This is a genomic window from Nesterenkonia sp. PF2B19, assembly GCF_001758425.2.
Lineage (GTDB): Bacteria > Actinomycetota > Actinomycetes > Actinomycetales > Micrococcaceae > Nesterenkonia > Nesterenkonia aethiopica.
The window spans coordinates 1-41242 of the sequence record NZ_MDSS02000031.1 but is presented as its reverse complement, the minus strand read 5'-3'; the positions used below and the strand labels follow the sequence as shown (position 1 = coordinate 41242).

The window sequence follows — 41242 nt, the reverse complement described above, 5'->3', positions numbered from 1 at the left end:
CACCGACGCGGCCAGCCGCGGCGGCGCCCCGGTGACCTCCACCCCCTACGGCTCGGCCGGCGTGCTGCCCATCTCCTGGGCGTATCTGGCGATGATGGGTGCCGAGGGGCTGACCAGCGCCACCGCGCACGCCCTGCTGAGCGCAAACTACATCTCCCGGCGCCTGGCGGATCACTTCCCGACCCTCTACACCGGGGAGGGGGACCTGGTGGCCCACGAGTGCATTCTGGACCTGCGGGAGCTGACCAAACGCTCCGGGATCACCGCCGAGGACGTGTGCAAGCGGCTCATCGACTACGGTTTCCACGCCCCGACGCTGGCCTTCCCGGTCAACGGGACCTTGATGGTGGAGCCCACCGAGTCCGAGGACCTGGCGGAGATCGACCGGTTCATCGAGGCGATGATCGCCATCCGGGCCGAGATCCAGCAGGTCATCGACGGCGAGGTGGAGGCTGCGGACGCGCCGCTGCGGCATGCTCCGCACCCGGCCGCCGTCGTCGCCTCCGACGACTGGGACCGGGCCTACTCCCGGCAGCAGGGCGCCTTCCCGGTGCCCGGGGTGCTGCAGGACAAGTACTTCCCGCCGGTGAGCCGTATCGACGGCGCCCACGGGGACCGCAACCTGGTGTGCAGCTGCCCGCCGCCCGAGGCGTTCGAGATCAGCTGACGGCCGCTGACGCCGACGCACCCGCACAGATCGTCTCTCGGTGAGAGATCGTCGTTGGATTCAGGGACGATCTCTCACGGAGAGACGATGAACCGATCAGGAGACGCTCCATGACTGAGACCACCCCGCAGCAGACGCAGACGACGACGTCGGCGGACACCCCGCTGCGCGAGACCGCCCTGGCGGCCGAGCACGAGGCGCTGGGCGCCAGCTTCACCGACTTCGGCGGCTGGCGCATGCCCCTGAAGTACACCTCCGAGCTCACCGAGCACCGGGCGGTGCGCGAGACCGCCGGACTCTTCGACCTCTCCCACATGGGAGAGATCCGCGTGGCCGGCCCCGACGCTGCCACGTACCTGAACACCGCGCTGGTGGGGGACCTGGCCAAGGTGAAGGTCGGCAAGGCCAAATACTCGCTGATCTGCGCGCCCGACGGCGGCATCCTCGACGATCTCATCGGTTACCGCATCACGGAGGACGAGTATCTGATCGTCCCCAACGCCGGCAACCGGGAGACCGTGTATGCCGCGATGGCCGAGCGTGCGACCGGCTTCGACGTGGAGGTCTGGGACGAGTCCGAGGCGATCAGTCTCATCGCCGTCCAGGGACCGAAGGCGGAGGCCATCGTCTCCTCTCTGGTGCGCCTGGACGAGACCACCATTGTGGAGAACCTGCCCTACTACGCGGCGGACACCGTGACGATCGGCGGCGAGGAGATCCTGCTGGCCCGCACCGGGTACACCGGCGAGGACGGCTTCGAGATGTTCCTGCGGGACGACAAGGCCGGCGCCCTGTGGCGGGCGCTGCTCAGCCGTGGCGAGGAGCACGGCCTCACCCCCTGCGGGCTGGCCTGCCGCGACTCCCTGCGCCTGGAGGCCGGGATGCCGCTCTACGGCAATGAACTCTCCACCGAGCGGGTCAGCTTCGAGGCCGGACTGCCTGTGGTGTCCTTCTCCAAGGAGGAGGACTTCGTGGGCCGCGCCGCGCTGCAGCAGGCCAAGGCCGAGGGCCGTGGGAAGACCACGGGTCAGCGGCTCGTCGGGCTGAAGGGCCTGGGCCGCCGCGCAGGCCGCGGGGGATACCCGGTGCTGGCCGCCGAGGGGGAGCGCGCCGGTCAGCAGATCGGCGTGGTGACCTCTGGCCAGCCCAGCCCCACCCTGGGCCACCCGATCGCGATGGCCTATGTGGACGTGGAGTTCACCGAGCCCGGTACACGGCTCGACATCGACGTGCGCGGCAAGGCGCAGCCCTTCGAAGTCGTCCAGCTGCCCTTCTACCGCAGGGAGAGGTGATCCGTCATGGCGATCAGTGTGTTTGATCTGTTCAGTGTGGGGATCGGTCCGTCGTCCTCGCACACGGTGGGGCCGATGCGGGCTGCGCGGCGGTTCGTGGTCGAGGAGCTGACCGCCCCTCTGGAGGCAGGGGAGGGCGGTCCTCTCGCGGAGGTCCGGGTGGACCTCTACGGCTCCCTGGCCGCCACCGGGCAGGGCCACGGCACGTTCGACGCCGTGCTGCTGGGCCTGGAGGGCTGGGACGCGGAGGAGATCCTTCCCCGTCAGGTCGATGACCGGCTGGCCGATATGCGCGCCACCGGGACGGTCCGGGTGGCCGAGCAGCTGGGGCGACGCCGTGACATCGCGCTGCGCACCGAGGATCTGGTGCTGAGGCCCCTGACCTTCCTGCCGCAGCACAGCAACGGAATGGCCATCACAGCCCTCGACGACGACGGCGGCGTCCTGGCCGAGCAGACCTACTTCTCCATCGGAGGAGGGTTCGTGCTCACCGCCGCCGAAGCGGAGGACGCCTCACTGGGTGATGCCGTGGAGTCCACCGAGGCGGAGGTTCCCCACCCCTTCACCACGGCGGCCGAGCTCATGGAGCACTGCCGCAGCACCGGCCGGGCCGTCTCCGAGGTGATGATGGCCAATGAGACCGCCGTCCGCAGCGAAGCGGAGGTGCGTGCCGGGGTGCTGCACATCTGGCAGGTCATGGAGGAGTGCAAGAACTCTGCCCTGCGTCGGACCGGTGTCCTCCCCGGGGGCCTGAAGGTCCGAGTCGTGCGCCCGACTGGCATGCCCAGCTGACGGAGAAGGACCCCGAGCGTTCCCACGCCTATTGGCAGGAGTGGGTGAACCTGGTGGCGTTGGCCGTGAACGAGGAGAACGCCTCCGGCGGGCGGGTGGTCACGGCGCCGACCAACGGGGCGGCAGGGATCATCCCCGCGGTGGGCTTCTACGCCACGCACTACGGCCCCGGGGGGAGCTACGCCGCGCGAGAAGAGCGCGACGAGATCGTGGTGCGGTACCTGCTCACTGCCTCAGCGATCGGGGTGCTCTACAAGGAGCAGGCCTCGATCTCTGGCGCCGAGGTGGGGTGCCAGGGAGAGGTGGGGTCGGCCTCCTCGATGGCGGCGGCCGGGCTGTGTGAGGTGCTCGGGGGTACTCCGGAGCAGGTGGAGAATGCCGCGGAGATCGCGATGGAGCACAATCTCGGGCTGACCTGTGACCCCATCTCAGGCCTGGTGCAGGTGCCGTGCATCGAGCGCAACGCCATCGCGGCCACGAAGGCCGTCAATGCCGCCCGGATGGCGCTGATGGGGGACGGCTCGCACCGGGTCAGCCTCGACGAGGTCATCGTGACCATGCGCGAGACCGGGGCGGACATGTCCTCCAAGTACAAGGAGACGGCCCAGGGCGGGCTGGCGGTCAACGTCATCGAATGCTGAGGTCTCGGTGCCGATCAGCCCCGTGACCCCTCGGCACGTCGATACCGCTCATAGACCACGCGGCCGCCGAAGACGCGGCTCTCCACCAGCTCCAGGGGTACGGCCTCGTCCACTGGCGGCAGCAGGGGAGTGCCTCCGCCGAGGATGATCGGGTGCCGGAAGATCTGGTACTCCTCCACCAGTCCGAGCTCCACAGCCTGGGCGGCCAGCGTGGGGCCGCCGATCTCCACGTCCTGCTCGGTCGCGGCGAGCACCGCGGGGATCTCCTCGGCCAGGGAGCGCTGCGCCAGCCGGGCGTTCCCCTCTACCTGGTCCAGGCTGCGGCTGAACACGATCTTCGGCAGCGCGGCCCAGACGTCGGCGAACTCCGCACCGAGGGCGTTCTCCCGCATCAGCGGATCCGTCTCCCAGGGGAGCATCGTCTCGTAGAGGCGACGCCCGCACAGGCAGGCTCCGAGCCCGCGCACCGTGTCCAGATGGAAACGGAACAGCTCTTCGTCCGGGGCGCCCCAGCTGAAGTCGCCGGTGCGGTCCGCGGTGAACCCGTCCAGCGAGGTGCTCATCGAGATCAGCAGCATAGCTGTCACTGTAGGCAGGATCGAGTCCCCGCAGGGAGAGCTCGCGGCTGAAGGGCTCGCGAGTTGGTCTGGAGTTTTGGGTACTCGACTCGATCGAGTCGAGTACCCAAAACTCCAGACCAACTCAGCGCGGGGGAGGGGTCAGGCGAAGGCGGAGTGCCCGGTCAGGTCGCGCCCGATGATCAGGGACTGCACTGACTCGGTGCCCTCATAGGTGTGGATGGCCTCGATGTCAGCCATGTGCCGGGCCACTTTGTTCTTCAGCAGGATGCCGTTGCCGCCGAGCATGTCGCGAGCCACCTGGGCGATCGCCCGGGCCTTGCGAGTGTTGTGGTACTTCGCCATCGAGGCCTGCGGGCCGGAGAGCTTCCCAGCGGCGTCGAGCTCGGTCACCTTCCGCACGTGCAGCTGCATGGAGGTCAGCTCGGAGGTCATCCAGGTCAGCCGCTCCTGGACCTGCTGGAACCCGGCCAGCGGCTTGCTGAACTGCTCCCGCTGGGTCGCATAGTTCAGGGCGGCCTCCACGACGGCGGCGGCGTGTCCGACGGCGGACCACGCCACTCCCAGCCGGGTCGCGAAGAGGACCTTGGAGGTGTCTTTGAACGAGTGTGAGCCGGGCAGCACTGCGTCGGCGGGCAGGGTGACGTCGTGGTACTCGATGACCGCCTGGTGGATGGCGCGCAGCGAGGCCTTGCCTTCGATGACTTCGGCCCGGTAGCCCTCCGTCTCCTGGTCGACCAGGAAGCAGCGGACCTGTCCGTCGTGTTCGCCGCCGGAGACCCGGGCCCAGGTGAAGGTGATGCCGCCGGAGGCGCCGTTGCCGATCCACTTCTTGGCGCCGTTGAGCACGTAGTGGCCGGTGGTCTCATCGCCGACCAGCTGCGCGGTGGTCTCCAGGGAGACCGAGTCGGAGCCGTGGGTGGGCTCGGTCAGGGCGAAGGAGCCCAGGGTGCGGGCGGTGGCCAGGTCGGCGAGGTGTTGCTGCTTCTGCTCATCGGAGCCGAACATCGCCAGCGTGCGCAGTGCCAGACCGCCCTGCACGGCCAGTGCGGTGCCCAGGGAGCCGTCGGTCCGGGAGGTCTCCATGTTGACCAGTCCGGCCGCCAGAGGGGAGAGGGTGCTCAGGCCCTCGCCCACGCCGTCGACGTCGACCCCGTCGGTGAGCAGCCCGCGGGCGCCAGCGTCTCGGACCAGATCCACGGGGTACTCTCCGGCCTCCCAGCACTGCGTCATGCGTTCCTCGAGGCCCGTGGAGAACTCCCGGGCACGGGTCCACCAGGCACGGTCCTGATCAGGGATGTCCGCGAAGACGCCGTAGTAGTCCAGGTCGCGGGGCGTCGTGACGTCGTAGTCCGGGTCGATCTCGGCTCGCATGAGGGCCTCCAGCAGCTGGTCGGTGATGTGCGCCGCCCCACATGTTACCCGAGAGTCACTGCGTGTGCGACGGATGCCAGCCCGCAGGTGTCGACGACGCGCAACGTCACAGGTTGGTGACATGCCTCACTCTGAGCATGGGGCAGCGAGGGCTGGGTGGGCTTTCTTGTACCTCCGGTCAGCGCGGGACACCTGCGTCCTGGCAGGCCCTCGCGGCCGCGCCGACGGGCCCGGGCCATCGGCAGTGCACCGGGCCCACAAGCAGCTTCCAGCAACCTCACAGGATTACAGCACTTGAATATGACGTAATTGCAGTTATGCTCCCCTCACATGACAGCTTCACATGATGTCCTCCCAGATCAGCTCACCCTTCTGCGCCCCGGAGCCACCGGGTCCTATGACGCCCTCATGGGGGAGGTCAGCTCGCGGATCTCCCTGCGACTCGCCTCCGCCGACGCGCCCTCCACCAACACGCCTCAGCGTGAGCTCGCCGACCGAGCCGCCGCCGTCGACCTCGACGCCCCCGGCATCGGCGGCCCCGCCCTGCTCCAGGAGCTCGACGAGCTCTTCCTCGCCGAAGCCGTCTGGTACCACCACCCGGCGTACCTGTCCCATCTGAACTGTCCCGTCGACGTGCACGCTGTGGCCGCCGAGGCCGTGCTCGCCGCCGTCAACCCCTCCGTGGACACCTACGACCAGTCCCGCATCGGCACGTTCCTGGAGCGCCGCCTGATCAGCTGGATCGCCGGGCGCATCGGCTACAGCCGGGGCGACGGCATCTTCACCTCGGGAGGCACCCAGTCCAACCTGCAGGCCCTGTTCCTGGCCCGGGAGGCGGCCCTGACCGGCACCTCCGGGCCCGCCCGTGCGGTGCGCCAGCAGCAGCTGGTGGTGCTCACCAGCTCGCAGAGCCACTTCAGCATCGCCAAGGCCGCGCTGCTCCTCGGCCTCAGCGACGACGCGGTCATCACCGTGGACTCGGACGACGCCGGCCGCATGGACCCGGCAGCCCTGCGGCGCCTCCTCGAGGAGATCGCCGCCGACGGCCGGGTTCCCATGGCCGTGGCCGCCACTGCCGGCACCACCGACCGCGGGGTCATCGATCCGCTCGAACCGCTGGCCGAGATCTGCCGCGGCCAGCGCCTCTGGCTCCACGTGGACGCCGCCTACGGCTGCGGGCTGCTGGCCTCGGAGCGCCAGGCCCATCGGCTGGCCGGCATCGAATCGGCCCGCAGCGTGACGCTGGACTTCCACAAGGCCTGGTTCCAGCCGGTCTCCTCCTCCGCCCTGGTGGTGCGCGACCCCGCAGACCTGGGGCGAGGAGCCTGGCACGCCGACTACCTCAACCCCGCCGGCGGCGCCGAGCCCAATCAGGTGGACAAGTCGTTGCAGACCACCCGACGCTTCGACGCCCTGAAGCTCTACGCGACCCTGCGCGGGGCGGGCGTCGACGCCGTCGGGCGGGCCTGGGACGCCCTGCTGGACCTCACCCAGGAGGTGCATCGCCACGTGGAGGGCCACGATGAGCTGCAGCTGCTCGCTCCCACCGATCTCACCACGGTGCTCTTCCGGTGGCAGCCGGCAGGCGTGGGGGACCAGGACGCCGATGCGCTGGTCGCGCTGGTCCGCCAGGTGCTCCAGGAGTCTGGGCGGGTCATGGTCGCCAAGACCGTCCTGGACTCCCGGCCCTGTCTGAAGCTCACGCTGCTGGACCCGGAGACCACCGCCGAGCAGGTGGCCCAGAGCCTGGACGAGGTCGCCGAATGCGCCCGCATCCTGCACCGTCACCGGGCCGGAGCGCCGGCCAGTCTCGCCGAGGAGGCCTCTCGATGACCAGCACACCGACCCCGGAGGAAGCTGGCGGAGGCGCCGTGCACGACGTCGTCGGAATCGGCATCGGTCCCTTCAACCTCGGGCTGGCCTGCCTGGCCCACCCCCTGGAGGACGTCGACGCCGTCTTCCTCGACTCCCGCGACGGCTTCGCCTGGCACCACGGCATGATGCTGACCGACGCCACCATCCAGGTGCCGTTCCTCGCCGACCTGGTGACCATGGCGGACCCGACCTCCGAGTTCTCCTTCCTGAACTGGCTCAAGCAGACCGGGCGGCTCTACCCGTTCTACATCCGCGAGGACTTCCACCCGCTGCGCAGCGAGTACGACGCCTACTGCCGGTGGGCCGCCGATCGGCTCCCCTCCCTGCGCTGGGGACGTCAGGTGGAGTCCGTGGAGCACGACGCCGCCACCGACACCTTCGTGGTCACCGCGGTCACCGCGGACGGGGTGGAGGTCCGTCGGGGACGCCACGTGGTGATGGGCATCGGCACCGCCCCGCATGTGCCCGCCGCGCTGCGGGAGGATGTGGACGCCTCGCCGGCAGCCACCCATTCGGCGGACTACCTGCACCGCCGCGAGGAGATCCTCGCCGCCGGATCGGCGACCGTGGTGGGCAGCGGGCAGTCCGCGGCCGAGATCTTCCTGGACCTGCTGGAGTCCCATCGGGAGCACGACCTGCGGTTGGACTGGATCACCCGGTCCCCGCGCTTCTTCTCCATGGAGGACACCCGGCTGACCCTGGAGCTGACCTCTCCCGAGTACACCGATCACTTCCACCGCCTGCCCGAGGGCGTGCGCGACCAGCTCACCCGTGAGCAGCGCGGGCTCTACAAGGGAATCAGCACCGCCACCATCGACCGGATCCATGACGCCCTCTATCGGCTCAGCGCCCACCGGCCCCTCGAGGTCGGGATGCTCACCGACACAGAGGTCACCGGCGCCGTCTGGGATCCCGCCGACGGGTCCCACCGGTTGCAGCTGGTGCACCGGCAGCTGGGCGAGCAGGCCGAGCACCAGACGGGCCACCTGATTCTCGCCACCGGCTACACGCCCCGGGACCCGAGCTTCCTGGAACCCGTGGAACACCTCATCGGCCGCGACGCCGCCGGCCGCCTCGCCGTCGGGCGGGACTACCGCATCGACACGCTCGGCGGACGGATCTTCGTGCAGAACGCCGAGGAGCACACTCACGGGCTGACCGCGCCGGACCTCGGCATGGGCGCCTGGCGCAGCGCCTCGATCCTCGCCACCATCACCGGCGAGGAGCACTACCCGCTGGAGCGGCGCATCGCCTTCCAGCAGTTCGGACTCCCCACCACCGCGGAGGTGCCACGATGACCATCACCCCACAGACGACCATCACCCCACAGGCGACCATGTCCACACAGACGACCGAGACCCGACAGGCCACAGACACGGGAGACACCCCTGCCGGTGCCGTGCCGATCGTCGACGACCCCGCACTGACGGAGCCGGCCTGCGGCACCTCGGACCTGCCGCTGGTGTTCCGGCCCGCTGATCCGGAGACCGACGCCGGCCGAGTGCACCGGTGGCTGACCCACCCGGGCGCCCACCACTGGCAGATGGGGCACCTCAGCCGTGGACAGGTGCGTCGGTACCTGGAGCAGATCACCGACGACGACGCCCAGGACGCCTGGATCGGGGAGGAGGCCGGAGACGCCTTGGTCTGCGTGGAGACCTATGACCCGACCCGCGTGGTGCTCACCGACGTCCACGACGCCGAGACCGGTGACCTGGGCATGCATCTGCTCGTCGCACCGGCGCCGCAGGACGTGACACGCCGGCGCCACGGACTGACCAGTGCGATCATGCGGGCCGTCGTCGCGCACTGCTGGTCGTTGGGCGCAGGCCGTCTCGTGGTGGAGCCGGACGTGGAGAACGATGCGGTGCGCCGGAAGAACCGCGAGGTCGGCTTCGAGGAGCTGCGCGAGATCGCCCTGCCGGACAAACGGGCCATGCTCAGCGTGCTGGCCCGCGGGACCCGCCCCGAGGCGGCGGCCGCAGGGGTGGGAACAGAGTCGGTCGCCGGGTCGGCCGCCGGGTCGGCCGCCGGGTCGGCCGCAGAGGTGGGGTCAGGGGGTGACGCGGGGACGCAGCATCTGCGGCCCGAGCACATGGCCCTCGCCCAGCGGCACCTGGTGGCCAAGGCGCTGGCGGAGTTCAGCCATGAGAAGCTCCTCAGGCCGACGGCAGAGCAGGACCCGGGCGAGCCCGCCGGCGCTGCGCCACTCTGGAGGTTGGAGGTCCCCGGCGCCAGCACCTACCGGTTCCGAGCCCGCCGCCTGGCCCTGGACCACTGGGTCCTCGACGAGGAGAGCCTGCAGCGCCTCGACGCCGTCCACGGCCATCAGCGCCCCCTGGACGCCCAAGAGCTGATCGTCGAGCTGCAGCACCTCCTCGGCATCCCCGAGGACCTGCTGGGCACCTACCTGGAGGAGGTCGCCGCGACCCTGGCCAGCGCGGCGTTCAAGAACCATCGCGGGGGCCTTCCGCCGCCCAGCTGGCCCGCGGACGGCGGGACCTCGACGTCGCCGGGGACCTGCAGCACACCGAGGCGGCCATGACCGAGGGGCATCCCTGCTTCGTGGCCACCAACGGGCGCATCGGCTTCAGTGTGGACGACCTGCGCGCCTATGCGCCGGAGTCCGGTGCAACCTTCCGCTACGTATGGGTGGCCGCCCGACGGGCCCACACTCGGCTGGACCTCGGCGCCGGGCGTACGGAGGCTCAGCACTGGGAGCTGGAGCTCGGAGCCGCGGGGCGGGCCCGCCTGCACGCCCGGCTCCATGACCTCGGCCTGGACCCGGCCGACTACGTGCTCCTGCCGGTGCACCCCTGGCAGTTCCGCCACCGGGTGGCGGTCAGCTTCGCCCCCGACATCGCCCGGCGTGATCTTGTGGTGCTGGGGGAGGGGCCCGGGGCCTGGCAGCCCCAGCAGTCCATCCGGACCGCCTTCGACGTCGGGCACCCGGAGCGGTCCTACATCAAGACCGCACTGTCCATCCAGAACATGGGCTTCCTGCGCGGGCTCTCCCCGGCCTACATGCGTGCCACCCCCGCGATCAATGACTGGGTGGCAGTCCAGGTGCGCGGCGACGCCCGGTTGGCTGAGCTCGGCTTCGACGTGCTGCGCGAGCACGCCGCCATCGGCTACACCGGCGACGCGTACCACCGGGCCGAGGCCTCCTCCGACCAGCAGAAGATGCTGGCCGCCCTGTGGCGGGAGAGCCCGATCGCCCGGCTCGGCGAACGGGAGGAGCCCGACGACCGGCTGATGACCATGGCCGCGCTGCTGCACCGGGACGCGCGCGGCGCCTCGATGGCCGCGGCGCTCATCGAGGACTCCGGGCTGAAGCCCCGGGCCTGGCTGGGCGAGTACCTGCGGGCCTACCTGCTGCCGGTGCTGCACTGCCTGGAGGTCCACGAGCTCGCGTTCATGCCGCACGGGGAGAACATCATCCTGCGGCTGCGGGAGGGCCGGGTCACCGGGGTGTTCATGAAGGACATCGGCGAGGAGGCCGCCGTCATCGGTGACCGGGAGCTGGACGAGGACATCTCCCGGATGCGGCACGTCATCGACGACGACGAGGCCGCCCAGCTGATCTTCACCGATGTCTTCGGCGGGGTGCTGCGTCACCTGGCCGGGGTGCTGCATGCCGACGGCGTCCTCACCGACACCGCCTTCTGGGAGGTGGTGAGCCAGGTGGTGGCGGAGCAGGAGGCCCGCGGCGAGGCGGAGGGGGTGAGCCGCCGTCGTCGGCTGGACCTGCGGGTGCCGCGCTATGCGCACTCCTGCCTGAACAGGCTGCAGCTGCGCAACACCCGGCACATGGTGGACCTGGCCGACGCCTCCGGCTCGCTCATCCACGCCGGAGAGCTGGAGAACCCGATCGCGGGGTGAGCGGGCGGCACGGGACGTGGTCTGAGGGGGCCCGGGCTGGGCCTCCTCAGTCCAGCGCCGGCTCCACCAGGCCGAGCTCCGTGGCGCGGATGATCAGCTGCACCCGGTCGCGGACGCCGAGGCGCTGCATGAGGCGCCCCATATAGGCCTTCACCGTCGCCTCCGAGACCACCATCTCCGCGGCGATCTCTGCGTTGGACCGGCCGCTGGCCAGCAGCTTCAGCCCCTGCAGCTCCCGCTCCGGGATGCGCGGCAGCTCCGGGTAGCGGCGCAGCATGGACTCCACCTGGGCAGGGTCGTCCTTCACCGAGAGCATCAGCTCCCGAGCCACCGAGGGGGAGAAGGGCGCCAGCCCGTCATGGGCCTGCCGGATCGCCTCGATGATCTCCTCCGGCTCGGCGTCCTTGACGATGTACCCGCCCGCCCCGGCGCGCAGTGCGGGGATCACGTACCGCTCCGTGGAGAACGTGGTCACCGCCAGCACCGCGACGGTGTCGAACATGCGGCGGATCTGTCCGGTGGCCTGGATGCCGTCGGTGCCGGGCATGTGCATGTCCATCACGACGACGTCGGGCATCAGTTGGGCCACGAGCTCCACGGCGGCTTTGCCGTCCCGCACCTCACCCACGCACCGCATGCCTCGGGTGGAGTCCACATAGGTGCGCAGCGCGGTGGACATCATCGGGTGGTCATCGGCGATGAGGACCCGGATCTCGGGGGCGCGGGGGGTCGGCGCCGTCGGGGCCTCATCGGCGGGCGTGTCGGTCATGAGCACGATTGTAGGAGCGTGACCTGGATGTCCGGCGCGCACGGGGCCGGAGCCTGCCGCCGAGCTGACGGGGGCCGTCCTCGTAGACTGGCTGCGTGCCGAGTGTCGCAGGAGAGTTCGAATCGCAGGGGTTCTGGTACGCCCGGGACCTGAACAAGTGGCTGCTGGTGGTCGTCACCCTGCTGTTCGGCATCGCCCTGGGCTCCGACATCATCCTGGAGATGCTCGAGGGGAAGTCCTTCCCTGTGGAGATCGCCATGGCCGGGCTGCTCAGCGTGGGCTGCGTGGTGCTGCTGTGGGTGCGGGTGACCTGGGCGGCCGTCGTCGGGCTGATCATGGTGGCGGTGTCTCTGTTCACCGAAGGCCTGGCCTACTCGTTGGTGCTGGCCGTCCTGCTGGTCGGCGTCGGAGCGATGGTCACCACCAAGCTGTTCCGTCGGTCCCTGCTGGCGGCCACGCTGATCTGGACCGGGTTCCTGACGAACCAGCTGGAGGACCCCACCAGCGGGGTGGTCCTCATGGCGATCATGGTGCTGCTGATCATGGGCTCCTACGGGCTGGGGTCCGCCTTCCGGAAGGTCACCAACGCCCGGCTGCAGTCCCGGCGAGAGCTGGAGGAGGTCGAGGCGCGACACCGCGAGTCCGTGGCTGCCGAGCGGAAATCGATCGCCCGGGATCTCCACGACATCGTCGCCCATGACATCACCATCATCGCCATGCAGTCCCGGGCGGCGCAGATGGCTGACACCGAGGACTCCTACCGCAACGCCGTCGAGGTCATCGGAGACTCCTCCCGAGCGGCCCTGCAGGACCTGCGCCGCATGCTCAACCTGCTGCGCGAGGACGGGGCCCTGGAAGACCTTCCCACCTCCTCGGCCACCGAACTGGACATCCGCACAGGCGCGGAGACCTTCTGCGAGCAGCTGCGCGGCCTCGGGTTCACGGTCAGCTGTGAGGCCGACGGCGACCTCTCCGAGCTGTCACGCTCCGTCCACGCCGCGCTCTACCGGATCCTGCAGGAGTGCACCACCAACGTGGCCCGCTACGCCGGCCATGGGCAGACATGCTGGATCCGCGTGTGGGCAGGGGAGGAGGAGACCGGTCTCACGGTGACCAACACGGTGGCCTCACGTCGCCGGGCGGTGTCCCGCTGGTCCAGTTCAGGGGCGGGACTGATCGGCATCCGGGACCGCGCGGCGGCCTTCGGCGGTCAGGCTCGGGCCGGCTTCGACCGGAAGGGGCACTGGGTGGTCACAGTGCAGGGTGTGAAGAAGGACTGAGCCGCGGCGTAGCCCGGCATCTCCAGGTTTTCACGAGCTGGAAGCGCTGACCTGGAGGCAGCCTGTGGTGAACCTGGAGGTCAGCTGGACAACACGCCGTGCGGGCCCCGCAACACTAGACGAAAGTCGACTAGAGGGATCCATCGTTGCCGGAGGAAAATAGTTCGTGACGTACAGAAACGGTGTACGTGCATCACGAGAACCTGGCTTGGAGACCCCGGAGGTTTCGGTGCAACGGCCTCCGGAGAGGTGCTCGGTCAGGGTTGTGGCCCGGGCGGTGAGAACGGCACCGCCCGGGCCTCTCTCGCATCTGGGGCCGGCTCAGGCTCCTGCCCGTCGGGCGGGCGGGAATGTCGGCATCTGAGGCCGGAGTGCGGGGAGAGGCGCCGGAGCGGTCAGCCGCGCAGGCCGCCCTGCCACAGCGCGTCGAACGGCGTGCCTCCCGCCACCCGCTGACGGATGCCCGCGGTGACGAACTCCTTCGCTCGGCGGGCGGCCTCCAGCGGCGTGGCGCCCTTGGAGAGCTCGGCGGCGACGGCGGCCGCGAGCGAGCATCCGGCACCGGAGACGGCATGCTCGCCGATCTTCGGCGAGCGGAGCACCTCAGCGCCGTCCTCGTCCACGAAGACGTCGACGGCATCCGGGCCCTCCAGCCGCACTCCGCCCTTGGCCAACACGGCTGCCCCGGAGATCCGGTGGATCTCGTGGGCGGCGGCGGTGAGGTCCTCGAGGCTGCGCACCGTCATGCCGGAGAGCTGCTCGGCCTCGAAATGGTTCGGCGTCACGAAGGTGGCCTGCGGGAGCAGCTCGGACTTCAGGGCGTTGTCCGTGTCCAGGGCGTGCCCGGGCTCCTGCCCCTTGCAGATCAGCACCGGGTCCAGCACCACGTGCCGCGGACGGCGCGCGGCCAGGGCCTCGGAGACCGTGGAGATCGTGGTCGGAGTGCCCATCATGCCCAGCTTCACCGTGTCCAGGGCCTCGGCGTCATAGTCGCCGAAGATGGCCTCGATCTGATCCGCGATGACCTGCGGCTCCACCGGCACGAAGCGGTGGTTCCAGTCATCCTTCGGGTCGAAGGAGACGATGCAGGTCAGAGCGATCATGCCGAAGCTGCCCAGCTCCTGGAAGGTCTTCAGGTCGGCCTGCGCGCCGGCACCGCCGGTGGCTTCGGAGCCGGCGATCGTCAAGGTCATCGGCGGGCGGGTGGTCTGCGGGAGGGTCTGCGTCATCGTCATGTCCTTCAGCGGCGGCCAGGGGTGGGTGAGACGGTGTCGACGTCGTCGTCTGCTGGGGTGTCGTCTGCGGGAGTCTCGTCGGTGGCGGGATCGATCACGGTCGCCAGCGGCTGGGCGGCCCAGCGGCCCACACCGAGGAGCACCCCGGCGGGGAAGCCGACGAGCGGGATGAGCATGGGCATCAGGCCGCCGGTGCCGGCCAGCAGGACCACCGGCCCGTAGAGCAGGCCGACCACCACATAGCCCAACACATGCAGGGTCGGGTTGAGGTGGTGCCGGTACAGCCAGGTCACCAGCAGTGTGCCCGGGATGCCGATGCCGACGGCGGCGCCGCCGATCAGTGGGATCAGTGGGGTGAGGAAGCCGTCGTCGTCGAGGCCGGGCACGAAGGAGAGTCCCAGCAGCAGTCCACCCATCACGAAGGTGGGGACCAGCCAGGAGACGACCCATCCGGCGAATCCGAGGCGCAGTCGAGGCCGCTGAGCGGCGGCTGGCGGCGGGGGCGACGGCGTCGGGTGGTCTTCTCCGGGGCGGGGGTGGTCATCGAGGCCCTTTCGTCGATCGGCGGGCGCGTCCTGCGGCAGCGGCCCAGTCTACCGGCCGCGCCTGGACGCGCACCGACGCTCCGGCCAGCGTCTCCGGTGGGCGTCGTCAGGTCGTCGGTCCGGTGGCATCATGGGCGGGATCACATCATGAGCCCATAGACTCTTCCAAAGATGCGATTGTCGTGACAAACTGACAATTACACGCACGAAGGAGACCCCGTGACCCGTGACCTCGACATCACCCTGGATCGGTCATCGCCGGTGCCGCTCTACCATCAGGTGGCCTCCGCCTTCGAGAAGGCCATCCGGGACGGCTTGCTGCCCCCGGAGACGAAGCTGGAGAACGAGATCGCCCTCGCCAAGCGCTACAACCTCTCCCGCCCCACCATGCGGCAGGCCATGGATCAGCTCGTCCAGAATGGGCTGGTGGTGCGCCGTCGCGGCGTCGGCACCCAGGTGGTCGGGGCGCCGGTGCGGCGCAACCTGCGGCTCTCCAGCCTCTACAACGACCTCCAGGACGAAGGGGCGACGCCGCAGACCACCGTCCTGTCGCTGGAGCTGGTGGAGGCCGAGACCGAGATTGCTGAGCAGCTCAACCTCACCCGCGGAGCGGAGGTCCATCACATGGTCCGCCTGCGCACTGTGGACGGCCGCGCGCTCGCCCTCATGGAGAACTGGGTGCCGCGCGGCATCGCCGACTTCGAGCAGGCCGAGCTCGAGTCCGACGGGCTCTACAACCTCCTGCGCCGCGCGGGGATCGACTTCCGTATGGCCCACCAGACCGTCGGTGCCGGAGCGGCCGATGCCCGACAGGCCGAGCTGCTCGACACCGAGGTCGGCGCCCCGCTGGTGATGATGGACCGCACCGCCCTGGACAGCCGCGGCATCGCCGTCGAATGCGGCCACCACGTCTACCGGGCGGACATGTACTCCTTCGACATCACCCTGGTGAACTGACCGACCCGTCAGGCGCCACCATCGCCCGTTCCACCCTGCCCTCTCGCCTGGAAAGGACAGCCATGACCTCCTCACGCCCCGAAGCCCCCGCCTCGCCCTGGTTCCACCCCGCCGGCTCCGCCGCCCGCGGCGACTGGATGCTGGACCTCGGGACCCCGGACTCGACCACCGAGGTGCCCGGCTGGCAGCACACCGGGCTGCGCGTGGCCGACCTCAGTCCCGGCCAGACCCTCACCCTGGACGCCCAGGAGGAGGAGCGCATCGTGGTGCCGCTCACCGGATCGTTCACCGTGGAGGTCGCCGGCGCGAGCTACGAGCTCGCCGGGCGGCCGTCGGTCTTCCATGGCCCCACCGACGTGCTCTACACCGGCATCCGGCAGGCGCTCACCATCGGCTCTGCTCAGGGCGGACGCGTGGCGGTGGCCTCCGCGCCCGCCGCGGCCGAGCATCCCGTGCGGCATCTGAGCGTCCAGGAGGTGCCGCTGGAGCTGCGCGGGGCCGGCGTCTGCTCCCGTCAGGTCCACAACTTCGGCACGCCCGCCACGCTTGAGGCGGACCGATTCATCGTCTGTGAAGTCCTCACGCCCGCCGGGAACTGGTCCTCCTACCCGCCGCACAAGCATGACGAGGAGGCCGAAGGGGAGACCGCCCTGGAGGAGATCTACTACTTCGAGATGCAGACCGCGAAGGATATGCCGGTCCCCACTCCGGAGGAGGGCGGCCCGGACGCCATGGGCTATCAGCGCGTCTACGCCTCGGACGAGCGCGAGATCGACGTGACCGCGGAGGTGCGCAGCGGCGACGTCGTCCTGGTGCCCTACGGCTGGCACGGCCCGGCCATGACCCCTCCCGGGCATGACATGTACTACCTCAACGTCATGGCCGGCCCGGGCCCGGTGCGCGAGTGGCTGATCAGCGACGATCCCCACCACGGGTGGATCCGCCGGACCTGGGAGGGCCAAGACATCGACCCCCGGCTGCCCTTCTCCGGCTGATCCCCGTCATCCACGCGACCCGGCGTCAGGAGTGCACACCATGACCACCACCGTCGGACTGATCGGCGTCGGACGCATCGGCGTCATGCACGCCCGCCACCTCCAGGCCCTCGCCGACGACGGCGTCGAGCTGGTGATCGCCGACGTCGACGCCGCCCGCGCCCGGCAGGTCGCCGCGGACATCGGCTGCCGGGCGCGCCCGAACGTCGACGAGCTCTTCACCGGGGCGCCCGGCGGCGGCTCGCCCGACGGCGTCGTGATCGCCGTGGGCACAGCCGCCCACGCGCCGCTGATCCTGCGGGCCGCCGAGGCGGGGATCCCCGCCTTTTGTGAGAAGCCGGTGGCCGAGTCCACCGAGGCGGCGCTGCCGGTGCTCGAAGCGGTGTCCCGGCTCGGGAGCACCGTGCAGATCGGCCTGCAGCGGCGTCTCGACCCCGGCTGCCTGGCTGCGAAGGAGGCGCTGGACCGCGGCGACCTGGGCTGGCTGCACACCATCCGGGCCATCACCGCCGACATGACCCCGCCGCCGGTGGAGTTCCTGGCCACCTCCGGCGGGCTGTTCCGCGACTGCTCGGTCCACGACTTCGACATCCTGCAATGGATGACCGGCCAGCGGATCGTGGAGGTCTGCGCGCGGGGCTCCAACAACGGGGACCCGGCGATCGGGCAGGTCGGCGACGTCGACACCGCCGTCGCGCTCGCCGAGCTGGAGGACGGCACGGTCGCCACCGTCTCGGCCACCCGGTACAACGGGGCGGGCCACGATGTCCGCCTGGAGCTGCAAGGCTCCGCCGGCACGCTGCAGGTCGGGCTGGACGACTCCTATGCCGGACGGTCCGCCGAGCCGGGGGTCAGGTTCCCCGCCGGGACGCCGCATCGGACCTTTCATGAGCGGTTCGCGGAGGCCTATCGCGCGGAGATGCGGGCCTTCGTGGAGCTGATCCGGGGCGAGCGGGAGAACCCGTGCCCGCCGGAAGAGGCGGTGGACGCCTCCCGCGTGGCCGACGCCGCCCAGGAGTCTCTCGAGACGGGGAGGGCCGTGCGCGTGCGCCGGTGAGGGATTCCGGCCTGCCGCAATGAGAGCCCACCCCGCTGAGTTGGTCCGGAGTTGTGGATACTCGAGTCGATCGCTCGAAGTATCCACAACTCCGGACCAACTCACGTCGGGAGGCGGGGCCAGGCCGAGGGCGCAATTTGTGCATATGTCCTGACATCCTATTGACATTGTGATGCGAGTCACTCAGGATGGAGCCTACGACGGCCACGGCGGCAGCGACCCCGTGGCCGCAGGCTCGAAGGAGAGATCATGCCTCGCATCACTCGCAGCACCCTCGAATCCCCCTCCACCTCCGCTGAACCCGCGCCTCCCGGCCCTGCCTCCCCGGCCGTCTCCACATCTCGTCGCACCCGTCGTCGGGCCTCGGCCCGATTCGCCGCCGTGCTGGGCATCGCCGCTCTGCTCGTCTCGGCCTGCTCCTCCGAAGGGGGCCGGGCCGACGCCGGAGGCGACGACGCCGAGCGCGCCGGCGGCGTGGACACCGAGCGCGCCGGCGGCGCGGACACCGAGGAGCGCACCGTCTACCTCATCACCCACGCGGTGGAAGGCGACACTTTCTGGGACTACGTGCGCAGCGGCGCCGAGGAGGCCGCCGCCAAGGACAACATCAACCTGGTCTACAACTCTCACCGCGAAGGCGCCCAGCAGGCGGAGCTCATCCAGTCCGCCATCGACGCCGGCGCTGACGGCATCGCGGTCACCATGGCCAAGCCGGACGCGATGACTCCCGCTGTCCAGCGCGCCATCGACGCCGGCGTCCCGGTCGTCTCGCTCAACGCCGGAGAGGAGGAGGCCTTCGACGCCGGAGCCTTCGCCCACTTCGGACAGAACGAGTCGGTGGCCGGCGAGGCCGTGGGCGAGTACCTGGACGAGCAGGGCATCGAGCACCCCATCTGCGTGATCCAGGAACAGGGACACGTGGGCCTCGAGTCCCGCTGCGACGGCATCCGGGAGGTCCTGCCCGACACCGAGAACCTCTATGTGGAGGGCTCGGACATGACGCAGGTCGCCTCCACGGTCCGGGCGAAGGTCGACTCCGCGGGCGACGCCGACGCGATCATCGGCCTCGGGGGTCCCTTCACCATGACCATCCTGGACGAGGTCCAGTCCTCCGGCTCGGACATCAACGTCGGCTCCTTCGACCTCAACGCGGACATCGCTCAGGCTGTCGTCGACGAGGAGATCCTCTTCGCCGTCGACCAGCAGCCCTGGCTGCAGGGCTACCTGGCGGTGGATTCGCTGTGGCTGCACTTCCACGGCGCCTTCGAGCCGGGCGGCGGACTGCCGGTGCTGACCGGACCCAACATCGTCGACGTCGAGAACGCCGAGTCCGTGCTCGAGTTCGCCGACGCCGGACTGCGCTGAGACCGGAAGGGACAAGACTCATGACCACGACATCCACCGCCCCCGCCGGGGCGGCACCCGCGGCTCCCGACGACGGCGCCGACGAGCGGGTCAGCAAGCGGAGTCTGATCGGCACCCTGATGGCGCGCCCCGAGGTCGGGGCGGCGGTGGGCGCCATGGTGGTGTTCATCTTCTTCGCCGTCGTCGCGCCGCCCTTCACCACCCCCGGAGGCATCTCCACGGTGCTCTACGGGGCCTCCACCATCGGGATCATGGTCGTCGGCGTCTCGCTGCTGATGATCGGTGGAGAGTTCGACCTCTCCACCGGAGTGGCCGTGATCTCCTCAGCGCTGATGGCCTCCCTGTTCAGCTGGTACTTCGCCACGAACATCTGGGTCGGCGTGGCCCTGGCGCTGGTCGTCTCGCTGGCCATCGGGGCGATCAACGGGCTGATCTTCATCAAGACCAAGCTGCCCAGCTTCATCGTCACGCTGGCCATGTTCCTGATGCTCACCGGACTCAACCTGGCGCTGACCCGGCTTATCGGCGGCTCGGTCTCCTCCCCGCCGATCTCCACCATGGACGGATTCGCCTCCGCCCAGGCGATCTTCGCCTCCTCCGTGACGATCTTCGGGGTGAACTTCCGCATCACGATCTTCTACTGGATCCTGCTGGTGGCCGTGGCCTCCTTCATTCTGCTGCGCACCAGGATCGGCAACTGGATCTTCGCCGTCGGCGGGGATCAGAACGCCGCCCGCGCGGTCGGTGTGCCCGTCACCGCCACCAAGATCGGTCTGTTCATGGGCGTGGGGTTCTGCGCCTGGGTGCTGGGCATGCACCAGCTCTTCGCGTTCAGCACCGTCCAGTCCGGTGAGGGCATCGGCAACGAGTTCCTCTACATCATCGGCGCCGTCATCGGCGGCTGCCTGCTGACCGGCGGCTACGGCTCGGCCATCGGCGGAGCCTTGGGCGCGCTGATCTTCGGCATGGCCTCCCGCGGCATCATCTACGCCGAATGGAACCCGGACTGGTTCCGCTTCTTCCTGGGTGTGATGCTCCTGCTGGCCACGATCGTGAACCTGATGGTCCGCCGTCGGGTCGAGAAGAAATAGGAGGGGCCATGAGTGAGACGACATCGCAGTCACCCCACGACGACGTCGCCGACGGCGTCGAGGCGACCCCGCTGGTCCGGCTCGAAGGAGCGGGGAAGCGTTACGGCAACATCATCGCCCTGAGGGACGTCACCATGGACGTCCACGCCGGGCAGGTCACCTGCGTGCTGGGCGACAACGGCGCCGGGAAGTCCACGCTGATCAAGATCATCGCCGGGCTGCACCAGCACACCGACGGCGTCATGCGGATCAACGGGGAGGAGACCGTCTTCGACTCTCCGCGCGACGCCCTGGAGGTGGGCATCGCCACCGTGTACCAGGATCTGGCGGTGGTGCCGCTCATGCCGGTGTGGCGGAACTTCTTCCTCGGCTCGGAGCTGACCGTGGGCTGGGGGCCGTTGAAGCGGCTGGACGTGCCGGCCATGAAGCGCATCGCCAAGGAGGAGCTCTTCGAGATGGGCATCGACCTGCGCGACGTCGACCAGCCCATCGGCACGCTCTCCGGCGGTGAGCGGCAGTGCGTGGCCATCGCCCGGGCGGTGTACTTCGGCGCGAAGGTGCTGATCCTCGATGAGCCGACCGCCGCGCTGGGGGTCAAGCAGTCCGGCGTCGTGCTGCGCTACATCATGCAGGCCAAGAACCGGGGCCTGGGGGTCGTGTTCATCACCCACAACCCGCACCATGCCTTCCCCGTGGGGGACCGGTTCATGGTCCTCAAACGTGGCCGTTCCATCGGGTACCACGTCAAGGACGAGATCAGCATCGATGATCTCACCGCACAGATGGCCGGGGGTGCGGAGCTGCAGGAGCTCAGCCATGAGCTGGCCCAGCTGGGCGGCCATACCGCCGAGCTGAAGCAGGTCGAGGCGGACCTGGAGCAGACCCTGGGCGGGCGCCCCGCCCAGTGAGGCGCCCTGTCGAGGCCCTCGGCGAGGTGGTCTGGAGTTGTCGATGCTCGAGTCGATCGAGTCGAGTACCGACAACTCCAGACCACCTCGCGCGACGATGACGACATGATCGACCCCTGAGGAGGACCTGATGCACCTGGGCCTGTACACCGCGCCGCTGCACGACCGTCCGCTGACCGACGCGCTGCAGATCGTCGCAGAAGCCGGATTGGACGCCGCCGAGCTCAACACCGGCGGGTTCCTTCCCGCCGCGCACATCCCGGTGGAGGAGCTCGACGGCGACCCCGCCGCCGCCCGCGAATGGCTGCGGATCTTCGAGGACACCGGGGTGTCGCTGCAGGGCCTGAACTGCAACGGCAATCCGCTCCATCCGGACCCACGCACCGGTGAACGGCACGCCGAGGACCTGCGGCGCAGCATCCGAGTGGCCGGGGCGCTGGGACAGACCCGAGTGGTGTGCATGTCCGGGCTGCCCGGTGCGGAGCCCGGTGCCGGCCAGCCCACCTGGGTGGTCAACGCCTGGTCCTCCCGCGCGCTGGACGTCCTGGAGCACCAGTGGGAGGTGGCCGTCCCGTTCTGGACGGAGATCGACGCGCTCGCCGCCGAGCACGGCGTCACGGTGGCCCTGGAGCTGCACCCCCAGAACCTGGTGTTCAACCCGCCGAGCTTCCTGGAGCTGCTCGAGCGCACCGGAGCGCGCCGACTGGGGGTGGAGCTGGACGCCAGCCACCTGTTCTGGCAGCAGATGGACCCTGTCCATGTGGTGCGCCGGCTGGGCAGGCATGTGGCGCACGCGGCGGTCAAGGACGTGCGGATCAATCCCGAGGCCGCCTGGTGCGGAGTGCTGGACAACAGCTTCCGCCGACTGAGTCCCGACGAGCCCCGCACGCAGATCGGTGCGGAGGAGTACGTCAACGAGTGGCCCTCCGCCTCCGCCTGGGACTTCGTGGCGCTGGGGCGCGGGCACGACGCCGCCTGGTGGGCCGAATTCCTCACCGCGCTCGCGGACGTGGACGCCGACATGGCTGTGCACATCGAGCACGAAGACACCTCATTGGGTGCTGTGGAGGGTGTGCAGGAGGCGGCGGCGGTGCTCATGGAGGCGGCACGTGTGGCCGGGCTGCGGTGAGGCGCAGGCTCTTTCGCTCCTGCGGGCAGGGCACGTAGGGTCCTGGGCACGACCAGTTCTACGACCCACGCAGGAGGCATCATGCCGGACATCCCCGAACCTGTGGGCAGCTTCGTCGCCGCCGTGAACCGCCACGATGAGGAGGCGTTTCTCGCCGCGTTCGGCGAGGAGGGGTTCGTCGACGACTTCGGCCGCATCTTCACCGGCCGGGACGAGATCAAGGCCTGGAGCGACGTCGAGTTCATCGGCGCCCGCGGCACCATGGATGTCGAATCTGTGGAGGCCGACGGCGAGGCCGTCACCGTGATCGCCGACTGGCGCAGCAACCACGCCAACGGGCGTTCGGAGTTCACCTTCGCCGTCGACGGCGAGCGACTGCGGTCCATGCGCATCCGCGGGGCCCACTGACACACCAGCTCGACCCGACGTGTGCGGGTCTTGCGGCGGGGCGTCAGGTGCGGAGGTCAGGGAACCCTGACCTCGGACCCGCCGGCGGCAGCCGAGGCGGCGATCGCCTCGATCAGCTCCATATTGTGCACGCCGTCCTCGACGCTGGCGTTCCGCGGCCAGGAGTCCTCCGCGGCCAGCCCGGCCACCTCTTCCAGGAACGCGCGGGCCTGGAACACGAAGCCGTCGTTCTGGCCGAAGCCGATGCCCGGGGCGGCCATCGCGAAACCTTCACCCACATAGGGGTGTCCGGGTCCGAGGTTCACGGTGCGGAAGCCGTTGTCGGTCTGGCGGTTGCCGCCGATGTCCCGGGTGTGGACCTGGATCTCCGCAGGACGCTCCTGGTCCCACACGGCGGCTCCGTCGCGGCAGGAGATCTCCAGGCGCAGACCGTTGGGGTGCCCGGGGGACACCCGGGAGGCCTCAAAGGTGCCGGCGGCGACGTCGAACTGCGCCGTGAAACCAGCCCAGTCGTCATTGGTCACCGGTTCTGTCTCCTCACTGACCTCCGCCTTCCCATGTCCCACCGTGGACCCCACCGGCAGCGGACGCTCCTGGATCACGGTGCGGAACTGTGCCCCGGCCACGGAGCGCATCGGCCCGGCCAGGAACTCCGCGGCATAGAGCAGGTGGCTGCCGACGTCGGCCAGGGCCCCAGAGCCTGGGCCGCCCCGGTAGCGCCACGTCATCGGGACCTGCGGATCGCAGCCGTAGTCGGCCAGGTACCGGCCGTGAAGATGCACCACCTCGCCCAATGCTCCCGAGGTCACCAGCTCACGCAGAGCGGCAAGTCCCGGGGCTCGGCGGAAGGTGAAGCCGATGCGGACCACCTGGCCGGCGTCCTCGGCTCGCCGCGCGGTCTCCGCCATGGCACGGGCGTCGTCGAGGGTGTCGGCCAGCGGCTTCTCACACAGCACATGCTTGCCGGCGGCCACCAGAGCCTCGACGATCTCCCGGTGCAGCCGGTTGGCCACCACCACGGAGACGACGTCGACGTCTTCGGCCTCCAGCAGTGCGCGCCAATCGGTCTCCACCCGTTCATACCCGTAGCGGCCAGCGACATCACGGGCCAGCGGCTCGGCGAGGTCGGCGATCGCCGCGAGCTTCACCGGGCGGGGGAAAGGGCTGCGCACCGTGGTGGCGGCTCGCCAGGCCGCCGCGTGGGCCGCCCCTGCCATCCCGGCGCCGATGACGGCGACGCCGATTCTCTGCTCACTCATCACTGGTCTCCTTCATGAGAGGTCCTGCAGCCACTCAGCGCATGCGCTTCGGGTTCGGCACCACCGGCATGCCGGCGGTGTTGCGGAAGGTGGACTCGATCTCCTCCAGCGACCTTCCCTTGGTCTCCGGCACTCGCCGGTAGGTGAACACCAGGGCGGCGCAGCAGATCACGGAGAACCCGGCGAACAGCCAGCCCACGCCGACCGCTTCCAGCACCGGAGGGAACCCCAGGGCGACGACGCCGTTGGCGAACCACAGGGCGGTGGTGGCCAGGCCCATGGCCGCAGCACGGACGCCCAGCGGGAAGATCTCCCCGAGCATCACCCAGACCATGGAGCCCCAGCTGGCCTGGAACATGAAGATGTAGACGGCCATGCAGGTCAGGGTGACGATCCCGACGACGCCGAAGCCGTCCGGCTCGGGCAGCAGCAGGTTGGTCAGCGCCAGCACCGCCAGGCTCAGGCACGTGCCCGCGGCCCCTGCGAGCAGCAGCGGCCGGCGCCCCCAGCGGTCCGCGTAGGTCAGGGCCAGCCAGATGGCCAGCACGTTCATGACGCCGATGATCAGGTTGGCGGCGATGGCCGCCTGGTCGGTGAAGCCGACGTTCTGCAGCGTGGTGGGCGCGTAGTAGATGATCGTGTTGATGCCCATGATCTGCTGCAGGATCGCCAGACCGAGGCCGACGAAGAGGATCGGCTTCACCCAGGGCTGCAGCAGTGCCCTGAGATTCTGAGCGCCGGCTGCCTTCTCCGCCTCATTGATGATGTGGATCTCCTGCAGCTCCCGCTCGGCCTCCTCGGGGGTGCGGTCGTAGTGCAGAATGGTCAGGGCCTCGGCCTCTCGGCCCTTCTTGACCAGCCAGCGGGGCGTCTCCCAGATGAACGCCAGACCGACGGCGAACAGCAGCGACGGGACCACCGAGAGCCCGAGCATCCATCGCCAGGACTCCAGCGGCGCGAAGGCCAGTCCGATGATGAAGCCGATGAACTGGCCGGTGACGATCGCCAGGGCGTAGAAGGCGGTGACCTTTCCGCGGATCCGCGCCGGGGAGATCTCCGAGAGGTAGACCGGCAGCGTCACCGCAGCCAGTCCGGAGCCGAGGCCGACGATGAAACGGAAGACGAACAGCGTGTTGGGGTCCGGGGCCAGCGCCATGCCGATGGGCGCGACGATGAACGTCACCGCGGTGGCCATGAGGATCTTCCATCGGCCGTACTTGTCCGAGAGACGTCCGCCGACGGCAGCGCCGAAGACGGCACCGATGATCAGGCCGGTGACGATCCAGCCCTCGGCCCAGCTGCTGAGCTCGAACTCGGGGCGCAGGTACACGAGGGCCGCTGAGATGACTCCGGTGTCATAGCCCCAGTTGAGCCCTCCGAGAGCCCCGAAGAGGTAGATGAGGACGGTGCTCTTCTTCCGCCCGGAGCCGACGCTCCCGTCAGGGGCCGGGCGTGTGCGGTGTGTGTCCATGATCTGGCGATCCTGTCTGTGCCGGGTGGTGGGTGCGCCTCACGGACGCCCGACGCGACGTCGGGCGCCTGGAGGGGAATCCGGGCGCGGGGCCCGGTCGGGGCGGGAAGGGGGGGCGGGTCAGCCCCGAGCCGCCGCCATGCGCTCGCGCATCTGACGCAGCTGATAGGCGGAGACCTCCATGGCGTCCTCGTTCTCGCCGAAGACGCTGGTGACCATGACCGTGTCCTCACGCTGGTCGAAGCCGTTGCGGGCGAGCTCTGCGAAGAAGTGGTCCCAGTCGACGTCGCCGACGCCGATCTTGTTGTGCTGGTGCACCCGGGCCGCGTTGCCCGGGGGGTTGGTGATGTACCGGAGGCCGTCCGAGCGGTGGTGGTCATAGGTGTCGGCCACGTGGACCACTCGCAGCCGGTCGCCGACCTCGTCGAGGATGGCGGCCATCGGATCCTCGTAGTGGAAGGTGTGCGGGGCGACGTAGACGAAGCTCAGGTTCTTCGAGTTGGCTCCGCGGATCACCCGCCAGGCGGCCAGCCCCTGCTCCACGAAGTCATCAGGGTGGGGGTCGATGGCCACGTTGAGCCCCTCGGCTTCGATGATCGGCAGCAGCTCCTCCAGGGAGCGGTAGAAGGCGCGCTCCGACTCTTCCGCGAGCTCGGGCCGGCCGGAGAACTCCGTGTTGATCTGCTCCACTCCCAGGTCCACGGTGATCTGGATGACCCGCTTCCAGTACCGGACGGCGGCCTCGCGGGCGTCCGGGTCGGGGGAGGACCAGCGCAGCACCGGCAGCACGGAGGAGACGCCGACGCCGGCATCCGCGCAGGCTGCGCGGAAGCGGGCGACGAGGTCGTCGTCGGCCTTGGGGTGGTTGAAGAACGGGATGAAGTCCGGGTGCGGGGTCATCTGCAGCCAGTCGAATCCCAGGTCGCGGCGAGCCGCGGGAACTCCAGCAGCGAGTGAGTCCGGTGGAAGGGGGTGGGGTCCAGGGCGTACTTCATGGAGGGGTCCTCGGGGCAGGTGGGGGCAGGGTCTGCGAGTGGTCGGGCTCAGGCCAGGGCGGGGGAGCCTGTGGCGGCGGCGTAGAAGCTGGGCTTGGGCGCCAGCGCCACATGCTCGACCGTGCGGCTCTGCTGGGCGGCGACGCCGGCGGCGCAGCAGGCGGCGGTGGCGTATCCGTCCCAGGCGCTGGGCCCGGCGATCTCGCCGCGCAGGGTGGCGTCCACCCACTGCTGGACCTCGAGGTCGTAGGCGTCGCGGAACCGGGTGACGAATCCGGCGTCGACCTCGACGCCGGTGCGGCCGGCGGTGGTGACCTCGACCTCGGAGCCCTCGCCGATCTTCACCAGACCGTTCTCGAAGGTGGCCTGGGTGTGCACCTGGTAGCCGATCTGGGCGTTGACGAAGATCTCCACGGTGGCCAGCAGTCCGGACTCGGTCTGCACAGTGACCAGCTGGGGGTCCCGCACGTTGCCGGTCCGGGAGGTGGTCCGTCCGATCCGCACGGAGACGTCGGTGATCTCCTCGCCGGTGAAGTACCGGACGGCGTCGAACTCGTGGACCACGGAGTCATGGATGACCATCTCGTCCGTGAACTCGGCCGGCGCCTCCGGGTTGCGGTGCTGGTGATGGAGCATCAGCAGCTCGCCCAGCTCGCCGGAGGCGATCGCGTCCTTCAGCCGGCGGTAGCCGGCGTCGAAGCGGCGCATGAAGCCCACCTGGATGAGCTGGCGGCCAGCGGCGACTTCGGCCTCCACCACGCGCAGGGCGGAGTCGGGGTCCGGGGTCAGCGGCTTCTCGCACAGCACGGGGATCCCGGCGTCGAGGAGCTTCAGGAGGGCCTCCTCGTGGAGGAATCCCGGGGTGGCCAGCACGACGGCGTCGGCCGCCTCGGCGGTCAGCAGCTCGTCCACGCTGGAGAACACCTGTGGCTCTCCGGCGGCGTCCCCGGCGGTGGCGGCGACGGCGGCGGCCCGCTCGCGGTCGACGTCCACGGACGGCGCGCTGACCCGGGCGCGCAGGGTGTGGTGGGCGAGGCGGTCCACGTGGTCCGAGCCCATGCGCCCGGCGCCGACGACGGCGACGCGGAGTTCGGACTGCTGCGGTGTCGACATTGGTCTCAGCTCTCCTCGATCGTGCGATGTTCCGTGATGTCACTCACTGTAGGACGCATCACATTACTTTGTCCAGACATTCGGACGAAATGGATTTCAGTGCGGTGCCCCGCCACACAGATCGTCCCTCCGTGAGAGATCGTCTGTGGATTCAGGCACGATCTCTCACGGAGGGACGATCTTCGGGCGGGGAGGGTCTCAGCCGTTGGACGGGAAGTTCAGCGACGCGGTCGACTCGTCGTTCTGATGCGGCCAGCGCTGGGTGATGACCTTCCCGCGCGTGTAGAAGTGCACGCCGTCGGGGCCATAGATGTGGTGATCCCCGAACAGCGAGTCCTTCCACCCGCCGAAGGAGTGCTGCGCCGCCGGCACCGGGATCGGCACGTTCACCCCGATCATGCCCACAGTGACCTGCCGCTGGAACGTGCGGGCCGCATGGCCGGAGCCGGTGAAGATCGCGGTGCCGTTGCCATATGGGTTGGCGTTGATCACCCGGATCGCGTCCTCCAGGGTGTCCACGCGGACCACCGCGAGCACCGGCCCGAAGATCTCCTGCTCATAGGCAGACATGTGCTCCTGGACCCGGTCCAGCACGGTCGGGCCCACGAAGAAGCCCTCCTCCCGGCCGTCCACCACCAGATCACGCCCGTCCACGACGACGGCGGCGCCGTCGGCCTCCGCCTCGCCCACGAGGCGCTGCACGCGCTCCTTGGAGGCCGGAGTGATCAGCGGGCCCATCTCCGCCTCGGCCTGGGTGCCGTCACCGACGGTGATGTCCCGGGCGCGCTGGCCCACCTTCTCGACCAGGGCGTCGGCCGCGTCGCCCACCGCCACGGCCACGGAGATCGCCATGCAGCGCTCGCCGGCGGAGCCGAAGGCCGCGGCCGAGAGGTGATCGGCGGCGAGGTCGAGGTCGGCGTCGGGCAGGACCACCGCGTGGTTCTTCGCCCCGCCGAGGGCCTGGACGCGCTTGCCGTGCCGGGTGCCGGTCTCATAGACGTACTGCGCGATCGGAGTGGACCCCACGAAGGAGACGCCGTCGACCAGCTCATGGGTCAGCAGGCCGTCCACGATCTCCTTGTCGCCGTGCAGCACCTGGAAGACGCCGTCGGGCAGCCCGGACTCCTTCCACAGCTGGGCCAGCAGCAGGGAGGCCGAGGGGTCCCGCTCCGAGGGCTTGAGCACGAACGCGTTGCCGGTCACGATCGCCACCGGAGCCATCCACAGCGGCACCATGACGGGGAAGTTGAACGGAGTGATTCCGGCGACCACACCCAGGGGCTGCCGGAAGGAGAAGACGTCGATCCCGGTGGAGACCTGGTCCGAGTAGTCGCCCTTCAGCGTCTGCGGGGCCGCGCAGGCGAACTCCACGACCTCCAGGCCGCGAGCGACCTCCCCGGCGGCATCGGAGAGCATCTTGCCGTGCTCGGCGGTGATCAGCGCGGCCAGCTCCTGGGTGTGGGAGGCCACCAGCTCGCGGAATCGGAACAGCACGGCCATGCGCTTGGACAGCGAGGTCTCCGCCCAGAGGTCGGCGGCGCGCCGCGCGGCCAGCAGGGTCTTCTCCAGGTCCTCGCCGTCGCCCAGGTGCAGGGTGCCGCTGACCTGACCGGTGGCAGGGTTGAACACGTCCTGGCGGCGGGTGCCGTGGCCGGCGTCGGCGGTGCCGTCGATCCAGTGGGTGATCTCGGCGACGCCGGCGCTCTGGACGTCAGTGGTCTGGGGAGTCGTCTCGGTGGTGGTCATCAGTGGTTCCTCTCGTCGGTGTCGCGGCCGTCGCCGAGCAGCTGCCGCTGCCGGGACTTGTGGTCGCGGTAGGTCTGGTAGGCGTTCTGTGTGGTGTCCAGCTCGGAGACGCCCGTGACCGGCACGTCCCACCAGGACTCGGAGTCGGGGGCGTCGAGGTAGAGATCGGAGGTGATGTGGATCAGCACCGGGCCCGAGTCCTCCGGGCGGGCCTTGGCCTCGGCGACGGCGGCGTTCAGCCGGTCGATCGCGTCCTCGCCCGGTTCCACGCGGATGACGTCGACGCCGAGCGACTCAGCGTTGGTGGCGATGTCGATGGGCAGCTCATGGGCGCCGTCGAACCGTCGCTGGTCCTCCAGGTAGCGGTACTTCGTGCCGAAGCGCTGGGAGCCCAGGGATTCGGACAGCGAGCCGATCGAAGCGTAGCCGTGGTTCTGCAGCAGCACCACGATGAGCTTGATGCGTTCGGCCACGGCGGTGACCAGCTCGGTGTGCATCATCAGGTAGGAGCCGTCACCGACCATGACGACGACGTCGCGGCCGTCCTCCGGGGCCTTCCCTTGGGCCTGGGCTTCGGCCAGGGCGGCGCGCTTGACCCCGAGGCCGCCGGCGATCTCGTAGCCCATGCAGGAGAACGCGTACTCCACGTGGTAGCCGTAGGGGTCCTCGGCCCGCCAGAGCTTGTGCAGGTCTCCGGGGAGGGATCCGGCCGCGCAGATGACGACGTCGCGCGCGTCCATGGCCTCGTTGACGGCCCCGATGATCTCGGTCTGCGCCGGCAGCGGCTGGTTCCTCACGGTGAAGGCCTCGTCGACGGTGGCGTCCCAGCGGGCCTTCTCCCGGCGCACCAGCTCAGCGACCTCTGCGGAGGTGTGGTGGCCCACCGACTCCAGGCGCTCACGCAGAAGGGGCAGCGTGGTGCCGGCGTCGGCGACGATCTGCACGCCGGCACCCATCTTGTAGGCGTCCAGGGAGGCGATGTTGATGTTGACGAATCGTACGCCTGGGTGTCGGAAGGCCGTCATGGAGGCGGTGGTGAAGTCCTCGTAGCGGGTGCCGATGCCGATGATGACGTCGGCGTCCCGCGCGTAGGTGTTGGAGGCGGTGGATCCGGTGGAGCCGATCGCCCCCAGGCAGAGCGGATGATCCCACTGCAGCGTGCCGACCCCGGCCTGGGTGTAGGAGACCGGGATGCCCGTGGATTCGGCGAGCGTGCGCAGCGCGTCGGTGGCGAAGCCGTAGTGCACACCCCCGCCGGCGATGATCAGCGGCTGCCGGGCCCCGCGGATGGCCTCCACTGCGGCGGCGAGGTCCACCTCCTCGGGCGCGGGACGGCGGATCCGCCATTCGCGAGGTGCCAGGAACTCCTCGGGCACCAGGATGCGTTCGGCCTGCACGTCCTGCGGCAGCGAGATGGTCACCGCACCGGTCTCCGCCGGGTCCATCAGCACCCGCATGCCGTTCAGCAGGGCGGAGAAGAGCTGCTCGGGGCGCTGCACGCGGTCGAAGTACCGGCTGATCGGGCGGAACAGGTCCGCGCAGGTGACGTCATAGGCATGGGGGAGCTCCAGCTGCTGCAGCACCGGATCCGGGGCGCGGGTGGCGAACTCGTCAGACGGCAGCAGCAGGGCCGGAAGGCGGTTGGTCGTCGCCAGGGCGGCGCCGGTGGCCATATTGGTGGAGCCGGGTCCGATGGAGGCGGTGACCGCGTAGGTCTGTCGGCGGCGGGTGTGCCGGGCATAACCCACGGCCTGGTGGACCAGGGCCTGCTCGTTGCGGCCCTGGTGGTAGGGCATCAGCCCCGGCGCCAGAGTCTGCGCCTGCTTCAGCGCCTGCCCGACGCCGGCGACATTGCCGTGACCGAAGATCCCGTGCATGCCGGGGATCGTGCGGACCTCGGTCCGGACGCCGTCGACGACGTCCACGGTGCGCTGGTTGGCGAGGAACTCCACGGTGGCCTGGGCCACGGACATCTCACGGGTGGTCATCGGTCCTCCTTCGTGGCGCCGGCCGGGGCGAGTCCTCCGGTCGGTGCAGGATCTGTGGCGTCGGGTGAGCCGCCGGGTGTGCTGTCGTTGAGCAGCGAGGCGGCGGCGTCGACGGCGGCGGCGACGTCACCGCCGTCAGGGTAGAGCAGGGTCCGGCCCACCGTGAGTCCCTGCACGCCCGGAAGCGCCAGGGCGCGGCGCCAGGTCTCCAGGACCTCGTCGGTGCGCCCGGAGGGGTCTCCGCCGAGCAGGACCGTGGGCAGCGTGGTGGCGGCCATGACGCGCTCCATGTCCTCGACCACCGGCAGCTTCATCCACGTGCGCGCTGAGCTGGCACCGAGCCCCTGGGCGATGGCCACCGACTGGATGACCGCCTCGGTGGAGAGGTCGTTGACCACGCGGCCGGCCTCGGTGCGGGAGATGAACGGCTCCACCATGGCGATCAGTCCGTCGGCGTGCAGCTGGTCCACCGCCTGGGCGGTGCTCTCCAGCACCGAGGTGGTGGCGGCGTCGTCGAAGGCGATCCGGGTGAGCATCTTCCCGCCGTCTGCCCCGAGGGCACTCAGGGCTGAGGCGGTGTGCCCGGTGAAGCGGTCATCGATCTCATTGACCAGGCCCGGCAGGCCGGCTCGGTTCATGGAGCCGAAGATCAGCTTGCCGTCCAGGGCGCCCAGCAGCAGCAGGTCGTCGAGCACGTCGGGGGAGGCCAGCACGCCGTCCACCTTCGGGTGGGCCAGGGCGATGCGGAGGCGGTCGAGCAGCCGGCGCCGGTCCGCCATGGCCTGCGGATCGGACTTCACCGCCAAGGCGCCGCGGGCGGCATGGTCTGCGGCGATGATGAAGCTCTGTCGTCCGTGCACCGGGCCTGGGTGACGTCGTCGGGACTGCGCGGCGGCCGCCACGGACTCCGGGTGCTCCAGTCGGAGGCGGGTGAGCGGCTCATAGCGGCGCGGATCCTCGTCGTCGGGCGATGTGCTCTGCGGAGGGGAGATCTCGCGGCGCAGCTGGTGGACCGGGGTCAGCGCCTCGGAGGTGCGGGGCGGGTCGGTGCGGCTCATGCCCGGACCTCCTGGGGGACGGGGCGGCCGCGTTCGGCCAGCAGCGCGGTGACCTCGTCGGGGGTGGGCATCGCATCGGAGCAGGCGATCCGGGTGGCGACCAGGGCGCCGGCGGCGTTGGCGTAGTCCAGGACCTGCTCCAGCGGCCATCCGGCGAGCAGGCCGTGGACCAGCGCGCCGCCGAAGGAGTCACCGGCGCCGAGCCCGTTGACGGTCTCCACCGGCAGCGGCTTGGAGACCACCCGCTCCTCGGCGGTGGCGGCCATGACGCCGGCGGAGCCTCGTTTGACGACGGCGAGCTTCACTCCGGCCTCCAGCAGGCGGTCCGCCTGGTCGTCCGGGGTGCCCTCGCCCACGGCCACCGCACACTCCTCGGAGTTGCCCACCGCCACGGTGACATGCGGCAGGATCCGGGCGACCTGCTCTCGAGCCTGCTCCACCGAGTCCCAGAACATGGGACGGTAGTCGAGGTCCAGGACCGTGTGCTGGCCAGGCGTCAGCGAGGCCTGCGGGCGGGCCTCGTGGGCGGTGACCTGCGCCTGGCGGGAACGTGGGCGGGAGAGCCCGGTGACGGTCGACCAGAAGATCCGGGCCGCGGCGATGGCATCGGTGTCGAGCTCGTTCGCCTCGATCTCCCAATCCGGGGCGCTGGGGGAGCGTCCATAGAAGTAGAGCGGGAAGTCCTCGGGCGGCCGGATGGCGCAGAAGGTGACCGGGGTCTGCAGCTCCGGCACCGCTGTGACCCACTGGTCGTCGACGCCGTAGCGCCGCAGCTCCTGGTGGAGGAACTCGCCGAAGGGGTCGTCCCCGGTGCGGGTGATCACCGCGGTGCGTCGTCCGTGCCGGGCGGCGGCCACGGCCACGTTCGCCGGCGAACCGCCCAGGTACTTGCCGAAGCGGGTGACGTCGGCCAGGCCGACGCCGATGTCGTCAGGGTAGATGTCGACGCTGATGCGTCCCATCGTGATGAGCTCGTGGGTCATGGGTGCTCCTTCGGGTGTGCCAGGAGTGATGTGGGGTCTGCTGTGAGGAGATTCGGTGCGCTGCGTCTGCGGCTGCGTCTGCGGCTTCGTCTGCGGCTCCGGCCCCGTCAGCGGATGCGCGTGCGGGAGCCGCAGCCGCAGAGGTGCTTCCGGGTGCGAGCGGCGATCGGCAGGGGGTCGTGGAAGGACGTCACCGGGTACATGTCCTGTTCGACGATGCCGAAGAAGGAGCGGCCGAGCTGCTCGAGCTCATCGATGACCTCGGAGAGGTCCGGAAGGCCGCCGGGCGGTTCGACCATGACACCGGCTTTGTTGGCGGCGGCCCAGGTGAGGTCGTCGCGGCGGACGACCTCCATGACCTCCGGGTCGATCTGCTTCAGGTGCAGGTAGCCGATGCGGTCCGGATGGCGCCGGATGAGCTCGGCGGAGGAGGCACCGCCGTACTCGGCATGGCCGGTGTCCAGGCACAGGCTGACCCGCTGTGGGTCGGTCTCCTCCAGGAAACGGAGGATCTCGTCCATGGAGCACACATGGGAGTCCGCGTGGGAGTGGAACTGCTGGGCCAGGCCGTACTTCTCTTCGAGCACCGCGCCCAGCTCGTCGTGGCCCTCGGCCAGGCGTCGCCAGCCGTCGGCGTCGAGGGTTCCGGGCTCCACCGCCTCGCCGGTGACGTCGTCGCGCCACATGGCCGGAATGACCACGATGTGCTCCCCGCCCACAGCGGAGGTCAGCTCGGCGACGCGGTGGATCTGATCCCAGGTGGCCTGGCGCTCGTCGGCCCCGGCGCGGTGGAAGGCGGTGAAGACCGTTCCGGCGGAGACCTTCAGATCCCGGGCGGAGAGCTCATCGGCCAGGCGGGAAGCGTCGGTGGGCAGGTATCCGTAGGGGCCGAGCTCGATCCAGTGATAGCCCGCCTCCACCACCTCGTCGAGGAACCGCTCCCAGGGGGTCTGCTGCGGGTCGTCCGGGAACCAGACGCCCCACGAGTCCGGGGCGGTGCCGATGAGGATGGGAGAGCGGGTGCCGTCCTCGGCGGTGCTGGGGGTGCGGGCGGGAGTGGTGGTCACTGCGGCCTCCTCGACGTCGTCGGCCGGTGGCGGCGACGAGCTGGTGATGACGTGGTGTGCACCACTCTGTCGCGTGGATGTTCTAATGTCAAGACATATTGCGTCAGCGGTCACTGAGGAGCGGTGAGTTGGTCTGGAGTTGTGGGTACTCGGCTCGATCGACTCGAGTTTCCACAACGTCCGACCAACTCAGCGGGAGGGGTGGGCGGGGGAAGGGAGGGCGCGGGGGCAAGTGGCGACGTCAGCCGCCCGGGTGCCGCGGAGGAGGACGGTCAGCCGGCGAAGCCGACGTGCGCCAGGGCCTGGCGGACCAGCTGACCGCGTCCGCCGACGAACTCTCCCTGGACCTCGTCGCTGAGCACCTGCTCCGGAGAGAGCCAGGACAGCTCGAGGGCATCCTGGCGGGGCTGGCACTCGCCGGAGACCGGGACCACGTAGGCCAGGGAGACGGCATGCTGCCGGTCGTCCACCAGCCCGGTCTCGCTCGGGTAGGGGAAGTACTCCGCCACGGTGAAGGGTGTCGGCGACGGCGGGATCTGCGGCAGACACAGGGAGCCGAGGTCCTTCTCGATGTGCCGCAGCAGGGCTGCCCGGATCGTCTCCCGGTACATCACGCGACCGGAGACCACCGTGCGGTAGAAGCGGCCGTCGTCATCGGCCGTGTAGAGCAGCCCGACCTCGGTGACATAGCCCAGGGAGTCCTGGCGGACTGGGATGGCCTCCACGTAGACCATGGGGAGTCGACGGCGAGCCTCGTAGAGGTCTGCCTCGTTCAGCCATCCCGGGTTGGGATCGGGGGTGCGCACGCTCATAGTCCATTCATACCGCACCCCGGGCCTCTCCGCCCATGGGCGCACCCTGGGCACGCCGGATGAGTATGCCGGACGGTGTCAGATGATGTCGTCCACCGGGCGGCCCATGGCCGCGCGGCGTTCCGCGTGATTGATCCGGTGCCGTCGGGACTCGGTGGCCAGGATGACCACGAAGGCGCCCATGGCCGCCCCGATCGCCACCCACACCGAGGGCGTCTCGGAGAGCAGACGGGGGAACACGAGCCAGAACATGCCCCAGCCGAGGCCGAGCGCGATGGTCATCCGGCCGCGCTCCGTCATGGCGTAGAACGCGGTGATCCAGATGCATACCACCAGGCCGATCATGGCCCAAAGGATCGCCGGGAAGCCGGGGATCCGCACGCCCATGGCGGTCAGGGCGGCCGAGACGGAGGACATCGCCCCGACCAGGGCCCAGCCGGTGAACAGCCCCACCGTGGAGTCGGTGAAGCGGCGCTCGATGGTGTTCCGCGCGGTATGGAGCGTGAACTGACGGACGGCGTCCACCAGGGCCAGGGCCGCGGCCAGTGCGGCCAGCACAGCGACGGCGAGCATGCCCGCGTGCACGGCGGCCGTCCAGACCAGCATCATCAGCGAGGCGATGCCGACCAGCCAGCCCGAGCGACGCTGCCGGGGAGTCGAGATCTGTGTGGTGGTCCACTGATGGACGCATGTCCCAGCAGTCCCAGCGCGATGACCGGCCAGAGCCAGTAGTGACCGGCGTCGGGGGTCAGCAGCGCGGCGTCGCCCGAATACCAGCCGTCCACCAGGGTCTCAAGTCCGTTGCCCCCGATGATGGCCGGACCGCCGAAGGCTCCCAGCATCCACAGCGCGGAGGCCAGCGCGGCCACCGCACTGACGCTGACGAAGATCTGGCGAGCCAGGTCGACGGCTCCCGGCCGCGGGTCGGGGTCCCGGGAGGGGAGGTTGTACGGCGGGATGTAGGTGTACAGGTCCTCCTCGTCATCCGCGTACTCGTCCGCGTCGTCGTCCTCATGGTCGGTGGCGGCCTCGATGGCGGCGGCCTTCTCCATGATCACGGCGCGCCGACGGGCGGCGCTGGCATCCTGCAGGCGCGTTTCCTCGGCCTCCTGCTCCCGAGCCTCCCAGGGGAGCGGGCGGCCGTCGTGCTTGGGCGGTCGCGGCAGGGGGATGCGGCTGGTGCGCGGGTCGCCGGTCTGGGCGTCGATCGGCGGCAGCGTGACCATGGTGGCATCCTCGTCCGGCAGGATGTCCGACGTCGGCAGCGGGGGATGCTCCTGCGCCCGCTGCGTGTAGGAGTCAAGCTCGGAGGCCGTCTGCTCGTCGGGGAGGTCGACGTCGTCGGCCTCGTCCTCCTCCAGGTGCGGTGGCAGGTCCTGGGCCGTGGCCTCCGGTTCTGCGGCCCCCTGGGAGGCATCAGTCGCGGCATCCGATGCTGGGCGGTCGGTGTCCTCGGCGACGGCGACGGCGGCGCAGCCACCGACGGCTCGTGCTGGTCGGCGCGGGGCTGGTCGGCGTGGTGCTGGTCGGCGTGGGGCTGGTCGGCGTCAGGGTCGGCCTCTGCCTGGGGGTTCCAGCTCTGGTGCGTCCAGTCCTGGGCGGGCCAGTCGTCGTGGGTCCGGTCCTGGTGGGACCAGTCCTGCCCGGTCCAGGCGTCATCGACGTCCTGGGGGAGTGCCTGCTCCTCCAGGGCGGCCTCCCCGTCGGAATCGGGTCCACCACATGGCCCTGGGCTCGGCGCGGGTCCAGGGGAGCGGCGATCTGCTCCCCGGGCTCGGGCCGGCGGAAGGCGTGCGCGAGCTTCTCCGTGGCCGCGGCGAAACGCGCGTCCAGGGTGTCGAAGAACTCGCTGAGCCCGGCCTCCTTCTCTTCCGGGCGGGCCTCGGGAGGAAGCACAGGAGTCGGGCGGCTCATCCGCACCTCACCGGTGTCCGAGGACACTGCCGGCTGCGTGTCAGTGCCGGGGCCCGCCTCGGAGTCACGAGCAGCGCCGTCGTCGTCGGACTGTGCGCTCTCGGGCCCGGTCACGTCCGACTCTGACGTCGGATCCGCGGGCTCGGACGGGGCGGGCTCGTGCTGGGCGGGCTCAGTGATCTCGTGGGCGGCGGCCTCCGCGCCGATCACTCCGGACTCGGCGGGAGCCTCCAGGTCATCGGCTTCGGCGCCGGACTCGCTGTCCTGTCCAGGATCCGCTGCGGCGTCGTCGGCGGTCGCCTCGTCGCCAGGTTCGTCGACTGGCTCGTCGGCGCCCTGTTCGTCGTCGATCTGCTCGTCGGTTCCCTGCTCGTCGGCGCCCTGGAGCTCATCAGGATGCGGCTCGGGGTGCTCTTCTGCAGGGGCGGTGACCGACGGTGAATACTCTGAGGACCGGTCAGTCACGGTGCGTTCTCCCCTCGTGAGGAACAGGATGTGCGGGACAGCGGAGGTCCAGCTGTGTCAGGCGTGCGGAACCGGCCAGCAGCCCTCTGCCGAGGCTCAGGCCGAACTCGCACGTGATCGTCGCCGTCGCGCGGAGACCACGGCGATGATCAACCCCACCAGAGTACCTACTGCGACGGCGGCGACCGTGCTCGCCCACGGGGGGAGTCCCGTAGTTGTTCCCGTAATGTAACCTAGCCCGACCAGCCACAACGACCAGGTCACGGCCCCGGCGAGGGCGAGCGGCACGAGGAACGGCCAGGTCAGCCGCATCATGCCGGCGGTTGCCATGGAGGCGCAGCGGCCGCCGGGGATCGCTCGGATCAGCAGCAGCCCCACCCAGGTGGAGGCCCCGCCGGCTCTGATGGACAGGCGCAGCAGCTTGCGGTGGATGAGCCGTCCCCATTTCCACCGGTGCAGCACCCGGATCAGCTGGTACCGAAACAGCAGGTAGACGCCGATGTCGCCCAGCAGACAGCCCAGCGTGGTCACGGCGAGCACGAGGCCCAGGGGCATCAGCCCCTCGGCGGCCATGGACCCGGAGGCGATCACCATCAGTTCGGAGGGGAAGGGCGGCACGAAGGCGGTGAACGCCACGGCCATCAGCTGCGCGGCGAAGTACCACCAGCCCCACTCCTCGAGCAGCTGAGGGTCGTCCAGGGCCTGGGCTGCAGCGATCAGTCCGTCCACGGGGCTGCCTCCAGGGGGTTCGTCGTCGGTGCTTCCACCAGCGACCGGCGGGAGGTGAACGTCCTGGGCTCCCCGCTGAGGGGATCGATGAAGCTCAGGGTGCGGGCCAGCAGCTGCAGCGGGCGGTCGAAATCGTCGGGAGCGTCGTCGAGCAGCTCCGGGTAGAAGCGGTCGTGCAGGATGCCCAGTCCCAACAGGGCCATGTGGATGCGCAGCTGGTGGGTCTTGCCGGTGTGCGGGATCAGCCGGAAGTGCCCGACGGCGTCCCCGGCTCGGTTCCGGCCGGTGCTCAGCAGCTCGATGCGCGAGGAGGCGTTGGGCCCGGGCACCGGAGTGGTGCGCCGGCGCCCGCGCCTCGGGGCGCGACGATCCTGCGGGCGTCTGCCGGAGTCGGCGACCTCATAGGGCTGCAGCTCGGAGACCACGACGCCCTTGGTCTTGGTGATGCGGTTGCGCACGGTCAGCGGGAACCGGGAGGCGAACGACGGGGGACCACCATCCTTGGACCTCAGCTGGTGCTGCGGCTCGGCAGGCAGGGCGCTGACGCACTCATAGGTCTTGTCCGCCTGCCGGTTCTCGAACAGCAGCTGATAGGCCCCACGGGTGCTGGGTTCCTTGGAGAAGATCACGACGCCGGCGGTGCCCCGGTCCAGTCTGTGGATCGGAACGAGGTCGGGAAGGTCGAGGCGGCGGCGCAGGCGCACCAGCAGGGACTCCTGGACGTATCGGCCCGCCGGGGTGGTGGGCAGGAAGTGCGGCTTGTCGACCGCCACCAGGTGCTCGTCCTCGTGGAGGATCTCCTCGGTCACGGGCAGCGGACGCTCGTCGCTGACGGATCGGTAGTACCAGAGGAACTCGCAGGCGCCCAGCGGGGTGGAGGTCGTCAACGGCCGGCCTGCGGCGTCGACGACCTCGCCGTCGTCGAACCTGCGGGTGATGCCGCCGTGGTCGATGTGGCCGAAGGTCTCCAGTACGTAGTCGTGGATGGTCTCCCAGGGGCCGGTGCGAGGGAGCCGCAGGCGGGTGGCATTGACCCCGTCGCGAACGGGGAGGGGAGACGTCTGAGCCACCTGACCAGCGTACCGTCTGAGCTGAGCACGCCGAACCCGGCCGCTCGGCCGTCGCCGAGCCGCCTGCGGCTGCGGGCTCAGCCCCAGTCGGGGGCCTGGGCCTGGGCGATATTCTCGTCGGGTGCGGTCAGCGGGTGGTTGACCTGCCAGGACATGCCGAAGCGGTCCTGCACCCAGGCGAAGTTCTTCGCGAAGTCGTAGTCGCCGGGCTCCATGAGGAAGCTGCCGCCCTCGCTGAGCTTCTCCACGATCTCGTCGAACTCGGTGGTGGTGTCCACCACCACGGCCACCGAGACCGACGGTGTGAAGCTGAACTCGTGCCGCACCAGGCTGTCCTGGATCATCAGCACCTGTCCACCCACGAGCACCTGGGCGGTGGCGACCAGCCGGGTGGGGGCCGCGGGCGTCGCCTCGGCATCCACCGTGGTCAGGTCCGTGCCGGTGGCCGGCGAGGGGTCTTCGTCGGTGGGCGTCACAGCGCCGTCGCCCGCTGAGGTGTCGCCCTCGTCCGGGGCCGTCCCTTCGGCGTCGTCATGCTCGACGCCGCCCTCGTCATCGGTGTCGTCATCGGCATCGAGGTCTGTCTCGTCGGCCGGGGCGCCCTCGTGCTCCTCACTCGCCGTGTCCTCCTCGACCTCGGCGACCTCGTCCTCGTCGCCGTTGCCTGCGTCGAAGATCTCGGTCCCCTCGGGGTGGTGCTGGATCTCGATGAGCTCGGCGTCCGGGAACGTCTCCAGGTAGAGGTCGATGGCCTCTTGGGCCTGACCTTGGAACATCAGGAACGGAAGGCAGAGAGTCATGGCATCAGCCTAACCGGAAAACCTCAGCCCCGACGGTGAGGAGTGGAAACCTGCACGGCGCAGGGCGTCCCCGAGCCGGGTGCCGAGCACCGGCTGCCCGTTGACACGTTCCACGGCCACGCGGCCGGTGCGGGCCTGGCGCAGGCGCTCGACCAGCGCCTGCGCGGGCGGCCTCCAGCAGGTGCTCCTCCTCGGTGAACACCAGCAGAGTCCGGCCGCCCCGCTCCATATACAGCAGGAGCTCGCCGCGGTGGAGCACGACGACGGCGCCGGCCTTGCGTCCCGGACGGTGTCGGCTGTCCTCCAGGGCGGGCCAATCCAGGGCGGCGCCGTAGGCGTTGGCCGGGTCGGTGGCCGCCAGGACCAGCACCTCTCGGGCGGTCTCCGGGTCCACCGGGTTGGGGGAGGAGTGCTCCCAGGCGGAACGCGGCCCGCCGCCAGGGTGGTCAGCGGAGCGGGTGCCGTGCGTGGTCCCGGAGGGTCCCGGGGAGGCCTCAGAGGCCGCCCGGTCCTCGAGGGCGTCGGCGGTGGCCCGCAGAGAATCGATGGTGGCGGAGGTGGTGAACTGGGCGGCACCGAGCTGCTCGATGAAATAGCCGCGACGCACCTGCCCGGCGTCCTCCGCGGCGGCGAGCACCTTGTAGACGGCGGCGAAGCCTCCGGACAGCGGCGAGACGGCGCGCACCCTCTCGGATGAGAGGCCGGACGCGTCCCGGATGACGCGCCGGGCGCGGTCCCTGTCCCAGGGGAACCGGTCTGCTGCTCGGCGAGCACCGAGCCGCGGGTCACCACTGCGTACCGGTCCAGCAGGATCTCCGCCCGGGCGTAGGCCAGGGTGGTCTGCTGCTCGGCCGCGGTCCCGTCCGCGGCCCCGGGCGCGGAGGACCACCGCACTCCCGCGGGCTGGCCGGGTGCGCCCCGGCCCCCCGGAG

General features: G+C 70.1%; 34 protein-coding genes and 4 pseudogenes. 16 read left to right on the top strand and 22 right to left on the bottom strand.

Features of this window, described 5'->3' with window-relative positions:
• The 3 genes and pseudogenes from BCY76_RS10500 to BCY76_RS10490 all read left to right on the top strand — a co-directional run.
• Positions 1-667, top strand: a pseudogene (locus tag BCY76_RS10500) (glycine dehydrogenase (aminomethyl-transferring)); the annotation flags it as partial.
• A 110-nt stretch (positions 668-777) separates the two neighbouring features.
• A complete protein-coding gene (gene gcvT / locus BCY76_RS10495) occupies positions 778-1959 on the top strand; it encodes a glycine cleavage system aminomethyltransferase GcvT (protein WP_139827735.1) in 1182 nt (393 codons plus the stop codon).
• A 6-nt stretch (positions 1960-1965) separates the two neighbouring features.
• Positions 1966-3392: pseudogene (locus BCY76_RS10490) on the top strand (L-serine ammonia-lyase).
• Positions 3393-3406: 14 nt separating this feature from the next.
• Here the strand turns inward: BCY76_RS10490 and BCY76_RS10485 are convergent.
• Both BCY76_RS10485 and BCY76_RS10480 read right to left on the bottom strand, forming a co-directional pair.
• Complete coding sequence (locus BCY76_RS10485) at positions 3407-3970, bottom strand: dihydrofolate reductase family protein (RefSeq protein ID WP_070159114.1); 564 nt, start codon at positions 3968-3970, stop codon at positions 3407-3409.
• 141 nt (positions 3971-4111) lie between these two features.
• Entirely contained in the window at positions 4112-5344 is a 1233-nt protein-coding gene (locus BCY76_RS10480; protein ID WP_070158332.1) for an acyl-CoA dehydrogenase family protein, read from the bottom strand.
• A 330-nt stretch (positions 5345-5674) separates the two neighbouring features.
• Between BCY76_RS10480 and BCY76_RS10475 the strand changes: the two genes are divergently transcribed.
• Genes BCY76_RS10475 through BCY76_RS19355 form a run of 4 tightly spaced genes read left to right on the top strand, consistent with a single transcriptional unit; the run spans position 5675 to position 11101 of the window.
• Complete coding sequence (locus tag BCY76_RS10475) at positions 5675-7177, top strand: pyridoxal phosphate-dependent decarboxylase family protein (RefSeq protein WP_070158333.1); 1503 nt, start codon at positions 5675-5677, stop codon at positions 7175-7177.
• Positions 7174-8517 carry a lysine N(6)-hydroxylase/L-ornithine N(5)-oxygenase family protein gene (locus tag BCY76_RS10470; RefSeq protein WP_070158334.1) on the top strand — a complete coding sequence of 448 codons (1344 nt, stop codon included), beginning with the start codon at positions 7174-7176 and terminating at the stop codon, positions 8515-8517. The genes BCY76_RS10475 and BCY76_RS10470 overlap by 4 nt, the downstream gene beginning before the upstream one ends.
• The gene (locus BCY76_RS19360; protein ID WP_237090097.1) at positions 8514-9764 is read left to right on the top strand and encodes a GNAT family N-acetyltransferase; all 1251 of its coding nucleotides are present in this window, start codon (positions 8514-8516) and stop codon (positions 9762-9764) included. Before BCY76_RS10470 ends, BCY76_RS19360 begins: the two co-directional genes overlap by 4 nt.
• On the top strand, positions 9761-11101 hold the full coding sequence (locus BCY76_RS19355) for an IucA/IucC family protein (protein ID WP_237090096.1): 1341 nt from the start codon (positions 9761-9763) through the stop codon (positions 11099-11101). The genes BCY76_RS19360 and BCY76_RS19355 overlap by 4 nt, the downstream gene beginning before the upstream one ends.
• A gap of 46 nt (positions 11102-11147) precedes the next feature.
• Here the strand turns inward: BCY76_RS19355 and BCY76_RS10460 are convergent, their stop codons facing one another.
• Positions 11148-11870 carry a response regulator transcription factor gene (locus BCY76_RS10460; RefSeq protein WP_070158335.1) on the bottom strand — a complete coding sequence of 241 codons (723 nt, stop codon included), beginning with the start codon at positions 11868-11870 and terminating at the stop codon, positions 11148-11150.
• A 95-nt stretch (positions 11871-11965) separates the two neighbouring features.
• Here BCY76_RS10460 and BCY76_RS10455 point away from each other — a divergent pair, with 95 nt between their 5' ends.
• Entirely contained in the window at positions 11966-13150 is a 1185-nt protein-coding gene (locus BCY76_RS10455; RefSeq protein WP_070158336.1) for a sensor histidine kinase, read from the top strand.
• Positions 13151-13545: 395 nt separating this feature from the next.
• Here BCY76_RS10455 and BCY76_RS10450 read toward each other — a convergent pair whose 3' ends face one another.
• The gene (locus BCY76_RS10450; protein ID WP_070158337.1) at positions 13546-14379 is read right to left on the bottom strand and encodes a hydroxymethylpyrimidine/phosphomethylpyrimidine kinase; all 834 of its coding nucleotides are present in this window, start codon (positions 14377-14379) and stop codon (positions 13546-13548) included.
• A gap of 11 nt (positions 14380-14390) precedes the next feature.
• Entirely contained in the window at positions 14391-14801 is a 411-nt protein-coding gene (locus BCY76_RS10445; RefSeq protein ID WP_201791115.1) for a hypothetical protein, read from the bottom strand.
• A gap of 348 nt (positions 14802-15149) precedes the next feature.
• On the opposite strand from BCY76_RS10445, the gene BCY76_RS10440 reads away from it, so the two are divergent.
• From BCY76_RS10440 to BCY76_RS10405, 8 genes are all read left to right on the top strand, one after another.
• A complete protein-coding gene (locus BCY76_RS10440) occupies positions 15150-15887 on the top strand; it encodes a GntR family transcriptional regulator (protein WP_070158339.1) in 738 nt (245 codons plus the stop codon).
• Positions 15888-15949: 62 nt separating this feature from the next.
• Positions 15950-16882 carry a 5-deoxy-glucuronate isomerase gene (gene iolB / locus BCY76_RS10435; RefSeq protein WP_070158340.1) on the top strand — a complete coding sequence of 311 codons (933 nt, stop codon included), beginning with the start codon at positions 15950-15952 and terminating at the stop codon, positions 16880-16882.
• Positions 16883-16922: 40 nt separating this feature from the next.
• Positions 16923-17939: a Gfo/Idh/MocA family oxidoreductase gene (locus BCY76_RS10430; RefSeq protein ID WP_085437638.1), complete on the top strand. Its 1017-nt coding sequence runs from the start codon at positions 16923-16925 to the stop codon at positions 17937-17939.
• A gap of 249 nt (positions 17940-18188) precedes the next feature.
• On the top strand, positions 18189-19304 hold the full coding sequence (locus BCY76_RS10425) for a substrate-binding domain-containing protein (RefSeq protein WP_085437637.1): 1116 nt from the start codon (positions 18189-18191) through the stop codon (positions 19302-19304).
• A gap of 20 nt (positions 19305-19324) precedes the next feature.
• Positions 19325-20395: an ABC transporter permease gene (locus tag BCY76_RS10420; protein WP_070158608.1), complete on the top strand. Its 1071-nt coding sequence runs from the start codon at positions 19325-19327 to the stop codon at positions 20393-20395.
• A gap of 8 nt (positions 20396-20403) precedes the next feature.
• Positions 20404-21303: an ATP-binding cassette domain-containing protein gene (locus tag BCY76_RS10415; protein WP_070158609.1), complete on the top strand. Its 900-nt coding sequence runs from the start codon at positions 20404-20406 to the stop codon at positions 21301-21303.
• A gap of 130 nt (positions 21304-21433) precedes the next feature.
• Complete coding sequence (locus BCY76_RS10410) at positions 21434-22432, top strand: sugar phosphate isomerase/epimerase family protein (RefSeq protein ID WP_070158610.1); 999 nt, start codon at positions 21434-21436, stop codon at positions 22430-22432.
• 81 nt (positions 22433-22513) lie between these two features.
• The gene (locus tag BCY76_RS10405; protein WP_070158611.1) at positions 22514-22840 is read left to right on the top strand and encodes a nuclear transport factor 2 family protein; all 327 of its coding nucleotides are present in this window, start codon (positions 22514-22516) and stop codon (positions 22838-22840) included.
• A 56-nt stretch (positions 22841-22896) separates the two neighbouring features.
• Here the strand turns inward: BCY76_RS10405 and BCY76_RS10400 are convergent, their stop codons facing one another.
• The 17 genes and pseudogenes from BCY76_RS10400 to BCY76_RS10315 form a co-directional block, all read right to left on the bottom strand.
• Entirely contained in the window at positions 22897-24099 is a 1203-nt protein-coding gene (locus tag BCY76_RS10400; protein WP_070158612.1) for a Gfo/Idh/MocA family protein, read from the bottom strand.
• Between the two features lie 34 nt (positions 24100-24133).
• Positions 24134-25570, bottom strand: a complete 1437-nt coding sequence (locus BCY76_RS10395; RefSeq protein ID WP_085437636.1) for a sugar porter family MFS transporter — start codon at positions 25568-25570, stop codon at positions 24134-24136.
• Positions 25571-25690: 120 nt separating this feature from the next.
• Positions 25691-26565, bottom strand: a pseudogene (locus BCY76_RS10390) (sugar phosphate isomerase/epimerase family protein).
• 48 nt (positions 26566-26613) lie between these two features.
• Positions 26614-27678, bottom strand: coding sequence for a Gfo/Idh/MocA family protein (locus BCY76_RS10385; RefSeq protein WP_085437635.1), 1065 nt, complete (start codon positions 27676-27678; stop codon positions 26614-26616).
• Between the two features lie 198 nt (positions 27679-27876).
• Positions 27877-29424 carry a CoA-acylating methylmalonate-semialdehyde dehydrogenase gene (locus tag BCY76_RS10380; protein WP_070162645.1) on the bottom strand — a complete coding sequence of 516 codons (1548 nt, stop codon included), beginning with the start codon at positions 29422-29424 and terminating at the stop codon, positions 27877-27879.
• A complete protein-coding gene (gene iolD, locus BCY76_RS10375) occupies positions 29424-31412 on the bottom strand; it encodes a 3D-(3,5/4)-trihydroxycyclohexane-1,2-dione acylhydrolase (decyclizing) (RefSeq protein ID WP_170922659.1) in 1989 nt (662 codons plus the stop codon). The genes BCY76_RS10380 and iolD overlap by 1 nt, the downstream gene beginning before the upstream one ends.
• Positions 31409-32470, bottom strand: a complete 1062-nt coding sequence (locus BCY76_RS10370; protein ID WP_237090095.1) for a Cgl0159 family (beta/alpha)8-fold protein — start codon at positions 32468-32470, stop codon at positions 31409-31411. Before BCY76_RS10370 ends, iolD begins: the two co-directional genes overlap by 4 nt.
• Positions 32467-33453 carry a 5-dehydro-2-deoxygluconokinase gene (iolC, locus tag BCY76_RS10365; protein ID WP_070162643.1) on the bottom strand — a complete coding sequence of 329 codons (987 nt, stop codon included), beginning with the start codon at positions 33451-33453 and terminating at the stop codon, positions 32467-32469. Before iolC ends, BCY76_RS10370 begins: the two co-directional genes overlap by 4 nt.
• Before the next feature lie 107 nt (positions 33454-33560).
• Entirely contained in the window at positions 33561-34520 is a 960-nt protein-coding gene (locus tag BCY76_RS10360) for a sugar phosphate isomerase/epimerase family protein (protein ID WP_070162641.1), read from the bottom strand.
• A gap of 272 nt (positions 34521-34792) precedes the next feature.
• Positions 34793-35332 (bottom strand): NUDIX hydrolase family protein, encoded by a 540-nt coding sequence (locus BCY76_RS10355; protein ID WP_070162639.1) that lies wholly within the window; start codon positions 35330-35332, stop codon positions 34793-34795.
• Positions 35333-35410: 78 nt separating this feature from the next.
• Positions 35411-35941, bottom strand: a complete 531-nt coding sequence (locus BCY76_RS10350; protein WP_070162638.1) for a hypothetical protein — start codon at positions 35939-35941, stop codon at positions 35411-35413.
• The gene (locus tag BCY76_RS10345) at positions 35941-36558 is read right to left on the bottom strand and encodes a hypothetical protein (protein ID WP_085437631.1); all 618 of its coding nucleotides are present in this window, start codon (positions 36556-36558) and stop codon (positions 35941-35943) included. The genes BCY76_RS10350 and BCY76_RS10345 overlap by 1 nt, the downstream gene beginning before the upstream one ends.
• A gap of 190 nt (positions 36559-36748) precedes the next feature.
• A complete protein-coding gene (locus tag BCY76_RS10340; RefSeq protein WP_139827732.1) occupies positions 36749-37711 on the bottom strand; it encodes a hypothetical protein in 963 nt (320 codons plus the stop codon).
• 96 nt (positions 37712-37807) lie between these two features.
• Positions 37808-38440, bottom strand: coding sequence for a DedA family protein (locus BCY76_RS10330; protein WP_139827731.1), 633 nt, complete (start codon positions 38438-38440; stop codon positions 37808-37810).
• The gene (locus BCY76_RS10325) at positions 38428-39510 is read right to left on the bottom strand and encodes a pseudouridine synthase (protein WP_070162631.1); all 1083 of its coding nucleotides are present in this window, start codon (positions 39508-39510) and stop codon (positions 38428-38430) included. Before BCY76_RS10325 ends, BCY76_RS10330 begins: the two co-directional genes overlap by 13 nt.
• A gap of 77 nt (positions 39511-39587) precedes the next feature.
• Positions 39588-40310 carry a VOC family protein gene (locus BCY76_RS10320; RefSeq protein WP_083277810.1) on the bottom strand — a complete coding sequence of 241 codons (723 nt, stop codon included), beginning with the start codon at positions 40308-40310 and terminating at the stop codon, positions 39588-39590.
• 9 nt (positions 40311-40319) lie between these two features.
• Positions 40320-41242 (bottom strand): annotated as a pseudogene (locus BCY76_RS10315) (Lhr family helicase); the annotation flags it as partial.

Bases quoted from the DNA above. Each gene is read 5' to 3' on its own strand.
- gcvT (WP_139827735.1), top strand. From the start codon at position 778: ATGACTGAGACCACCCCGCAGCAGACGCAGACGACGACGTCGGCGGAC.
- iolB (WP_070158340.1), top strand. From the start codon at position 15,950: ATGACCTCCTCACGCCCCGAAGCCCCCGCCTCGCCCTGGTTCCACCCC.
- BCY76_RS10460 (WP_070158335.1), bottom strand. From the start codon at position 11,870: ATGACCGACACGCCCGCCGATGAGGCCCCGACGGCGCCGACCCCCCGC.
- BCY76_RS10420 (WP_070158608.1), top strand. From the start codon at position 19,325: ATGACCACGACATCCACCGCCCCCGCCGGGGCGGCACCCGCGGCTCCC.
- BCY76_RS10385 (WP_085437635.1), bottom strand. From the start codon at position 27,678: ATGTCGACACCGCAGCAGTCCGAACTCCGCGTCGCCGTCGTCGGCGCC.
- BCY76_RS10380 (WP_070162645.1), bottom strand. From the start codon at position 29,424: ATGACCACCACCGAGACGACTCCCCAGACCACTGACGTCCAGAGCGCC.
- BCY76_RS10425 (WP_085437637.1), top strand. From the start codon at position 18,189: ATGCCTCGCATCACTCGCAGCACCCTCGAATCCCCCTCCACCTCCGCT.
- BCY76_RS10415 (WP_070158609.1), top strand. From the start codon at position 20,404: ATGAGTGAGACGACATCGCAGTCACCCCACGACGACGTCGCCGACGGC.
- BCY76_RS10405 (WP_070158611.1), top strand. From the start codon at position 22,514: ATGCCGGACATCCCCGAACCTGTGGGCAGCTTCGTCGCCGCCGTGAAC.
- BCY76_RS10485 (WP_070159114.1), bottom strand. From the start codon at position 3,970: ATGCTGCTGATCTCGATGAGCACCTCGCTGGACGGGTTCACCGCGGAC.
- BCY76_RS10370 (WP_237090095.1), bottom strand. From the start codon at position 32,470: ATGAGCCGCACCGACCCGCCCCGCACCTCCGAGGCGCTGACCCCGGTC.
- BCY76_RS10320 (WP_083277810.1), bottom strand. From the start codon at position 40,310: ATGACTCTCTGCCTTCCGTTCCTGATGTTCCAAGGTCAGGCCCAAGAG.
- BCY76_RS10475 (WP_070158333.1), top strand. From the start codon at position 5,675: ATGACAGCTTCACATGATGTCCTCCCAGATCAGCTCACCCTTCTGCGC.
- BCY76_RS10350 (WP_070162638.1), bottom strand. From the start codon at position 35,941: ATGATGCTGGTCTGGACGGCCGCCGTGCACGCGGGCATGCTCGCCGTC.
- BCY76_RS19360 (WP_237090097.1), top strand. From the start codon at position 8,514: ATGACCATCACCCCACAGACGACCATCACCCCACAGGCGACCATGTCC.
- BCY76_RS10480 (WP_070158332.1), bottom strand. From the start codon at position 5,344: ATGCGAGCCGAGATCGACCCGGACTACGACGTCACGACGCCCCGCGAC.
- BCY76_RS10410 (WP_070158610.1), top strand. From the start codon at position 21,434: ATGCACCTGGGCCTGTACACCGCGCCGCTGCACGACCGTCCGCTGACC.
- BCY76_RS10395 (WP_085437636.1), bottom strand. From the start codon at position 25,570: ATGGACACACACCGCACACGCCCGGCCCCTGACGGGAGCGTCGGCTCC.
- BCY76_RS10470 (WP_070158334.1), top strand. From the start codon at position 7,174: ATGACCAGCACACCGACCCCGGAGGAAGCTGGCGGAGGCGCCGTGCAC.
- iolD (WP_170922659.1), bottom strand. From the start codon at position 31,412: ATGACCACCCGTGAGATGTCCGTGGCCCAGGCCACCGTGGAGTTCCTC.
- BCY76_RS10430 (WP_085437638.1), top strand. From the start codon at position 16,923: ATGACCACCACCGTCGGACTGATCGGCGTCGGACGCATCGGCGTCATG.
- iolC (WP_070162643.1), bottom strand. From the start codon at position 33,453: ATGACCCACGAGCTCATCACGATGGGACGCATCAGCGTCGACATCTAC.
- BCY76_RS10355 (WP_070162639.1), bottom strand. From the start codon at position 35,332: ATGAGCGTGCGCACCCCCGATCCCAACCCGGGATGGCTGAACGAGGCA.
- BCY76_RS10445 (WP_201791115.1), bottom strand. From the start codon at position 14,801: ATGGGTGGACTGCTGCTGGGACTCTCCTTCGTGCCCGGCCTCGACGAC.
- BCY76_RS10450 (WP_070158337.1), bottom strand. From the start codon at position 14,379: ATGACGCAGACCCTCCCGCAGACCACCCGCCCGCCGATGACCTTGACG.
- BCY76_RS10345 (WP_085437631.1), bottom strand. From the start codon at position 36,558: ATGGTCACGCTGCCGCCGATCGACGCCCAGACCGGCGACCCGCGCACC.
- BCY76_RS10400 (WP_070158612.1), bottom strand. From the start codon at position 24,099: ATGAGTGAGCAGAGAATCGGCGTCGCCGTCATCGGCGCCGGGATGGCA.
- BCY76_RS19355 (WP_237090096.1), top strand. From the start codon at position 9,761: ATGACCGAGGGGCATCCCTGCTTCGTGGCCACCAACGGGCGCATCGGC.